This is a genomic window from Leptolyngbya sp. UWPOB_LEPTO1 (assembly GCF_017302695.1).
GTDB lineage: Bacteria > Cyanobacteriota > Cyanobacteriia > Leptolyngbyales > Leptolyngbyaceae > Leptolyngbya > Leptolyngbya boryana.
In genome coordinates this window covers 286447-343662 of the sequence record NZ_JAFLCJ010000004.1, presented here as the reverse complement: position 1 = coordinate 343662, position 57216 = coordinate 286447, and the positions used below count along the sequence as shown (strand labels likewise).

Below are 57216 nucleotides of genomic sequence, written 5' to 3'. Positions count from 1 at the left end.
ATTGATCTGGACGCTGAGCGCGGTCGGATTTCGCTTTCGACCAAGCAACTTGAGCCAGAACCCGGCGATATGGTGAAGAACCCGCAAGTCGTGTATGACAAGGCTGAAGAAATGGCAGCGAAGTATCGCGAGAACATGAAGCAGCAACAGCAAGGCGCTCCGGCTGCGCTGGAACTCCCAGTCGCTGAAGAAGTTCCGGTTGCACTGGAAGAAGTCGAGGAAATTCCTGACGCGACGGAAGATGTCGAATAATTTCAGTTGAATTGAAACCTGTAGAGAGGGAGAAATCCCTCTTTTTTATTACACAGTTATGGCGACAATTTTCTGTAATGGTGTGCAGTTTGATGGAATCAATGCCATTCTCTTTGACAAAGATGGCACTCTGTCAAATTCTTACCAATTTCTACAGTATCTCGGTGAAAAACGCGCAGATTGTATTACAGCGATCGTTCCCAATCTCAAGCCTTCAATCCTGACTACCTTCGGATTCGAGCAACATAATCTCAATCCCTCGGGACTACTTGCCGTCGGAACTCGCGAAGAAAATGAAATCGGGATCGCGGCTCTGATTGCTCAAACGGGCTATGACTGGATCGCAGCCAAAGCGATCGCCCAATCGAGCTTTCAACTTGCCGATCAGCAGCTTCCACGAAAAGCACCGCTAACTCCCCCGTTTGAAGGCATTGTGGAATTACTAGAATCGCTCACATCACTCAAACTTGGAGTTCTTTCCAGCGATAGTACCGACAATATTCAAGAGTTTGTAGATCACTACAAACTCTCCAATTATTTCCAGACGATCATCGGAGCGCAAGTAGGAATCAGTAAACCGAATCCAGCCCTCCTGACTCTTGCTTGTCGATCGCTGAAAGTTGAGCCTCACAGGACGTTAATGATTGGAGACACGCTTGCTGATGTCCGGTTGACCCGGCTTTCAATCGGTGTGACCTGGGGTGGAAGTGCGGTTGCTCAACTTGCAGAAGCTGGTGCGATCGCTCATCAACCTGCAGAAATTCGATTAACTCACACTTGAGTAGGAATGCGCTGAAGATGGATAAGCATGAGTGTATTTTGCAACTTTATCTAACAGCTCATCAAAGTCAACGGGCTTACGAATTAAATCGTTCGCACCGATCTCTATATACGGCATTTGTTCACACTCATCGTGTGCTGTCAAAAACACGATCGGCAATTCAGCAAAGCGTTCATTTTGACGAACCCGTTGCGTCACCTCATACCCATTTAGCTCTGGCATCATAATGTCTAGCAAAACTAAATCAGGATCGGTATCGTTAATCTTCTCAAGTGCACTCTTGCCGTTCAAAGCAGTTTCAACAGTATATCCTTCAGACTCCAAGACAGTCTGGAGCAGAAATACATTATCTGCAACATCGTCTACGACAAGAATACGGTGGTGACTGGTTAGCATGATCTTAAAAGGCGGCTTTTTAAAGAAAAGTGGTTGATATAGATGGGAACCCATCCTACATATATGGGTTTTCTAGAAGACATCGCTCTAGCTACAGACAGAGATCTATGATGAATTTTGAAACTTGAATAACTTCTGTATTCCGTCTAATCACGATATGGTTTATGACTCAGTGAACCAAACTAATTCTCATCGTCGATCGGCTGAATAAGTTTGCAACCGATAACAAAGGTTACTCAATTCATATGATGAATTTCCGTAATTTTGTCAAAGATCGTATGAAGACGAAGTGAAGAAATACGCATTCTTCATCGAAATTGTTCTTTTTTTCCTGAAACCTCCGCAGAAATGCGTACTAGCTGGATGTCCCTCCATCGGCTGATTTCTGTATGTTAGAACTCATCCCTACGCTACTTGCTCAACAATCAAAGCAAGTAGCGCCCCCGGCACAACCGATCGAGACCCCTGCTCAGACGCAAACAAAAGCTGCCTCTGCTGCTCCTGTAGAGGTGGCTCCTGCAGTAGCAACTCCAGAACCTATCGTTGTTCCTGCTGCGTTGGTAACTTCACCGAAACCGCTTGAGATTCCGCAACCTGCCCCATCAAATTCTGGTTCTGTTCAAGCGGATTCTGCTGCTCCTCAAGTTGCGACTTCCCCGATTCCACTCCCTCCAGTTCCCCTCAAACGACAACTTGCCCCCCAACCTGCAAATTCTCAGATCCAAACCCCATCTACAGCCGTTAAAAAACCAACAACTCCAAAACCAGTTGACAAACCTAGCGCGAAAGCCCCTTCAGGACTACCGCAGCTCTCACAGCAGAATTCAGCGCTGAATTCTACATCAGCCCAACCTGAAGCGAATTCTTCTGCGGCATCTGCGATCGACATTCCCGTTCCAAAAGTGTTTCCAAAATCTACCGCCTCAAATCTTCAGCGCCAGCTCTTAGAACAACGTCTTGCCGATATCGTGGCAAAAGATCGAGCTGCAAAACAAGCTCAACAAGCGCAAGCACAAACTCAACAAAGAGATAAGCTTGTTTCGCGTGCTTATGACTATGCAGCGCAGCGCCAGTATGCACAAGCAAGAAAGCTGCTACAAAATCCGACGATTTCGGCAGATGTGCGATCGCAGATTCTGAATAATATCAATGCGTTAGAAGCTGCAAACCGCGCAGTTAGTCTTCCGCCTGTAAAACCGTCAACAGTCGCCAAGCCAGTTCCGCCTGCTCGAACTGTGACTGCACAAAAACCACCCGCCATCTTTAGAGGAGTTCCATCGATTACTGGACCTTCACAACAAACGATTACGATTCGAGTTCCACAAGTTGTTAAGTCTTTGCCAGTTCAGCGGCGCGCGATTGCAGCGAACAATCTCCCTGCTAAGCCCATTGCCAAAGAGAGTTCTGACTCATCCTATATTGATCAAATTGGCAGCTCTGTCGATCGAACTAGCAGTTCTGTGGATCAAATGAACACTGCGAAAGATCTCCAAGCATTCAATCGCACTTTACCGAAGCCTACGTCGCGCGACCAGCTGGTTTATCCGCTGCCTGACCCGGTTTCTGTCACCTCTAGATTTGGATGGAGACGGCATCCGGTCACAGGCGTGCGTCGTTTCCATGCTGGAGTCGATCTCGGTGCAGGTCAAGGAACACCGATTATTGCCTCGCATTCAGGACGAGTCACAGCCGCCGATCGCATGGGGGGCTATGGGCTAGCTGTGGTGATGGAACAGCCAAACGGATCGCAAGACACGCTCTACGCCCATATGTCGCAAATCTTAGTTCGTCCAGGTCAACGGATTGAGGCTGGAACTGTGATTGGACGTGTTGGAAGTACTGGGCTTTCTACGGGACCTCATCTGCATTATGAAGCACGCCAGAAGACCAATTCTGGCTGGACTCCAGTTGATCCAGGTGGGCAACTAGAAGCAGCACGAGTTCGATTAGTGCAGGCGCGTCAACTCAATGCTCAAGCTCCTACTCAGAATTTGCAATCTGCACTTCCCAGTTCAAATCGAGGCGTGTAGAACTCACTGCGTCAGCACAAGGTACAGAGTAGCTCTAGAAAAGCTCTATCATCGGTCGGACTACTAGCTTCGACCCATAGATGTAAGGCAAACTGCGATCGCGCCTTTATCTTAGAAGTATAGAGAAACGAAATTTGGAGCTACTACAATGCAAACACGAAATAGCACTGATTTACCGCCTGTTGCTACCGAGTACAACGGCAAAGACCGGAATGCCTTTCTATTTGGCTGGAATCCTCAAGCTGAACTTTGGAATGGTCGCCTTGCCATGATTGGATTTTTAGCTTATCTGTTGTGGGATATTGCAGGTTTTAGTGTTGTCCGCGATATTTTGCACTTAGTAAGCTATTAATTTCTGAACTGCGCTTGTTGAATTGCAAATAAGAATACTGCCCTAAACTTTGATTGAAGTTTAGGGCAATTTTTTGTCATCATTCTGCGGAGTGATTATTTGCGCACATTTGTATCTATTAGCTTAGAAGCATCATTGAATGATTGAGCAATACGCAAAATAATTAACAGAACTTGTTACATTTAAGCGATAAATCAGAAACTCAGCCCTTACAATATGAATGAATTAACGAAGTAATAATCTTGAGACGCATATGGTAGATAGAAAATCTAATGCGGCAGTCAAAGTAAAAACAACGATGCTTGATCAAGCGGCATCCTTACTGGATGAACTGCCCGAAAAACCTGAAGCGACAGTTTCTCTCCGACAAGCGATCGAACTTTTACAAGACGATCTTCGGACTTCACTCGATAAAGGATATGGCTATGAAGAACTTGCTGAAGTCCTAGCAAAACAAGGAATAGAGATCAGTCCGTCTACATTGAAGCGTTACCTAGCTTTAAGCCAAAGAGATTCAGGTCGTCCGCGACGTAGACGGACTCGAAGAGCAAAAATAGAGAATGAGTAGCTGTTCGGGATAGAAAGATGGCGAGCAAATTGCCACCTTTCTTCTCTAATCGATAAGTATTGCTGCTTTAATTATTAATTGCAATGCGAAGCGTAACTATTCTAGATGTTCCTTCAGTAGTTGGTTTACCGGGAGCAGAGGGTCTTACCTCTACATTAAATAGACTAATTGCTTTGTCCGGATTCACAAGATCTGGAGACGTGAGTAGCGCTAGAACAAGACCATCTGCTTCTTCCCGTGGAAGTTTTGCGAGAGCAGGACTGTCTGGCATATTCTTGGCATTCAGCACTGTACCATCTACATTGCGAATCTCGACTGCGACTGTAAAAACTAGCTCAGGGCTTAACGCTCTCCTCATTTCAGGCTCTAGTATTAGCGAGATTTGGGGAATCTGTGACTGTCTAAAGGTAACAACATTATTCTTACTGTCATCCTGTAATTCACTTCGATCAGGCTCAATATTTGATATCACACCAGAGATAGCACCTTCTACCCCAGTCGCATTTCTATTGTCTCCCGGATTAGGGGCAGGAAGAGGATTGTTAGATCTGACTGGATCAGACGGAGGCTTAGGATTGTTGTCAGGTAATGCTGGGTTGGAAGGCTGTGGATTTGAAGAGTTTGGAGGGTTTGGATCAGAAGCGTTTCTTGTGGTCGTAGGAGAGTTGTTAGGGGCAGTTGGATTTGTTTCAGGATTAGAGGAGCCAGATGTGGGATTTGAAGAATTTGACTTGGGGCGTGTTGTAGGATTGCGATTCGCTCGGGGTGAATTTAAGGACGAATTATTAGCAGCAGGACGCTGATCTAGCTGTGTTGATTGAACTGGATCAGGTTGGGGTAAATTTTCGGGTTGTGTTGGCGTTGGCGCAGTCTGACGAGTGAAATTCTGAATTGAAGATGACCCAGACTGCTCAGAATTTGCTGCGTCAGGAGCAGCTTTCGTAACAGTGCCATTTTCTGCGCCAGTTGTAGAAGGTGTGATCGCTCGTTTCAAAGGGGGTGCATTCGGATCGATTTCAATAAAATCGAGAGGTGCTTGAGAACCACCCCCCGCACGGCTTTCTGCGGATTGGCTCAGATACCAGCGTCCGACTAAAAGCAAAACAAGATGCAGCGCAAGCGAACCTGCTAAAACCGAAAGCCATAGCATCGGAGACTCTTGCGATCGCGATCGAGAATTGGAAAGAGAAAACGCCATGCTGAACACTTACCCACACAAAGAGCCACGGGGATCACTCCTAATATCCTAGCTTTTCGTCTGGAATCGGGAGGAATTAGTTCCGAACATGGCTCATTTTTCCGGCGATTTTAGTGATGTGTCGGAACTGCGTCAGGGTAAGGGCTGACCGAGAAGGTTAGAACTGTTTCATCTACTCCCTTCAGCTTGAGCGGACTTTCTTTGGTGATGTTATCTTCATCAACGTAATCTGCTACTGCTGCGGAAATGAGAATCGCACCCGGAGCCGCTGCTTCTTGCAGTCGAGCTGCAATATTGACACTTGGACCAATTGCCGTATAGTCCGATCGCTCTTCGCCGCCAAACATTCCCACCACAGCCGTTCCTTGGTGAATTCCACAGCGGAACTGAACGCGATCGATCCCTTGTGCCATCCACTGGTTATTCAGATTGTCCAGAATACTGTACATTTCTCGAGCCGTTGCGATCGCACGTCGAACCTGTTCATTAGGGGTGAGTTCTTCTGGCGCACCAAAAATCGCCAAAATTGCATCGCCCATAAATTTATCGACTGTCCCGCCGTTGTTAAACACGCAGCGAGTCATTGCGGTCAGATACTCATTCAGGAGTTCTGCAACTCGCCGCGATCGCAATGTGTTCGAGAGTTGCGTGAAACCGACAATATCGCTAAATAGAACCGTGATCATGCGAGGTTCAGGACGCAAATCGAGGGTTAATTCACCCTGAGCCGCCCGTTTGACTAAGGTTTGTGGCAAGAAACGACTCAAGACCGAATCTGTCAGATAAGAATTGATGCGCGAGACGCGCTGCTCGTTTTCTTTGAGTGCTAGTAAATTTCGCACTTCCGCTAACAATTCTCGATCGTTGAATGGCTTCGACAAATAGGCATCTGCACCGCGTTCGACTCCTTCAAGTCGCGTGTCTTCATCCGCTTTGGCAGTTAGCAAAACGATGGGAGTGCCTTTGAGATCGTCTTGAGCACGGATCATCCGAATCATGTCTAGACCTGACACAATCGGCATCATTAAATCAGTCACAATCAACGATGGACGATGGGTCTTGACCTGTTCAAACCCTTCTGCCCCATTCCGGGCAGTCAAAACGGTATAGCCTTGACCTCTGAGAATGCCAGAGACATACGAGCGTAGATCTGGATTATCATCCACAACGAGCACTCTCGCATGGTTTTCACCGACCTCAAGAATGGGTTCAGGTTCGTAATCTTCTTGAAGTTCGACTTCAATATCCGCTAGTTCGACCGCTGCTCGATTTGCCTGAAGTTCGTGCTGAGCATGGCTGACTTGCTCTGGAGGCAAATGCTCTGCACCGGAGTGTAAGTCGATCGTGAATGTTGTGCCTTGTCCATAGGTCGAATCCACGTTGATCTGACCGCTATGCAGTTCGACTAATTCTTTGACGAGAGCTAATCCTAGACCTGTCCCTTCAAAGCTGCGGTTTTCTGAACCTTCAGCCTGACGGAATCGCTCAAATAGATGGGGGATTTGGTCTTCTCGAATACCGATGCCGGTATCGCGCACTTTTAAGCGACAGCGATCGTCGATCATTTCTAGCGATACACTAATGCTCTGTCCTGCGGGCGTAAATTTCATCGCATTCGAGAGCAGGTTGTACAGCACTTTGTCAAACTTCTCTAAATCGAGATACACAGGAGCACAAGGCTCTAATTGAGTGATCAGGCTCAGCCCTTTCTTTTCGCAGTAAGGACGGAACGTGTCTACGATTTGGCTGACAAATTCTACTAAGTCACATGCCTGGAATTTCGGCTGCATCCGTCCTGCATCTAAGCGCTGGAGATCGAGCAGTTGATTGACCAATCGCAGGAGTCGGCGAGAGTTTCGCAATGCGATCGCCGATTGTTCGGCAGACAGTCCTTGACCTGTGGCGACTGCGCTTTCCAGTGGACCGACCATTAAAGTCAAAGGAGTGCGAAATTCGTGCGAAATGTTTTGGAAAAACTCGGTCTTTTGCTGATCGAGTTGCAGGAGTTTTTCGGCTTGCTGCCGCGTGGTTTGGTAGAGCCGAGATTGTTGAACTGCGATCGCGGCTTGTGATGCAACGGATTGAGCGAGCTGAATTTCAGAGGATTGCCAATTGCGAGTGCGATGGTTTTGGCGGAGTGAAATACTACCGATAATTTTGCCATCTGCAATTAAGGGCACAACGAGCAAGGCCCGGGCAGGAGTCCGAAATTCTGAAATATTGAATTGTGGATGCTGCTTCAAATCGCTGAGAACGATCGGCTGCTGCGTGACGATCAATTGCTTCAGAACGGGATTGCCTTCAATAGGAACCGAAGATTGCGGCAGGTGAGATTCTGGGGGAGTCTTGTGTTCCCAACTTGAATCATGGAGTCCCACACATTGCACAAATTCGTCGCCTTCTTTCCACAGTGAAAGCGCGCAACCATCGACTTGTAAGCCTTGCCCCAGTTGTTGAGTAATGGCGGCAAAGATTTCTTGGGGATCGAGGCTCGATCGAATAGCGGTTGTAATGGTATTGATCAAGGCTTCTCGCTTGGCTAAAGCGCGAACTTGCTCGTATGCATGGGCTTGCGAGAGTGCGAGTGCGGCTTGATCAGCAACCGCGTGAATTAGATCGACTTCTTCAGGTTGCCAAATGCGGCTTTTTCCAGATTCATGCAGTGCGAGCACGGCGATGAGTTTCTGTTGGCAGATCAGCGGAACCATGAGAGTTGAGTGAATGTCTGCGTCTGCGTAAGCTGCATGACGAGTGGGATCTTCCTCGATCCGATCGCAGACTTGAACATCTGGAATGACTTCGACTTCGTAAGTTTCCCAAATTGTGGGGACGAGATTGGGCTGTGGCAGTTCCGGATGATTCCAGTAGGTGAAGCTATTTTCCTGAATTTCGCCGTCTTGAAAGGGACAGACGATCGCACCACTTACACCAAAATTTTTGCCAATGGTCTCGACGATCGTTTGCAGAATTTCGTCATAACTCAATGCGCTCCGAATGGTGCTAGTGACTGCATTGAGTAGCGATTCACGCTGAAGGGTGCGCCGGAGTTCTTCGGTGCGGGTTCTTAATAGGGTATGCGTATCGATCGCGCTTTTAACAACGTCGCGCAGCTCCAAATCGCTCCAGGGCTTCGTGACGTATTTGAAGACTTTGCCGGAGTTGATGGCTTCGACGAGATCTTCAACATCGGTATAGCCTGTGAGAATAATCCGGATAATGTCCGGATACTTAGTAGCAGTGAGGCTCAGGAACTCTGTCCCACTCATCATGGGCATTCGTTGATCTGAAATGATCACCGCGACATCGCCTTCTTTCTCAAGAATATCAAGTGCTGTGGGACCATTTTCTGCCCGCAAAACTTTAAATTCTCGATAAAATGTTCGGTAGAGAAGATCGAGATTATCCGGTTCATCATCGACGACGAGCAATTTCTGCTTTTGAATGTCACGAGATTTCATGTGCCAGCTGCCAACCTGCTATGGAGTGCGCCCAGTAAAAGACTTTACGATTGGGCTGGAACTACGTCAGTTCAGGGAACGTTCTAACGCAGTTCGCTTTAGTAAAGTTGCCCTCGATCAGGGAATTTCTAACGTCTTTGCTCATAATCCGTGTGATTTAAATCGCAAAAGATGGGGATCGTGATCAGGGCTTGTGGTGTTGGTGATCAGCAGAAATACAAAGGAATTGTGAAGAGTCCTATCCGCGAATAATAAAGTTGCCCCCTGCCCGTAGCGGATCTGAAAAAAATAATCAGACTTGCTACACTAGCGGTATGATGTGTCTGATCATCCATTGACAAAATTTATGCGTTGTCCTGCTTGTCATCATCTCGAAAACCGGGTGCTGGAGTCGCGCTCTGCGGAAAGTGGTCAGAGTGTACGACGACGGCGGGAATGTTTGAAGTGTAATCATCGGTTTACGACGTACGAGCGAGTTGAGTTCGCGCCGCTTGTGGTGGTGAAGGAGAACGGAAATCGCGAGTCGTTTGATCGAGAAAAGTTAGTGCGATCGCTGATGCGAGTTTGCGAACGGACTGCAATTTCAGAAGTGCAGATTGAAACATTAGTCAGTTCGATCGAGGGAATGTTGCAGCAGCGAACGAATCGTGAGATCTTTAGTCGTGAGATTAGTGAGTTGGTGCTGCAGCAGCTACGGGCAATGAGTGAGGCGGCTTGCATTCGCTATGCCTCGGTATACTGTGAATTTGAAAATGTGCATGAATTTTTGGCAACCCTAGAACGGGTCAATCGTTTGCCGGAACGTGAAGATCCTGAAATGGCTGCGACACAAACGCCGTCACTGAACTAAGTTTTTTGTCTCAGTGTTGACGTGGTTCTCGCGATTCGCTTAGTATGCTGTTGCTTTGAAATCTATTGCGACTGATGTCCAGTTCTGCCCTTTCCAGCACAATTGAGATGGCATTGGCAGGCAAAGTTGTTGCTCGATTCGTTCTTGAGCAAGGCGAGTTGCTGATTGGTTCAGATTATGGTGTCATTTTGTTGCCATTGCAGATGGCGCTCAGATCGTTTGAGCCAATTCTGCCAACAATGGAAGTGTATGCAAGTTTTGGACAGGATGACGCTATCGTACAACAGGTTTTAGGGGCATTAGACGCGCATCAGTCGATCGAGATTTTTGGATGTTCCAACGCTGAATCATCGTTTTTATTACGATCGCTGGCACATCAGTTTGAGATGGAGCACGGTGTTTTGTATGTTGAGCAAGCCGATGTGCTCGAAGATGTGTTGCAGTGGATATTTGAACAGTTGTATCGAGTTCCTGCTGATGTCAAGGCTTCTAGAGCAGAGATTCGGGCGGGATTGCGTGACCGACAGGTTCTAGTTTTGCTGAATCATCCAACTTTAACGGGATCTGAGCTTGAACAGCTCAATCAAATCTTGCCGGAAAGTCTGTTCGTGGTGGCTTCGAGTAAACGAAGATTTTTTCAGGCGGATTGTGCGATCGAGGTTTCCGGGCTGGATGAGGGATCATGCCAACCGCAGATTCGTGCTGATCGTGACCCTGAAGCGATTTTTGCAGAGAGCAGATTGCTGAGGGAAACCTTGCAAGCCTATGTGAAGCAGAAGCGATGGGCGGAAGTGCTGAGAATGGTGAAATCGACGGAGAAGGTGTTTGCGATTGCGAAGTTTTGGGGAGCCTGGGAGCAACTCTTGAACTTGGGATTACAGGCTGCCTGGGCGTTGGAAGATGAGGGGGCAGAAGCTTGGACACTACACCAGCTAGGAACATTAGCGTTTTGCCAAGAACAAGTGACGCTCGGATATGATTTGCTGAAACAGGCGTTAGATTTACGGGCTGACTTGGGGGAGAAAACTGCGATCGCGTTTAGTCAGCATAATTTATCGCAATTGAAGGCGCTGATTGTTCCAGTTGAGACTGAAAATCTGCCTCAATACAACCAGCGCTATTTGTTTTAGCAGTCTCTATTTGTCACCGGGCGTGCCGAGTTCGATCGCTTTCTTTACGAGATCATCGTCAACGTTTCCAGCGGTTCCAGACATCGGATTGACTTCTTTTGCGAGGTCTTTGAAATCGTTTGGATCACCTGTTGAGTCAAGCGTTGAAGTTGGGATTTCGACTTCTTCGGGGCGATGAACTTCAAACTGTGGTGCAGTTGCTTCTTCTGCAGCTTCTTTACCTGCTTCAGTGCCGTCAATGCTGCTGGTGCTAAATTCTTGAGCCGCTTCGTAGTCAGCAGAAACATTAATTTTCGGCTCAGGACGATCGCCGCTAGCAACTTCTTCAGCTGCGAGTTGAGCGTCATGTGTTTGGTTTTCTGTATTGAGTTCGGACATAAAAATTCTCCTATCAGGATTGCAGTTGCAATGCTGATAACTTACGCAATTTTGGCTACCGCTTAAACGATCGAAAGGCAGATCTTGAAAGTCGGTCTTTAGAGGGGAGACTTGGAATCGTAAAGCCTGATACCTCTTGTTGTAGATCGAATTACTATAGGAGAGTATTGAATGCCTCAGTCAGCAAGTCAGAACGTTGATCCGTCTGAGTATTTAGGAGATGCAATTACCAGCGCCATTTCAGACTTTAACCAGCTTCAAGTGGATGATAAATTGGCGTTGCTTTATTACGTTTATGAAAAGATGGGTGACTCGATTACACCTGCGGCTCCGCAAGCGGCTGAGCCTGAATTAGCACCAATGCTGCTGGGAGATTTTTATAATTTGTCGCATCAGGATCAACTGCAAGTGATGCGCGATATTGCTAATCGTACAGATAGTGAATATTCGCGCGCTTATGGTGCTCTGAAGGAGAATAATCAGTTACTCGTTTGGTATGTGTGGGCGGTCGCGATGGGAGAATCTGTTGTGGGAATGCCTGCTGAGTATTCTGCGTCGGACAAGATTACAAACTTGTTGAGACGACTCGAATCGTTTGAGTTTGAGCAGCAGATCTCGCTATTGAGAGAGCTAGCAAGCGAGATGGGTTACACCGATGTGAAGCCGGTACAATCACAAGCGGAAACGGGGAAAACAGCAAGTTTGTAGTTGTTAAGCTTGAAGCGATCTAACGTAGTGAGATCGCTTCAAAACAGTTTAGAGTGCTTCTCTCTGCTCATTTGGCTTAACGGATTTCGTTGCAATCATGTTGACACTGATGAGAGTGCCAAGTAAACGTATCGTACTACAGTCATTGAACAAGCCAAACTCTTCAACACAAGTACAATCGACAAACCCGACTTCTTGTAGAAATGCTGCTAATGTGTCTGGATCAAATCCGGCTCGATGAATATCATACGGATTGGTCTGCCCACCATACATGATTCTCATCAGATGATGGCGATCGTAGATAGAAAGATTTGGATTGAGATATAACCAGCAAAGAATCTGTAGGTTCGGAACACTGACCATCAGTTGTCCACCGGGTTTGAGCACACGATGCCATTCTGTCAATGTTCTAATCAATTCATTGTTCAAGCTATGGTGAAAATGCTCTAGGATGTGGCTTGCATAAATTGCTTCGATCGAGTTGTCTGCAAACTGGCTCAGATCGCCTGCGTCTCCAATAAAATCAACTTCTGGGCGAGCTTCGATATCAAAAATTTTCCAGTCTGAATGAACCTCTTTTCCGCCAAGATGTAATTTAATCGAATCCATACGATGGGTCTCCTACACATTATTTCGATTGTCTCTCTGCTTCTGTTTAAACTTGTGGTGCAAATTAGAGGAAGCAAGCTTTAATAAAAACGAAGAATGTCGCGGTAAATCAGTTTCAGTTTGAGAAATCGCTAAACGCTAATTCTTTATATCGCTAAGTCAGCCAGTAGAATCACTTTTTTGAAAAGGCTGATACAAATACGGAAGGAGTCCAACATGCCATTTTTTCTACCGAAACTGAAAGAAAGCGGTCACTTAGCGCGCCTTGATATGACGATCTGCAATGTTGGTTCGCGTAAAATTTCCATGGCAGATGATTATGGTGAGGCTTGGCAGATTTTTGCCCCAGGATTAACGATCTACGGGTTTGATGCAGATCCAGATGCTTGTGATGCTGCGAATCAGCAATTTGAAGCGAAAAATGCGGATTGGAACGAGTTCCATCTCCCAGTTGCGATCGCTGAAAAATCTGAAGCGGCAACTTTGTATATTACTCAGCATCCAATGTGTAGTTCGCTTTATCCACCAAACGAGGCTTTTCTAAAAAAATTCGCAAGTTTATCGGTGATGGCATTGAATCGCATGGCTCAAGTAGAAACTGTGAGCCTGGACGAGTTCTGTGCTTCAGAAGAAATCGGTGGCATTGATTTTTTACAAATTGATGTTCAAGGAGCAGATCTTCAGGTTCTTAAAGGAGCGAAGCATCTTTTAAGCAGTAGTGTTTTAGCGATTCAGGTTGAGATTGAGTATGCGCCTTTGTACATTGGACAACCTCTGTTCGCGGATGTTGATCTCTACCTTAGAGAACAAGGATTTTCGCTATTTGATGTCACGGTTGCTCGTCGTCCTCGATCGATGATTCAATCGGTAAATCGCCCTGGACAGCCGCTTTGGGGAGATGCAATCTATTTACGTGATCTTCAGCAAAATGCAGATGATAGCTTTCAATTTCCTGAACAAGCTTTTAAGCTAGCTTGCATTGCGGATGCGCTTGAGTTAGTAGATTATTCATTGGAACTTTTAAAAACTTTAACCTTGCAGCATGGCAGCGGCTACAACTTTGCAACTGATATTCTTGAAAGCTTGGAGCAAATTTCAGGATTAGAGCAGACGGAAGAGGCAAGAACTCTGATTGCCGAACTGAAGCCTTTTGTAAAAGTTCAGAGTTTATAAATAGTTTTGTGTCAATGCGCAAAATTAGTAATTTAAACGGAAGCCTTCGTTTAGCTGAAGGCAACGCTCAAATCGTTATGCTATCAATTTGAGCGTTGCCTTCTAATCTTGAAAGGTTTCGTCACCTAAACAAGCGGTATCTTGTTTTTTCGGGTGGGAAAACAAAGAACGGGATGCTCCGTTGCCAGTGGTTCATCCAGAAAGACTAGCTTTCTAGATAAGTTCCCCACATCGCTTGATAAGCGCCTTCCATTTCGCGGGCAAACTGCTTACCATTCCACAAAGGAGCAGTTCGTTTCGCTTGATGTAGCTTAGAGATGACACTTTGTCTCAAAGCGGCATCTGTGCCTAAGCGAATTCCCCATTCAATATACTCGCGATCGCTAAAAGCGATGCCTTCAGTGACTCCAACATTCATCATCATGCCGTAGCTATTGCGAGCGGCAAATTGCTCACCCACGCGAGTTACGATTGGAATGCCCATCCAAAGCGTTTCTAGAGTTGTCGTTGCGCCGTTGTAGGGAAACGTATCAAGAACAATATCCGCGATTTGCAAATTCGCCCGATGCGATTGGCAAGACGGATCACCTTCTAAGAACCGAAGCTGGTCTCGCGATACACCCTCTTCTTCAGCAAGTTTATAGAAAAAGTCTTGAACTGAAGCCGTATCAGCGATTCCTTTGATTAAGAAATAGCTATTGGGAACTTGCTTGATGATCTGTAACTGAGTTCTAGCATGATCTTGATGCCGTTTATAGCCGCGTTGAGCACTGAGATAGACAATTGCATCTTCAGGAATATCTAAATCTTCGCGGCGCAAAGTCGGGGGATCGACTTCAAAGCCATCGACTGCAATATAGGTTTGAGGTAAGCGCCAGATTTTCTCACTGTAGTAGCTCTGTGCATCATTCGGCAGGACATAGGGGTCAGCAATGAAATAATCGATCGCTGGAAGCCCAGACGCATCCCAACCGAGCCAAGTGACTTGAATAGGAGCAGGCTTGAGACATAAGACTTGGCAGCTAATATCTAAAGTGATGCTATCGAGATCAATGAGAATGTCAATCTCATCACGGTAAATCTGATCAGCAATTTCTAGATGAGTATCAGCACCGCCTGCATTGAATTTATACGCGTGGTCAACGGCATCAACATACCAGGTTTGTAATGGATCATATACTTCTCGATAGCCGAGAAAATAGCCATAGATTTCAAACTGGTTATGATCATGATGTTGAAATAGCCAGCGGGCTAGCCATCCGACTGAGTGGGTTGCCATGCAGTGAGAGAGATAACCAATTTTGAGAGGCTTGTTTGTTCGATCTCGTTTTTGATGGATGTATTGCTTTCCGTTTTCCGTTGCGTGACGTTGAAGTTCTGTCTGGGCAAATTCTAGAACTTGATTTTCGAGAGTTCGCCACTGTTTCGGTTGATCCTGAAGGTAGACAAGATAGTATCCTGAATTCAGCAATCGTGTTAGATAAGTTGATCCGAGGTTTTCTGGCTGCTGTTTGACAATGGCTGCAAGTAATTCTCTGTGATGCTGAGCGGTTTCTACAGCTTCTTGCCATCGCCCTCCTGTTTCAAGAAATCCCCGCAGAAGCAAGTTGTTGGAGTAGATCTGTTCAGGGAGAGTGTGGGAAAGCTCGTATCGCCGCCGCGCAATCTCAATTCCTTTGTCATAATTGCCCGCGATTTGATGTAGAGAGGCAACTAATCCTAGAATTTCAGTGTGATCGGGATTAATTTTTAACGCGCATTCGGCAAGTTCGATCGCGAATTTACTATTACGATGACTAAAGCCAAATCGGAGTATTCCCGATAAGATAGCATCGACTAGACCAATCGTATCTTGCAAAAGAACGGTCGCAACCTCAGCAAATTTGATCAGTGATGGAGAAGCAGGGGCAGTCTGTAGCAACTTCTGAAAGACATTGAGAAGATATTGAAGTGGAATTTCTTCTGTCGGATCTGTCAGTTGCTGAATCAGTCCAATTTCCTCAAAGGTTGAATCGGTGAGAAGTTCGAGATCGATCGAGAGTGAAACAAGGCTTAGTAGGTTAGTGATATTGGTTGGGCAGATTTCTCGTAAGTGCTGTCGAATTGCCCAAGCTGTAGTCTGTTCTTGCTTCTCTACACGTCGCTCCGCTTCAAGGTGTAAAATCTCACTTAATTCTGCAATCGCTGCATCGATTTGGTTTGCATCGATCTCTGATAGTGCGAATAACCAAGTCGTTTGTGCTTCTTGCTCTTGCTCTTGTAGCAGCAGCAGCAATCCTAATTGCCAGTAGTATGAATATTGAGCAGGCTCTATTTCTATCGCTTTCTCATACAGCTCTGCGGCTTGAGCAAATCTGCCTTGCTCAATGTAAAACTTGGCTTGCTGCTGCCAATCTTGCGACAAACTAGCGGGGGGCATAAAGATTGTCATAAGTTGTCTCTCAGTCTATTTAACAGTGATGGGGAATCAGGCAGATCATGATCTAAAAAATGCAAAGTGGATAGAGAGAATCTACCCACTTTGCATTTGAGTAATTTCAGCGCTAAGCTAAATTACTTGATGACGGAAGAGCCAGCTGCACAAGTTGTTACGTTAGTAGCGGCTGCCAAAGCGGTTTTGGTAGGCGCGTCGCTTTCACAGAGTACTGCGGTCGTGTTAGTTTCGCTGGTGGTAGCATCAGTTTCTACAAATACGGTGCCACCATAGGAGCGGAGCGGATCTTTTTTGGAAGTTCCAGTGCTCAAGCTGGTGGTGGTAGTGCCGCCGCCAGTTGCGTAGAGATAGTTTTCAGTTTCGGAAGCAATGGGCTTCGACAGCTTGGTTAAGTCAGTTGCAAATGCGCTTTTCTCCAAGTAGAATGCCTGCTGAGTCCGAACCAGAGTACCAACGTAGGTTTTAGCTTCGGATTGCTTACCTTTGTTTGCTTGGTTCAAGAAGGAAGGAAGCGCGATCGCTGAGAGAATGCCGATGATGATGATTACAACGAGCAATTCAATCAGGGTGAAACCACCGTCTTTCTTTTTGGAGAGCAAGTGGGTCAAGAATTTTGCTTTGAGTTCGGATTTCATGAGAAAGGTTTCTCCTTTTAAGGTGCGGTTTGTTTGAACTTCTAACGCCTGAATCTAACTTGCCCAACAGTTTCAAGTTTCATATCACCTGCCAAAAAGATCTTCTATTTCAATTGGGCGAGTCCAATAGCAGGTATAGATAGGATTCAAGTTGCTGAATAATCTGTTGCAGCTGTTCAATTGCAGTTTCTACTGAAGTTGCTTCTAGCGTTACAGGATGAACGGGTCTAACTTTCAAATAGCGATCGAGCACGGCTGTAAAGGGCTGAGGGCTGTCCCAAAGGGGTAATAATGCAGCAACGATCGCACCATCAATAAATAAGCTCTCTCCGTCGGGTACTGAGGCAGTCAGGTAGCGTGTGATTAAAAATGGAGCTTGTTGCTCGATGCATTGTTCTAAGCTTTCGCGAACTTCTGAAGTTTTGAGTTGGGGGTGAAGGTGAAGGGTCGATTCTTTCCAGTGAGTGATGTCCCATTCTGCGATCGGAAGTTTGGGTATTGTTGAATTGGCATGACTACACCAGAAGTCTAATAATCGATGTCTTGCATGAAAAAGCTCATATAGATGAAGTTGTTGTTCAATAGAGCATCCCGGCAAACCCATAGCTAAGAAAGGGGGAAGATTATCTGGTTCTTGAAAAAGAGTGGTCAAATTCCATTGCTGCCAGTTCACCATGCTAATGAAGCCGAGATCAGCGCGCTGCAATCCATCAAATAAGTCTGGAATGGTGTAACCCTTGTCTTCTTGGAAAAGCAGATTCATTAACACCCATTCGTTCCGCCCGTCGCCCTCTGGGTTATGGCGAAGCGTTGTCTTGAGTGAAACCTCTGGTTTGAGAGCTTTTAGGGTTTCGAGTGCAATTTCAATCTCTAAATCTTCTGGGTTGTTTTCCATTAGCCCCATTAATTTAAATAGCTTTTGCGCTCGAAAGTACATAAACCGTTGAAGCTCGCTATGGAGATTGCTGCGAATGATGCCGCGTGGTTTCAGCACAGACTTCATTGCTCTGAGTCCATCTGCAATATCGGGAAATAAGTAGAGGACTTCATCACAGTTGATGTAATCAAATTCCATGCCAAGCTGGGGGAGTTCCTCAATCGAGAGGACATGAAATTCGGCGTTCTCAATGCCGTGATACGCGAGGCGCTTCCGGGCAAGCTCGATCGATTTCTCAGAGAGATCGACTCCAACAATCTTTGCTCCTGGATTTGCTAACGCTAGAGACAGGCATTTACTGCCACTTCCACATCCTGCATCTAAAATGCAAGCCGTTGAGGGATCGATCATCGTTCGATCTCTTCGATAGAATGCTGTCATTAGATTGTGAATAAACAGCAGATTTGCATTGCCTTGGGGCGAAGTTTCGATCGGGATGCGCGGATAAGGTTCAAATTCAAACTGCTGCCGAATCTTCTCAAGTTGGTCTGGGGATGCGGCGCTGCTCGTCATTGGTGGTTCTCCTAGGATGCGACTGAAGCTGAAAACTTCAACCAATATGCCTGCAAGATCTAGATGTACCTCCGTGCGTTTACGGTGAACTGTGGAGGGTGGGAAAGTCATAAGGTGGGGAATCTGCGGGGTTTGGACGGTAAAATTGCAGTAGGTCAAGGCAGGAGACTGATCTCGATGACGGTTACTACTTATCGCTGGACGCTCGATCGCTATCATCAAGCCGTAGAAGCAGGCATTTTCGACGATCAGCCTGTGGAGCTGTTGAATGGAGAATTAATCACGATGTCGCCTGAAGGACTGCCTCATGCAAGTTTGAGCAGTAGTGGAGCGAACTATATTAGAAAGCTGCTGGGAGAACGCGCCTTTATTCGAGAAGGCAAGCCGATCACAATTCCTGAAAGTGCGTCCGAACCCGAACCCGATATTGCGATCGTAGATGCGGATGAAGAGATCTATTTTCAGCATCATCCCTATCCAGAAAATATCTTTTGGGTGATTGAATACTCAAATTCAAGCTTGAATAAAGATACGGAATCCAAGCGGAAAATCTATGCAGCAGCCGAAATTCGAGAGTATTGGGTGGTGAACTTGAAGCAGATGGAATTGATTGTTTACCGCGATCCAGTTGAGGGTGATTATCGATCCGAGCAGAAATTGATTGCAGGCAAGATTCGACCGTTGGCTTTTTTGGATGTAGAAATCGAGGTCGATCGCTTGATTCGGAGATCGGTCTAATATCTTTCACGCTAAATTTTGGGCAGATGCGATGCAGAATACTCGACTTAGTACGATCGTCAATACAACCGCCGCACAGCTAAATCAAACCTTTCAAAATCCTTGGCGACGGATTTCGCTGCTGTTGATTAGTTGGCTGTTGGGATTTTTTCTGGGAAGCGCAATCTCAACGACTGCAGGGCAGCAGGCTGAGTTGGATATTGTTGCAGCCGCTGTTATTGTGCTCGTGATAGAAGTGATTAGCTGGCTTGCTTATGGCGGGAGTGAACGGTATCGGCGATCGTTGATTGCGGATGTTCTGAATTCCCTAAAGATTGGGGTAATGTATAGCCTATTTCTCGAGGCATTTAAGCTGGGGAGTTAGAGGAAGAGGTTGCAGATGCTCGTTAGAATAACAAAGGGCTAGATGTGTCCTAGGAGAACTCATATAACAAGACTCTGGAGAGACTATGACGGAAAGTACAGAAATTAATTGTGCCGAGATGTGCCAAAACGGCTGCGTTTTAGGAGATAAATGTCCGAATCGCGAGTATACACAGCAAGCGAGTCAGTTTATTAGTGATACTCCGTTGGATAAGATGTTGGAAATTGCGGAAGAGGCAGTACGGAAAAAAGCGATGGAGCGGATGTCTGCGCCGCCGCAATGGGTTATTCCAGAAGAGTAGAACAAGATTTGTTGTAAGGTGAGAACTCCGAGTTTTTCAAAAAACTCGGAGTTCTTGAGTTATACAGGAAGATTTTTTCGAGGATTGAATTGCTCGATTTGACGGAGCTTTTCGTAGAGTTCGCGTTCTTGATCGCTGAGTTCTTTGGGAATGACGATCGTGAGTTCAACGATCTGATCCCCGCGATCGCCGTTCAAATCTGGATATCCTTTATTGGCTAAACGAAGTTTTTGACCAGAACGGACTCCTGGAGGAATATTCATTTTCACCAGTCCGTCTAAGGTTGGAACTTCCACAGGTGCGCCTAACACCGCCTCACTGGGCGTAATGGGAAGAAGGCAACTAATATCTGAGCCATCGAGTTTGAAAAATGGATGGGGAAGCACTTCGATTTTGAGATACAGATCGCCGCCATTCACGCCTTGGTCACGCAGGCGGATTTTTTGACCGGTCACCATATGTTTGGGCATGTTGACTTCTAACGATCGACCATCTTCGAGTCGAATTCGCTCTCGTCCTCCGGCATAGGCTTTTTCGAGCGGAACTGTCAAACGCGCCTCTGCATCTCGTGGAGTTGGTTTTTTAACGGTATAGCTTTCTTTCACCGTACCCGGGCGGAATGGGTCGGGTTCTCTTCGGGGAGGTGGAGAAGCCGTACGAGGAGGTCGCTGAATGGGAATCTCCTCAAACATCGGTTCAGGGTTTGGCGTGCGCTGGCTCAAGACTTCATCAAAGAATTCATGGAAATCTTTCCATTTGCTGTAGCTAGATTCATTGCTCCGTCCTTTTTGACCGTTTTGGAAACCCCGCTGTTTCCAGAAGCCGCCAAACTCGTCGTATTTGGCGCGCTTTTGAGGGTCAGAAAGGACACCATACGCTTCGCTGAGGGCTTTAAATTTCTCTTCTGCTGTCTTGTTTCCGGGATTGAGATCAGGGTGATACTGGCGTGCTAAGCGACGGTAAGCACGTTTGATGTCTTCAGCAGGTGCGCTATTGTTAACGCCCAAAATCTCGTAATAATTGCGGAAACTTTGCATAGAAAAGAACGGCTAGGAAAGCGGCTTAGGGAGTAGAGTGTAACACTGTTTTGAGAAATCAGAGCAGTCTGGCTCTCCTCTAGTTCTCTCTTACAGCCAGTCGTCTTCATCGTCCCAGTTATCTTGGCGATAATCAGGGCGGTTGGGACGTTTGCGCGGGGTATCGTCACGACGAGATTGACGATCGTTGTAATAATCGTCTTCGTAATCATCACGACGCGGCGGATTCGTTGGTTTGTCGTAATTCTCGCGTCGGGGCGGAGTTCCATAATCGTAATACTCAGAATCGCCAGAGCTTTGGCTACCGTAAGGATCTGGGTTACGACGCGGCGGCGGGGTGGATGTGCGATCGCTATAAGGATCTGGATTGCGGCGCGGTGGATTGTAATCGTCGGAGCCGCCATAAGGATCTGGGTTACGACGCGGTGGGTTGTAATCGTCAGACCCGCTGTAAGGATCTGGTTTACGGCGTGGCGGATTGTAATCAGAACCACTGCCATATGCGTCAGGATTACGACGGGGTGGAGTGGTGAAATCGGCATTGTTGCGCGGTGGATTTGCGCTGTACGGATCGCGATAATCGTCTCGGCGGGGATAGATTTCAGGTTCGCGCGACGGATTTAGGGCATAGCCGCTGCGTCCACCGCTCCAATAGTCATCTCGACGAGAAGAATCGTAGTAGTCGCGGCGATTGTCGTAGTAATAGTCGTCATCGTCTTCGAGGAAGAAGTCTTTGATCGATTGCAGAATGCCGCCTTCGCCTTCTTCGATTTTGTTTTGCTGGTAAATTTCGCGGTTGAGATCGTAGATGGCATCTTTGAGATCGGCTTCTGCAATATCGACTCCGCGATCGTCATTATTGGCAAGCGCTTGCCGTAGACGTTGCACTAGGGGTTCGATCCGGTTGCGATATGGCGTGACAAATTGATAGCCGAAATCGAGTGTGGCTTCTCGCAGTTGCCGCTCGGCTTGGAAAGTCATCGCCTCGGCGCGGTTGCGCTTTTCCACTTTTTGTTTGCGAAGTTCATCAACTTGGGCAAATTCTTCAGCGTTGCGGATCATTTGCTTGATCTCTTCATCGCTTAAAGTGGAAGCGCCTTGAATCGTGATACTTTGTTCGCGTCCAGTGGTGCGATCCATCGCAGTCACTTGAAGAATTCCGTTGGCATCGATATCGAAAGCAACTTGAATTTGCGGTATCCCACGAGGTGCGGGGGGAATGCCCATGAGTTTAAAGCGACCCAGCGATTTGTTGCCGGATGCCATGTCGCGTTCACCTTGAAGCACGTGAACTTCAACGACCGTTTGATTGTCCTCAGAGGTTGAAAACGTATCCGATCGACGAGTCGGAATTGTTGTGCCACGGGGAATGAGTTTTTTCATAATTCCGCCGATCGTTTCTAAACCAACCGAGAGCGGAGTGACATCTAAGAGCAGGATATCTTTGAGTTCGCCTGCGAGAATTCCAGCTTGAATTGCTGCGCCAACTGCAACGACTTCATCGGGGTTGACGTTTTGATTCGGTTCGAGGTTAATCAGCGATCGTACAACTTCTTGAACCATCGGCATTCGCGTTGCGCCACCGACCAGCACGACTTCATCAATGTCGCGAGGAGACAGTCCTGCGTCGCGGAAGGCATTGCGGAGCGGTTCTCTCAGACGAGAGAGCAGATCGCCGCAGAGGCTTTCAAATTGCGATCGCGTTAAGCGAGTTTCTAAGTGTTTGGGTCCGTTTTGATCGGCTGCAATGAAGGGGAGGTTGATTTCTGTGACGCCTACACCCGAAAGCTCGATTTTGGCTTTTTCGGCTGCTTCAGTCAGACGTTGCAAGGATTGACGTTCTTTACGGAGATCGATGCCTTCTTGTTCTAAAAATTGTTCGGCGAGCCAATCGACGATCTTTTTGTCGAATTCGCCGCCGCCGAGTTCAGTGTCGCCACTGGTCGATTTGACTTCAAATACGCCATCGCCCACGTCGAGAATCGATACGTCAAACGTTCCGCCGCCGAGGTCAAAGACGAGAATCGTTTCACTTTGAACGCGATCGAGACCGTAAGCGAGAGAAGCGGCAGTCGGTTCGTTGAGAATTCGTTTGACTTCTAAGCCTGCAATTCTTCCGGCATCGCGGGTCGCTTGACGTTGGGAGTCGTTGAAATAGGCGGGAACGGTGATGACTGCGCCGGTGACTTTTTCGCCCAAGTAGCGCCCTGCTTCGTCGGCAAGTTTTTTGAGGATTTGGGCAGAGATTTCTTCAGGGGCGAAATCGCGCTCAAGTCTGGGGCATTTCAGTTTGATATTGCCCGATTCGTCTTTGCGAATGGTGTAGGGAACTCGTTTGGATTCGGGGTTGAGTTCGGCATATCTTCGTCCCATAAAGCGTTTGACCCCAAAAAAGGTGTTTTGGGGGTCGAGAACGGCTTGGCGACGGGCAAGTTGACCGACGAGGCGTTCCCCTTCTTTGCTGACACCCACAACGGAGGGGGTGGTTCGCATTCCTTCGGCGTTGGCAATGACGACGGGTTTTCCGCCTTCCATGACTGCCACGACTGAATTAGTTGTACCGAGGTCAATTCCAACGACTCTACCCATTCGTTTCTCTAACCTTTCACTGCAAAAGAAGGTTTGCTGGATTTATTCTATCTTGCTACTCATCCATCGGGGTTTCCGGCTGATGATGAGATGCAGTGCGATCGCAGCTTGATTATTTTAGTGAAGTTTGCAGGAATTATCTTAAGAAGCGTGAAAGTAGTGTGATATGAAATGGATTTTGGTGTTAATCAGTTCCCTAACAATCGGTGGCGCAATTGCCGATATGACTCCAGTACGGGCGGATTGGAGAGAGACGGCAGAGATTGTGCTGTCTGAGCCGCAGCCGAGTTTGATGCGAGTAGTCGTGCGGACGAAAGCGCGCCGAGTTTATGTCTATGAGGGAAATGTGATTACTGCGAGTTTTGCGATCGCGGTTGGCAAAAAAGGATGGGAGACTCCGCCAGGACAATATCAGGTATTTTCCAAGGAAGTGAATCCGGTTTTTAAGAATTTTAAGACGGGAAATGTGATTCGGCCGGGTGCGGACAATCCATTAGGTGTGAGATGGATTGGGTTTTGGACGGATGGCAAGACGCAGCTAGGATTTCATGGAACGAATCAGCCTGAGTTGATTGGACAGGCAGTGTCGCATGGATGTATTCGGATGAAGAATAAAGATGTGGTCGCGCTGTTTGAGAAAGTGTCGATCGGGACTCCGGTGATTGTCGAGCCTTGAGATCTGTAAAAAAACGGATTCGCTAAATGTGAGGCAGCGAATCCGGTTAAAGATAAAACGAGTATTTTTAGGCTGAAATTGGCAGGACTTCAATCTCTCGTTGAGGAGCGATCGGGTTAATTTCAGGCTGTGTGGGTTCAATTGCCGGGGCGAAATGTTCATCGATGAGCGTCGCCACATCTTTGGGATTGAGTTTGGTGTAGCGAGTCTTGTCGAGCACGACGGGGACTTTGCCGCAGGCTTTCATGCAGCCCGTACCCTTGAGGGTGACTTGATCTTCGAGTCCTCGATCGCTTAAAGCTTGCTCGATCGCGCCGCAGATCGCTTTGCCGCCTCGTTTCATACAGCTTGATTTCTGGCAGACGAGAATCGATTGTTTTTTGGGTTTGGGGCTTGAGGCTTGAGGAGCCGGAAGTTCGAGTTGAGCGACCGAGTTTACAGGTTTGATCCAATAGGCTTTGAACTTGAAGGCGTTTTCGGAACGATCGTATTTTTGCCAGCCGCCGACTTGAATTTGATCACCGGGTAAGAGCGTTTGACCGAGGGTTGCTCGGGCAAGTTTAGTCATTTTGATGGAATATTCACCATTTTCAGTGGCAAGGTTGAGGCGCTTGATTTTGTAGCCATCTTTGAAGACGTAGCCGAGAAACTTACCCGAAAAGCAAAATTCTGTCGATCGCTGGTCTTGAGTCATGGTTTTACGGAGAATGCGTCCTAGGTTATTGCTAATAATATGCAATAGCTCCTGAAATCAAACATACCCGAATTGCATATTATTTGCAAATACTTCTCATTAAAAATGGATTAAGCGAGCGAGAAAGATTTAGTGCTTGCCGAGAATGCTGCCGTTGAGACTAAGCGTGTAGGTGAGTGATTTCTGGTTGTTTGTCACAGTGACTTTCCAGCCATTCATCGATTTTGTGGGCAGGCAGGGTGTGTTTGGGGGATCGGTCGGAGAGCGGAAACAGTTGAAAGTAGGAGCAACTTGCGTGATTTTGAGGCTTGCAATGGGTCGCTGCAAGTCTTTCTGAGCAGTGCTGAACACTTTGCGAGCGATCGCTGTGGGTAATTCATCGGTGCGAGTAGGCAAACCTGCGATCGCTTCAGTCCTGCGAAATTTTGTATTATTGCTAATGCGATAAATTTGCTGTTGATTTTTTTGACCTGTGACGGTCACGCGATATCCTTTGAGATCTTGACGCACACAGGTTTCTGCTAAATCTCCTAGACCGAGGCCGCTATCTGAAAAAGTTTGGAGATCAATGTTTGTAATCAACACGACAGAGGGTGAAAGTTGAAAGTGATTGCCTGCAATGCGCTTGATCTCATCCCGCACGTTAGCGGGTAAGCGTTGTTCAACTCCTGACGTGCGTTCGATGAGTTGCAGATCTTGTGCAGTTTCGCCCCGAAACACCCATCGAGCGTTTTGTCGTAGCATCGTGATTTTCCAGCCTTGGTGTAAGACTGGATCACAGGCAAAGGGAGCCGAAACATTTTCACAACCACTTGTCCAAGTCACTTTCTCTGAAAGAATTTGAGGTAGGTGTTTTGCTGGATAGTCCCACTGCGCGATCGCGCTGTTTAAGGCTGTAGTCCTCATCTCAGCAGGAGCAATTTCTTGAGCCGGTTTTCCAACGGGATGGGTGGGTTGTCCATTTCGAGACATTAAGACTCTGAACCTACCTTCTTGAGTTGTGAGATAAACGAGCGTTTGACGCTGATCTGCGATCGTCACCTTCCAATAGGGCACAGGATTGTACATCCAGATTTCTCGTCCGACTCGCTCAATCCTGGCTTTTGCAGTTTGATCGAGTTTCTCTTTCGCGATCGCATCTTGGCGAACTTGTTCGGCGATCGTCTTCGGGTCGGGTGAATTGAATTATGAATCGATGATGGGTGCTGATGCCACTGTGGAGTGCATCGCAACGCCAGAACTCGTCAGCATGAGACACCCAAGCAGCGTTGAATTGACAAGATGTTGCAGCATAAGCATTGAGAAGCGTAAGATATCGCTTAGCTTAGTCACTCAACGCTGCTGTTCAGAACGAGATTACCAATTTTGAAACGCAAACGGGTTGAGTTAAACGATCATTCCAGACGCATTTTTGCTCGGTTCTAGCGGGAGAAAGAGCGTGTAAATTTCGCCTTGTTCGGGTCGTTCTCGAACGATCAGCTTTCCGCCTAATGCCTGAAAAATATTCTTAGTTACATTGAGATTGAGACTGAGACTTCCGGTTTCAGGTTGAAAGACAAGCACTTGACCGAGAGATTTGAGCAGTGGCATCTGGTGCGTGTCATGGGGGAGATCATCTTTTTGCGCCTGAAGTTGAAGTTTGAGTTGATGTCCTGCGAGCGAAACTTCGACTTGAATTGAACTGCCTGCGGGCAGACTACGTGCCGATCGCTCAATCAGACTCGATAATGCTTGATCGAGCATCGTCGGATCGCTCATGACCGATGGAATGTGCTGCGGCAAGATGACATCCAGTGTGAGGTTGCGCTGGTTTGCCTGTTTTTGCCAGCGTGGAATGCTCTGCTCTAAGACTTCTTCGAGAGAAGTTGTGGCGAGCGAGGAGACTTTTGTAGCTGAGGTTTCAAGCTCGACGGCGCGAAAGATTAAGCCAAAGCGATCAATCTGTTCACTGCATTCGCGATCGATCATTTCAAGCCGTTTGACGGCATCCGCTGGCAGATCGCGGCGTTTGAGCAGGAGGCGAGTTAGCGTCCGGATTGTTGTCAGAGGCGTGCGGACTTCATGCGCGATCGCTTGCAGCAGTTCTACATCCGCGCTTTTTAGGACATCAGCAGTCGGCGTTTGTAAGGGTCTAGGATCGCGAATGGTACGTTTCTCAGATTCAGCGATCGGGTCAGGCAGATGACTGAGCAGCGCATGGCTGAATTGAGTAATCAGTTTGTAGTTAGGTGCGATCGGGGGGAAGGTTGCGTAAAGACGATCGAGCTTTTGCAAATGTCCAGGATTCATCAAGACAACACGCAGGCGCAGAACTTGCCAAGCTTTAGTGATCTCTTCGGGGTCGAATGAGAAGAAAAAGGCAGGATTTTTGGCACGGTCTTCGCCGAGCACCATGAGAAGACTGAATTTTGAGGTCAGGGCAAGGCAGAAGGCTTCGGCGGCAAGTGCATCGCCGGGAAAAAGACCGAGGGTATTGGTTTCACACTCTGAAGTTTCACCGTTTGCAGAGGGAAGCTGGAAGGAAAACCCTGAAAATAGAGCGTTCGGGGTGAAGGAGTAGGTGGTGATATTGGGAAAGCTTTCTGGCTGGCTGAGAATCGGTAGAGGGGCGGAGAAGAGTACGCCTTCAGTAGATGAGAGAAGGGATTCTAGAGCCGCGATCGCGCTAAACCATTCGCGCTCTGCTTTGATTTGTCGCAGGGCTGCACTGGGAGGGTGAGACGATTCTGGAACTTCACGAGACAGAAGTTCGCTTAACGTTGGGAAGATCCACTCAGACATATCACGACTGTTGACGGCGACTTATTTAGAGAGTATCGGTTTTTCGGACTTAGGGTAGATCGTAGAACCGAACCTAAATGGACGCAATTGCCGCTGAGGAAGTGGGAAGACTCCTTTATTCCTCGCTCCCTCCTCTCTACGAATCCAATAGAATTGACTTATAGATACCCTTCGCGCGTGCAGATTGCTCATGGATTGGCAGGAAATTTCGGGGAATTGGGTTTTGATTCCGGATCGTCCGATCGCGATCGTTCATTTTTTAGGTGGGGCGTTTGTGGCGACGGCTCCGCAGTTAACGTATCGGCGATTGTTAGAGTTTTTAGGCGAGCAGGGATACTTGGTCGTGGCAACTCCGTTTGTGAATACGTTTGATCATACGGAAATTGCCAAGTCAGTTTTAGTCAGTTTTGAACGGGCAATGGAAAATGTGCGATCGCGTGTCTCAGTGCGATATTTACCCATTTATGGGATTGGGCACAGTATGGGGTGCAAGTTGCATCTGTTGATTGGCAGTCTGTTTGCGGTAGAACGAGCAGGGAATGTGCTGATTTCGTTTAATAACTATGCGGCACGGGATGCGGTGCCTTTGGTTGAGCAGTTTTCACAGTTTTTCAAGCCGCAAGGAGTAGCCGTCGAGTTTACTCCGTCACCTGTCGAGACGAATGTACTGATTCGCGATCGCTACGCAGTTCGACGAAATTTGTTGATTAAGTTTGCGGATGATTCGATCGATCAATCGTTGGGGTTGGCGCAGTTGTTAGAAGAGAGTTTTCCAGGCATGATTGCGACACGGCGGTTGAAAGGGACGCATGTGACTCCCCTTGGTCCGGATGTCAAGTGGCAGGTTGGGGGATCATTCACGCCGATTGATGCGATCGGGCAGTGGATGAGACAAGAGGTATATCGAGAGTTACGACAGTTAGAGCAGGTGGTTTTACAGTGGCTTGATCCCGTCGGCAGAATTAGAAGATAGAGTGTGAGGAGTGAGACGTGGAACTAAGACTTGAGTTGAGATGGGATGCCCGTCTGGACTAAGCGGATTGCCTGAGATTGGCGGAAAGATGCGATCGAGACTAAAGAGTTTGAGTCGGGATCCCAGAGAATGAACTTTGCACAGGTAAACATCCTATCGATGGTTAGCGTTTTGACCTTGGAGAGCAGATGGATGTTTTGATTGTGGCAGGCTTCTAAATGGTAGTTTGGGATCCGCTCGGAAAGATGATGGATGTTGTGGTAACCAATATTGGCTGTGAACCATTTGAGAATGGGGTGAAGTTGTAAGTAGCTACTGCCTTCGATCGCTCCAGTAATATAGTTCCAGCCTTCTGTTGTATGCGCATAGGAGCCTTCAAAGATGTGCTGCATGAAGAAAATCCAGATGAAAATCATCGCCGATAAGGTGAGAACACTGGAGTAGATACTAAAAAAGAAGCTTGCTCCGAGTAGAGAGCTAAGAATGATCCAACTGCTGATCACACAAACATTGTTCAGCAAGAGATCCCAAAATTCGGTAGATGACTTCCAATGCTTTGATTGATGAGTTGAGAGAATCTCTGATAGATGGATGCGCGGATTTGTGCTTAAGCAGGTAGCAGCATGGACAATAAAGCCGTAGATTCCGGCGATTAGGGATAGGCGAGGTTGGAGAGCCAGGTAGAAGAAACCGCCGGGCAAAGCCATGAGGGGATGGCGAAGAATTTCGTAAGTCTTTTGCTGTGATGGCGTGAGTTGGGCGAATTCGGTGGTAGAGAGGAAGTCTGCTACGCCACGATAGCGTTCCCAATCGCCATTGGTTTTGTGATGGTAGGCATGATCTCTTGACCAGGCATATTGCGGGATCGCATTGATGATCCCCAGCAGGAATCCGACAATGCGGTTGATTTGTTTCGATCGAAACAGTGAGTAATGTCCGCAGTCGTGCATCAAAGAGAAGCAGCGCAGCGAAAATAGCGTCATCAGGACGATGAGTGGTGGAAGAAGCCAGACGGAAATGGCGGCGGCTTTGACCGTGAGAAACCACAGCAGGCAATAAGGAACAACGGTGTTGAGAATCTGGAAGGTTGCTCGCCAGTCGTTGCTTTTCATGTACGGGGTCAGCACAAATTCAGACTTTTCGATCACGGTTTCCATTCGGCACAATACTCTTGTAAAGATAAGCAGATCGTCTTTGCCACGATCGCAGAGGCTAGACAATGCGATCGCGCAAGCTCAAGACTAGAAAAATTCGTCAATTGAGACTGAATCGACACGATTCACTCACGATTCAATCTGTGTATATGTCCAAAGCATTGTAATGCCAATAATTGACCAATATTGAGATATCTCCCTATAGATTTAATCTAATTTTGTTGTAGAGGAAATTTTGAAATATGCAAGCGTCCAGGGTTTAAGAGGTACTAGAGCTGAAGACTGCTCGATTGACTTTCTGTTCCAATTAGCGTTGAAGAAGAGAGACGATTGCAACTCAGTTGCCGTAATTGAGAGGAGTGAAGCTGTTGTCCAACCTGGACGTGATGGGCTTTCTTGTTTTGTCAGAACGCTTTGTTGCTTCCGATGTCGCAATTCTGGGCGATTTGATAGCCTAACTTTTTAGACGTTGAGATAGGCTGCATTGTCTTGAATTGTCCGAATCATTTCAGAATCAGAAGTAACTCAACATGGAAAAGCTCACGATCTCGAATCTAAATGGTTATTATTTGCCGATCGCGCCTTGGACGGGACGACTAATTTTGCCGCAAGCTCAGCAACGGCGGCAGGATGGAGGCGTGTTGATTGAAATTCAAAATGCGCCAGCGAGCCATGCTCACCTGAAAGGTCAGCAAGTTTGGTTGACGTGGCATCGAGATTCGATTCATCAGCCTTGGCTCGCGAAAGCAACGCGTGATCTGCGATTTGATCAAATTACGCGCGATAGTCAGGCGAAAGGTAATCTTCATCCGGTTCGATTAGATGGATGGCAGCAGGTTAGTCCTTTGGAGTCGCTGGCTGGAGCGAGGACAGAAGATGAGATGCAGGTAGAACTAGATGTCGTTTCTGTCGATCGAGAAGCAGAAAGTTGGATTATTCGGATTAATGATGAACCGATTCAGATTGAGGGGATCGCACGCGGGTTTGTGCAGTTTGTTGCGCCTGTGGGTGGGAAAGACTATCGGGTGCGACATTACGATCGTACGAGTCGTCGGTTTGAAGGTGCGGAAGAGATTGTGAGTTTGCCTGCATCCGGGACTCTGAATCCGAAGTTTAATTTGGAGCAAAGCTCGATCGTGAATATTGAGAAGTTGCCTCTGAATGCAAATGGCTGGTACATCTATGGTGCAAGAGGTCGTGATGGAAAGTTTATGGTGCAGGCATTGGAACCTGCTGAGATTCTGCGATTGCCACCAGAGCAGATGGTGATTGGACGGGAGGAAACACAGAACTATGTCGATCGAGACAAGTGGAAGCAGATGCCACTACATCAAGTGAATTCGACGCTAGTAGACAATAATGGACAGGTCGTTCCACCGACTCAGAGAACAGTGAGTTTACTTGAGCGGCGAACGAGAGAGTTATGGCAGCGTGGGGATGAAGCTTTGGTGCTGCATACGTTTGGGTGGCGAGGAGGGGCGCGGGCGAATAAGATACCGATCGTGACAGGGCACTTCTCGTTTGGGTTTGCGAAGCTGCTGCCGGATGAGTTTACTGGGGCGTTGCGGTTTCGGTTAATTTATCGACAGGTTTATGCACATAGTCCATTGTCGATCGTGTCTGGAGCACAGAGTTGGCATTGTTATATGGGCAGTTTGCAGCGGGGTTGGATGTATACGATTCCGGTGTCGGATGTGTTGGTGAGAATGCCGGAATTGGTTGCGTACAAGATGGGAAGTTACACGTTTAATCCGTTGAATTTGATTAAGCGAGAGTTAGCTTATATGGAGACAAGATATCGATCGGGAGATGGGAACGGAGCTTCGGTTGTGACTCCCTCAACTTCTTGTGTGCGAGATTCTAATCAGGCGTTGTTTGGTGCAATTCGCAAGTTTCGCGATCAAGTGGTCAATGATCCGGCGGTAAGTGCTTGGCTCGTTGCCAATCCGAATGACTATCATGCGCGGCGGTTTGCAGGGTTGCGATCGCTCTTAGAACGGGTTGAAAACAATGTGCTATTTCCAATGGGATATGTGCCTCGGAGTTGGCGGGGTGAGAATGATCGAGTGGCAGTGCAAGATCGCGATCGCTTTAATGGGTTGGGGAATGTATTGGAAGCGTTGAGGACTTGGCGGACGATGTTACCTCGCAGGGCTGAGCGATCGTTGTTAGCGGTGTTTCGAGAGCATGGGGCAACGATGATTGATTATCAGTCAGCAATGCTAGGAGGAGAAGTACCGGGGATTGTGCCATTGCCGCCGGGAGTTATTTTGTAGAAAGTTTGGGTGTTCTTGTGGTTTGGCATGTTACTGCCTACGCCAGATGAAAGACCTGTTATTGCAACATAGAGTAGTAAGCCTCTCTCATCAGTGAGAGCAAAGTTGCAAGCAGCGTACCAGTAACATTGGCAGTCGTATGAATCATCATCAACACTCCCTCTCTCAAGCCCGGAACGAGATTTTACAACAACTCGAAGAATGGCTCGACATTCCAATGTTAGTCCTGAGCTTTGTTTGGCTAGCCTTGTTTGTTGTAGAACTTATTGTGGGACTGAATCCATTTCTAGATGTCGCGGGGACTACGATTTGGTTGCTCTTTATCTTCAATTTTCTATTAGAGTTTGCGATCGCACCGTATAAGCGCGTCTATCTTCGACAGAATTGGTTAACCGTCTGCTCACTCGCATTGCCAGCGCTACGAATTTTGCGAGTCTTTCGAGTAGTACGAGCAGCGCGGGGAATCCGATTGCTAGGCATTATGACACGCACTAATCGCGGCATGAAATCACTGAGTACTAGCTTTCAACGACGCGGATTTGGTTATGTTATTGCTTCAACCGCGATCGTAATCTTAGTAGGTGCTGCGGGAATGTACGCATTTGAGCGAGAAGTGCCAAATGGATTACAGAATTACGGAACTGCCTTATGGTGGACGGCAATGCTCTTAACGACCATGGGATCAGATTACTTTCCGCGATCGCCAGAAGGACGAATTCTGTGCTTTGTCCTAGCAGTCTATGGTTTTGCAGTGTTTGGATATGTCACAGCTACGATCGCAACTTTTTTTGTCGATCGAGATGCTGAAGATGATGCCGCCGAGATTGCCGGGACAAAATCAATTCAAGCTTTACACGTGGAGATTGCAGCGCTACGAACCGAGATCCAATCCTTAGCGAGTCATTTAACTGCACCATCTGCACCATCAGAATCAGAAAACCTTTAGATGCTTGCAATGCAGATAAATTGAGCAATCCATCTCACTCGGGCTTGGCAAGAAGTCAGCAAAACTGGATGTCGAGGGTTCAAAAAATGAGGAACTTGTGCAAACGATTTATTATTCATCCTCACGAGTTCCTCAACTTGCTGGATTAAAGTGAACTCTGTAGAAGCTCGATGAAAAGAAGTGTTTCGAGGAATCTGATCTGTGCTTGAAGAAGTTCAAAAATCGTGACAATTTGTCGTTTTGTTGGCTCCCCTCACTCAAGCTGTGACTTCTGCCTCGATCCCGATTGGTGTCTTATTTTTCTCGATTCGTTAAACTAGAACAAGAAGGGGCTGTATATACAATGACTCATTTTTACCCTACTATCCAAGCAGAAGCTCGATTTGTATCGCAACTTCCTACCCCGGTTGATTCTACCGCAGTTGCAGGGAGCTTTTTCTTAGTATTTTTCATATTTTTCTTAATTGCGAGTGTTGTACATCGTCGGGATCAGCGTGAAGTAGAACAGCTAGAAGCCGATCGAGAATTTCTAGAACGTATTTGGCAGATCAACTCTAACCTAGAGCGCTAACAGCTAGGTCAGGCAAAATGGGGGAAACAAGCGACCCAATCGACAAAATTTCGAGGATGAAAAAATGCTTGCACCGCCCAAGCCATAGCATCTTCACAAGTTCCTCAAGTTTGCCATCTAGTCTGAATAGTGTGCGCAAATTCTAAAAGGAGCGCCTCAAGCTTCAGACGGAGCTTTGTTGATTACACGAGGATAATTACGATGATAGATATTGATGAAATGAATTCAAAAGACATTTTTGAACTTTTAGAAAAAGTCGGATATGGTCATTTAGGCTGTATTCATGAAGGAAGACCCTACGTTCTTCCGATGCAGTATTATCTCAAAGACTCAGCGATTTACCTGTTTACAACCGAAGGTATGAAGACGCATGATCTAGATGCAAATCCTGCGCTATGTTTGCAGGTTGAAGAAGTTCAGGATCTAGAACATTGGCGAAGTGCGATCGTCACAGGTGAAGCGGAGCGTCTGACAGAGCAATCCGATATCGATCAGGTTATGCATCTCGCCAAGGCACGGAATTCTAGCCTATCGCCTGCAATCAATCGCACTTGGATCGATGCTCAAGGTAGGGCTGAAGCCATTAAGGTCTATCGGGTTCAGCCGACCGAAATGACGGGACGGATGACGAGCAGAGAGGCGGATTCGTAATCCTCACCATTTTCAAATTTCTAGTGCACTTTAGTGGACTAGGATCGTATCGCCTCACCTCTCATTTGGAAAGCATTGATGGTGTAGACGGTTCAATCATGCCGTCTACACCCCAATTAAAATCTATGTTCAAAGCAGCCGAATCACGAAACTCATCCGACATTCAGGTTTTTCTACGTTGCACTCACAGCGTTCGCCATTTCTGATTGGCTTTGAGACTGAGGAACGCCTTGAATCGTCAGGACGTGACAAGGTGCATGATGCAATACATAATTACTGACACTCCCCATCCAAAACTCTTGGAGACCCCTGAATCCTCGTCGTCCGACGATAATCAGATCGGCATTCCAAGTTTTTGCAGTAGCACAAATGACCTTGCCAGGATTGCCCACATTTTGCGAGAACTCTAGAGCAACCTCTGCTGGTCTCGCCTGTTCTTCTAGTAGCTTCAATCGGTTCAACCCTGCTTGCTCGCGTTCATGCCAGTGTTTCCAATACGCTTGCATTGCCGACTCGGAGACTCCCACATATGGATCACCCGGATAACTCTCCATAAAGGGTTCGAGTACATGCAGGAGCATCAATTCTGCCTGGTTGGTCTTTGCCAATGATAAAGCCTGCTCAAAAATCGCCTGGCTGAGGTCAGAATCATCGATCGCGGCTAGAATTTTGCGAAACATAGTTTAATCTCACTTACTCGTCTTGAGTCTCAGGAATTTTCTACACTTCAAGTTATAGATAACAAAGTTGAGGAACTTGTGAGCAAGACTATTCAGAACTCTAGAATCCAAGTGTGAAGTGGTGCTCTTGCCTACTCCTTAATCGTGATCTTCTAATCTCTGTCTTCTTTGCGGTCAATCATAACTGTGAAAAAAATCTGAGGATAACCTATGCGTGCAATGGTTTTACATACGCCTAATACCTTGCTCAAGCTCACCGACTGCCCGATTCCAACCCCTAATCCTGAGCAAGTACTCATTCACGTGAATGCTTGTGGGATCTGTCGCACAGACTTGCATATTCTAGATGGAGAGCTAACGCAGCCTAAGCTACCTCTGATTCCAGGGCATCAGATTGTTGGAACGGTTGCAGCACTGGGAAGTCAGGTGACGCAGTTTCGAGTCGGCGATCGCATTGGTGTACCTTGGCTTGGTCATACCTGCAATCACTGTCGCTACTGTCAAAGCCAACGAGAAAATTTATGTGATACAGCTGAATTTACTGGCTATCAGATTGATGGTGGATATGCAGAGTACACCGTCGCAGATCACCGCTTCTGCTTTGCGATTCCTGACACTTATCCTGCTTTACAGGCGGCTCCATTGCTTTGTGCCGGATTGATTGGATATCGAGCTTATCAAATGATTAGAGATGCCCAGCGTATTGGATTCTATGGATTTGGAGCAGCGGCTCACATTTTAATTCAAGTAGCCCGCTACGAAGGTCGTCAAGTCTTCGCGTTTACCCGTAGCGGCGATGAGGCAGGTCAACAGTTCGCAAAGAAGCTAGGAGCAGTTTGGGCTGGTGCTTCTGATCAAGTTCCTCCAGAATTACTCGATGCAGCGATTATTTTTGCGCCGACTGGTTCTTTGGTTCCAGCGGCACTTCGAGCCGTTGCAAAAGGCGGAGTTGTCGTCTGTGCCGGAATTCATATGAGCGAGATTCCTGCTTTTTCTTATGACTTATTGTGGGGAGAGCGAGTCTTGCGATCGGTTGCGAATCTAACGCGCCGAGATGGAGAAGCATTTTTAGCACTGGCTCCCAAAATCCCTATCCAGACGCAAGTGCAAGCTTTTCCACTGATTCAGGCAAATGAAGCTCTACAAGCATTACGCAATGGACAAATTCACGGTGCAGCCGTTTTAGAAATCAATCCCTAAACCAGTAATCATGCAACAAAAATACAAATCCATTGCAATCCAAAGTGCTATTATATAGGTGGACTCGTAAAGAGTCTCCAACCTAAAAGCAAATAGCTCAACCATTGATAGCGAGCATTGGTGTGTTAGCTAGCCCAAAGTCAAGTTCTGACTGCGAAGGTTCAGGGGAAGTACGAGATCCGACATCCAAGGTTACGGAGGAACCTAATCTTGAATAGTTCAGTTGGTAGAGGGGATTAATCGATTGTGATTGATCCCCTCTGCGCTTTAAAACACTTTGAAACGTAATATTTCACCCTCACACCTTCTTCAACATTTCGCTGTATAACAAGAATTATAGGAGCTGAATCGACCCTTCAGAATAACTACGAATTTCAGCTTTTATCCGGCAGTACTGACAGCTAGGAGTGGACAAATGCTGAAAAAGATTTTAGTTGCTTTAGATGACTCTGCAATGAGCGCGATCGTATTAGAACAAGCGTTGGCGATCGCACGGGCGATGAATGCTCACCTGATGATTCTTCACGTTCTAGCAGTGGATGAAGCAGGGCTTCCACTAGAAAAATTCTTGAAGGCTGATCAGTCAATGAGCTTTCAAGCAGGGCAAAAGTTTCAGCAGGCGTGGCAAACCTATCAAACTGAATGGGAAACGCGATTGCAATCTTACGTACAGCAAGCAAGCGCCCTTGGTGTCCCCGCTGAAGCATCCCAAAGCTATGGCAATCCTGGGCATGTGATTTGCGATTGGGTCTGGGCATGGAAGGCTGATCTCGTTGTGATGGGGCGACAAGGACAAAGCCAACTTCCGGGTTGGATGATGGGAAGCGTCAGTGCTTATGTGACTCAACACGCCTCTTGTTCAGTCTTCTTGGTGTCTGCTGCGCAAAAACAAGAATCGACTGAGATTCGCGATCGCGCTTTGACTGAAGTTTGATTCATACGGGAATCGAGACAATGAAAGGATTCTTAAACGGTGCAGTTGCATTACTCTCCTGCATTGCTATATTTTCGATGCTTCAAATGAGTCAAGCTCGATCCCCAACTTTGGCACAACTCCGCGATGGAGACTATCAGATTTGCACTCCACCGCCGCCTAAAGGGTGGCAACAAGGCGAAGGAGTCTGTTTTGTGTTTCGGAAGCAGAACCAGCAGATTGAGGGCTATTATGGCTATCCGCACTCGGATGCGTTTGTTTGTCTGCGGGGGCAACTGAATCTTGATCGCCGCATTGTTGGACAGGGTTATCTCGTCTCCTGGGAAGGGAGCCAATGGGGAACTCCTGAAAAGAAAGCATTTTTCTGGGATGAGGAACAACAGCTTCAGCTTGCACAAGGAAGAGTAGTTCGGCATGAGCAGGATGGTCAATCTGAAGCACACTGGATTTTATTTCAGCAAGCAACCTTAAATTTTCAGTCATTTTATCTTTATCCCAAGCCTGAAATGACTGCCCCTCAGCAATTGTGCAATTGGAATTTTGAGCGATCGCCAAATTCTAGCCAATTCTAGATCAAGCTTCTGTTGATCGTTCTAAATAGAAAGTTATCTCAGAGCATTTTTGATGACAAGATTTTCTGCTTACTCACAAGATCCTCAAGTTTTGCTTCTAGCCTTAAATCGAAACAATTGAAAGTGCCGCATTAGGCAGTGCGATCGCAACATCAGGGGGATCGTATGAATGAGTCGAACCTTGTCTCAGTCTATCTTCAAGAATATAGCAAGCTCAAAGATGAGCAAGCTCAGCGTATTGGATTTCGAGATAACTTGTTGTATGTCACTCTCAGTCTGTTTGGCGTGATTATGGCATTAGCGGTCGGGGAAAGATCAACTCCCTATGCGCTGCTTGTCCTACCGTGGATCTGTCTAGTGCTAGGTTGGACTTATGTGAACAATGATCAAAAAATTTCCGCGATCGGGCACTACATTCACAACCATTTAGGTGCTCAAGTGCATCAAGTCCTTCATGATCAGTGCAGTGATCTACAGTACTCTATCTTCGGATGGGAAATTGAAAACCGTCGCGATCAGACTCGTAAGCGGAGGAAGATCGAGCAATTGATCGTGAATGAGATGGCATTTATCTGTTCAGGAGTCACTGCGTTAATTGTATTTAGCAGATTAATGCCGCAGATAGATTGGCAAGTTCGTCTATTTAGCGCGATCGAACTTGTGCTGCTTTTGATCTTAGGATTTGAAATTTGGCGACATGCAGATCTAACCAAAGGGTGCTGATCATGAAAGAACATTGTATTGATTTTGCGATCGTGACTGCGCTCGAACTAGAACGGATGGCAGTCTGTCACGCATTTGGCATGAGCGATCGCCATCGAGTCAGAAAAGAGTCGCGAACCTACTGGCAAAAACAGCTCAAACTCAAAGATGGCGAATTCTACGAAATCGTTGTTACCCAATTAGCGAATATGGCAACTGCTGATGCCGTGAGTTCAACTGCAGACTTGATTCGTCACTGGAGTCCGGGCGCTATTGTGTTAGTCGGAATTGCTGCTGGAGTCGATCCAAAAGAGCAAAACCTTGGTGATTTAGTGATTAGCAGCAGCATTTACTACTATGAGCGAAGCAAAGTCACGCCTCAAGGTCAACAATTAGAGCCTTACATGATTGATACCGATGCTACTCTGTGGAATCGAGTACAAAATCTGGCGGCATGGAAAGCTTCAATTCCAGAACCTAGACCCGATCAAGCCAAGACTCGACCTAAAATTCATCGCGGTGTGATTGCATCTGGAGAAAAAGTCATTGCAGACGCGATCGCCCGGAATAAATTAGTTGAAGAGCATCGCAAAATTATCGCGATCGAGATGGAAGGATATGGGTTGAGCAAGGCTGTCCAGCAGAATTTTCAGCACATTCGCCACTTAGTCATCAAAGCGATTTGTGACTGGGCAGATGAGAGTAAAGATAAAGAATGGCAACCTTATGCAGCAGCCGTTGCTGCAGCGTTTACAAAGCATTTCTTACTCGATCGCCCGATTGATCCCGGTAATCCCCGCTCAACGATTGTCAAAACGAGAGCTAAAAACGAATCTTTTGACGATCGTTTTGCAGAAATCATCTCAGCTTTTAGCACAGGGAGTATTGTGCCTTTCTTGGGATCAGGCATTAACTTATACAATCGTACTCCCATGTCCAGCGACCAATTAGCGCAGCTGTGCGATCGCATTTTACATGAAGGACTGTCGATCGCTCAAAGCGAACTCGGAGATATTCCGCTCAGTGAGATTGAGCTTGCGCCCTTGTTAGGTGAAGAACTCAAGCGATTGCTGCGGCTGAATCGAGACAACCCAGAGCAAGATTTACTCAGATCCTTGCTCGGCGTGCCTTGCTTGTTTTGCCACGTTGATCCGATGAATCGTCCAGCCCACTGCCCTCTTCAAGGTGATCATGCAACGTGGGACTGCCCGCTTGCTATCGAACAACGATTAGCGATCGCGAAGATGAACTTGCGCTTTATCTCGCAGTACTTCAAACTAACCAGGAGTTCGGATGCCCTTTATGGTGCAATTCGGCGATTTTCGAGACAAGCAAAGCCGAATGCAATTCACCACTTTTTTGCGACTTTACCGCAGCAGTTCGCTCAATCGAGTGGTGAGCTTCCTTATCAACTGATTGCAACGACAAATTATGACACGCTTTTAGAAGATGCCTTTCTTCTCGCCGGGCAACCTTTCGATGTTGTGTTTTATGACTCCGAAGGTGACGATCGCGGTAAATTCAAACATCGGCGCTATCGACAGCAGGTATCAGAAGTCATCGAGCACCGTGAATATCGGGAAGAACTACCTTTAGGAGAATATCCAATCATTCTCAAGCTCTATGGCTCGATAGATGAAGACTTTGTGATCACTGAGGATCATCACCTGCACTATCTCAGTACAGGGAGCTTTGATCAAAAAATACCCAATCGCTTACTCAAAATCCTCAAAAACAGCAGCATTCTGTTCATGGGATATAGTCCAAATGATTACGATTTACAGCTTCTCCATCCGATCTGGGAACAGGGACATCTCCAAGGGCATTCCTGGTTTATCCATCAATCCGAACCTGGAAATATCGATCAGAAGCTTTGGGAAAAACGCAATATTACTCCCATTGAGAGCGACTTACAAACTTGTTTGACCGAACTACAAAAAGGGATTGCCAGGGAGACGAAGAAGTATGCTCAACACCATTAAGCCTTATCGAGGACTGGTTCCCTACTCTGAAGCCGATAGCCGCTTCTTTTTTGGACGAGAAAGCGATCGCGATAGTATTCTTGACAATCTAGAACTTCGCCGTCTCACCATCTTGTATGGAGAGAGCGGAGTCGGAAAAAGCTCAGTCCTTCGCGCCGGAGTCGCTCGATATTTCCGTCAGGCTGCCTTGCAGAATTTGAAAAAATACAAGCATCCAAAATCTATCATTGTTGTTTTCCCACCTGATCCCCCTCCTGCCAAGCAAGCTCATAGCGATCTCTATCTCTCTTGGCAAGAAGATGATCCACTGCATGCCCTAAAGCAGCAGATTGCCAAAGATATCAAAAAGCTGCTCCCAAAACTGAAGCCTCCAGATCCGCATCTATCCTTTGTGGATACCTTGCAAGCTTGGACAGAAGGATTTGATCAACAACCCGGATGCGGGGACTTGTTTATCATTCTGGATCAGTTTGAAGAGTATTTCTTCTACCATCCTAATGAGGTAGGCTTGGGAACATTTTTGAGTGAGTTTCCACGGGCAGTTAATCGTGCCAACTTACGGGTAAATTTTCTCATTTCGATTCGAGCAGACTCACTTGCCAAGCTAGATCGCTTCAAAGGCAAGATACCAGAACTATTTGAGAATGAGCTACGGATTAATCATCTCAATCGCAAATCAGCGACGGATGCGATCGCCAAACCGATCCGGGAAGCTTATAATCACCAGGTTCCTGAAGCAGCCCAATTTCAAATCGAAGATGATCTTGTAGAAGTCGTCTTAAATGAAGTCAGCCAAATCCTACCGAAAGGCGACGGAGTTGGAGGTCGCGAGAAACTGAAGGCACAGCAAAGTAAAGAAATTGAAGCTCCTTATCTCCAGATGGTCATGACGGTGCTTTGGGAAAAAGAGCTTGCAGAACATTCTCAGTGTCTTCGCCTGAAGACGTTAAGGGAACTCAAAGGAGCAGATAAAATCGTTGAGCAATATCTCAATAGCAAAATGGATGTTCTGAGTCTAGATGAGCAATATGCTGCATCTGTGATCTTTCAACATTTAGTCACCCCTTATGGCACGAAAATTGCTTATCCAGTGTTAGAGCTAGAACAATCCACTGAGTTAGATCAAGCTAAGCTGCAATCGCTGTTAAAACAGCTTGATGATCAGCGTATTGTCCGCTCAACTCGCGCTTCTGATGAGCAGCCTCGGTATGAAATCTTTCACGATCGCTTAATCAAACCGATTCAAAACTGGCTGAAAGACTGGGAAATTGACGCAGTACGTCAAGAAAGAGCTAAAGTCCTCAAACAAACGTTGCCCATTCAAGCTCTGCGTCAGCATAAACGCAACCAAGATGCTCTTGCGGCTTTACTCGCACGTCAAGCCTATTGTTTTGAAGCACGGGAGCACTTACAAATGCTCAGTTCAGTGACTCACGCACTCTGGAAAATTTTGAGCACTCCCTATTTCAGCAATGTTTTGCAGTGCAATCAAGCGATATGGTCGATCGCAATTCTGAATGCTCAAAGGTTCGTTGTTGGTGGAGCAGGCGGTGAACTTTACTTATGGACGCTGCCCGGTCAAACGCCTAAGGTTGCCCACAAGCATAAGGGGGATGTTTATGCGCTCGCACTCAGTGCTGATCACCGTTTGCTTGTGTCGGGTAGTCAAGACCATACGATTCGGCTTTGGAACTTGTCTGCGAACGAGATTGTCTATCAGGGCAAACTTGGACACCACGATCAAGCAGTGACTTGCCTCGCCCTCAGTCCGGATGGAGAACTTCTTGCTTCAGGCAGTGAAGACAACACAATTCGACTTTGGAAGGTCAAGCACCCTTACGCGAAACCGATCATCTTGGGCACGCACAATGGGACAGTGAGATCGCTTGTCTTTCGGGATGAAACAACATTGGCTTCAGGCGGCGAGGATAGGCTGATCAAACTTTGGAACCTGCAAACTCATCCTGCAACTTTTGTTAATCTCGATCGACATCAAGATCAAGTGCGATCGGTTGCTTTTAGCCCAGACGGGCAACTTCTTGCCTCCTGTGGTGACGATGAAGTGATTTGGCTGTGGGATGTCAGTCAGCCTGATCCTTCGCCGATTGAACAGTTTAGTGGGCATAAGGAAAGAATTCGAGCGATCGCGTTTGACCCAAATCGTCCGATTCTTGCGTCTGCAAGTGATGATCAAACGATCCGCCTTTGGGATCTGCGACAACCCGAAACTGAGCCAGAAATTCTCAGAGGGCATTACTTTGATATTCTTTCACTCGTCTTCAGTCCTGACAGCAAAAGGTTAATTTCAACCAGTGGGGATAATACGATTCGACTTTGGGATTTAAGCGATCCAGTCGCCGTTGCACAGATTCCAAAAGGGCACGATCAGCAGGTCGTCACGGTTGCTTTTAGTCGGGATGGAACTTTTCTTGCGTCAGGCGGATTTGATAAAACAGTCCGAGTGTGGAAACTCGATGCTCTACATCACACGGCTGAAGAATTTTACTGCTTCCAAGGGACACCTGAAGAAGATTGGCAGCGCGTGACCTCTGTTGCTTTTAGTTCAGACGGGCAATTTCTAGCAGCAGGGAGTGCCGATCGTCAGATCCGAATTTGGACACTCCACCAACCAGAAAATCCACCTCGGATTTTGGCAGGTCATGACGATCAAGTGACATCAGTTGCCTTTCATCCCTGCAAACCGCTACTAGCCTCGGGAAGTGTTGATTGCACAGTCCGAGTGTGGGACTTAGAGAAGCCAAATCCGACTGCACAAGTTTTGGTTGGACATCAAGACCATGTGACATCGGTTGCCTTCAGTGAGGATGGACAACAGCTTGCGTCGGGAAGTAACGATCACACAATTCGAGTCTGGAACATGGAGCAGTTTGAGGCTGAACCAGTTGTCTTAGCAGATCATCAAGGTCGAGTTTGGTCTGTTGCATTTAATCGAGATGGATTACTTGCCTCTGCCAGTAATGACTGGACAGTTCGACTATGGAATTTACACCCTCAGCCTGATCAGGTATTTAACTACCTGATTTTAGAAGGACATAGTAGTTGGGTGAGTTCGGTCGCATTTAGTCCAGATGGTAAAACGCTTGCGTCAAGTAGTTACGATCGCAGTATCCGCCTATGGAATTTGAGTCGTTTAGATTGGAAAACTCCACAGTTAGATGAGGAACCTATTTTGCTCGAAGGGCACGAGCAAAGCGTGATTTCAGTCGCATTTAACGCAGATGGTAAAACTTTAGCCTCTGGCAGTTATGACGCTTCGGTTCGGCTCTGGATGACCAATACCCAAGATTTAGCAGATCAAGTTTGCCAAAAAGTGCTGCGAAATTTAACGATCGAAGAATGGAAACAGTTTATGGGTACTGACATTCCTTACGAACAAACCTGTCCGTTGTAAAAAACTCACGAAATCCTCACAAGCTTCAGTTACCTTTAAGGTAGAACATCTTCACTGTGTTCTAATTGATTCTGGGAGGACTGAAGTGCCAATCTGGTGATGTTCATAGGTGAGTCGTGCTAATGGAGGTGACGTATGCTTCATCGATTTTTCCATCTCTCGCATGAGCAGGTGCATGTTTGGAGCAATATCATCCTGCTAATTTTAGTCTTGCTTGTTTGGTTAGTTGTACTAGGAGCACCTGTTATCTGAAGCGCAAATGCTCAAGCCGCCTTCTGAACTTAGAAGGCGGCTTGATTAGGTTAGCTTGCTCGTGCTTTCTTGAGAGGATTATGCCGAGCTAAAGCGGCTTTGAGTTTTCGCAGTCCAGAGGTTTCGAGTTGACGTACCCGTTCCCGGCTGAGTCCTCCTAATTTTCGTGCAGTAGCAGCACGATTCAAGGGATTGCCATCTTCTAATCCATATCTAGTCTGAATGACTGCCCGCTCGCGAGGCGTTAAACAATAGAGCAAATCTTTTAGTTGTTGATTGAAAATTCTCTCTTCTACTTGCTCTTCGAGAGGTGGAACATCATCTGCTAGTAGATCACCTAACGATGTATCTTCTTCAAATCCGACCATTTGATCGAGCGAAGCAACATGATGAGAGTAAGCGAGCAGTTCCTCGAAGGCTTCTCTGTCTATCTCCATTGCATCTGCTATTTCTTGTTGAGTCGGTTGCCGCTTTAACGTTTGACTAAGCGATCGATAAGTCTTTTTTAGGCAGTTCAAGCGTTCGATCACCGAGGTCGGCAGACAAATCGATCGCGATTGAGTTGCGATTGCTCGGCTAATTGTTTGGCGAATCCACCAGTAAGCATAAGTTGAAAACTTATATCCTCGCGTCGGATCAAACTTCTCGGTTGCTCGGGTCAGTCCCAGACTGCCTTCTTGAACCAAATCCATCATATCGAGTCCGCGATAGGTGTAGTGCTTTGCAATACTCACAACCAATCGTAGGTTTGCCTTAATCATTGCTTGCTTTGCTCGATTGCCAACTCGGATGAGTTCCCTTTGTTCATGAGTCCGCTGGTCTTCAGGAATCTCCGACAAAGACTGCATGACCTGAATTTGTTGGGCGAATTGTTGTTCTTCTGATCGACTGAGCAGAGGCACCTTGCCAATTGTTTTTAAGTAGTCGCGCACTAAATCGTGGCTCATATAACCTCCTCTTTCAATCCAACTGCATTCTTGAACAAGACTGTGAGGAAGTTGTGAGGAGAAGTGACAGAGGTTACTCAGATATTCTATTTTCTACTGACACTGAGACTGAGGTGAATCGGTCTTTCCTTTTTACTTCCAGCAGATTCATCTAGCATCAATGCACATAAGCTTGGTTCAGCACTTTCAGGAAGAGCGCGCTAGTTCTGAAAGTGGAACAACTCGATAGCCTTGACGATCGAGTATGGGTAAAATTTTCTCCAATGTCGTAGCAGTTCTTTTTCCCCACATTCCGGTATCGTGCAAAATGATGATCGAGCCAGGGCGAATCTTGCAGAGAATAAACAAGCTGGCAAACCAAGATGAAGGGATATGAGTGTCGTAGGGAAAAATATCACCCAAAACTACTCGATACCCATGCTTTTGAGCAATGTCGATCGTAGATTTCTTGTACCAACCTCCACCCGGGCGAAGCCACTTCGGGCGTGTATACTTGGACAGAATATTCTCAGCTTCGATGACTGCTGCTTCAAACTCTATTTCTGACAGCAAAACGCTCGGTTCGTCTTGGGTGAGATGATTGCCAACTTCATGTCCTCGATCGAGTAGTTCAGTTATCAACTCTGGATTGGGTTCGACTCTGCTACTAATCAAGAAAAATGTGGCATGAACTTGATGCTTTTCTAGCACGCTGAGGATTTTCGGAGTGGTTGCTGGATCGAGTCCATCATCGATCGATAAAGCTACGATTCGTTCCTGGGTTTTAAAAAAGTAGGTCACTCCTGGAGACAACTTCTCAATGATTCTCAACAGCCAACGAGGTTGAAACAAGAGTACGACTATCAACCCTAAAAGCAACTCCAAAGAGATTAAAAAGATTTGAGAGTAGAACATATTCGCTCCGTTAGAATGTCGATCGCATCAATTGAAGGCAATGATAATGGCGATTCCATTCTCAAACGCATTGGCGCAGGAATTATTAGAAACGTATGGTTCGCCGTTATATGTTTATCAGGCAGAGCGATTGGACACAACGATCGCTGAAATTACTCAAGCGATTCCTTATCCAAAAACAAAGTTTCATTTCGCCAGCGTCACGAATGGAAATCTTGCACTGCTCAAGCGGTTTCTGAAAGCGGGTTGGGGGCTACATGCGAATACGCCCGGAGATGTGTATTTAGGGCTTCATGCTGGATTTGAGCCGCATCAGATTGTGTATAGCGGCAGTAACTTGAGCCGTGAGGATTTTGAGCAGATTTTTGACTGGGGAGTAAGGCGGATTAATCTCGATAGTGTTTCGCAGGTTCAGCACTGTTGCGAGATTGCGCAAGTTCCGATCGAGCTAGGACTCCGCTTGAATTTACCTGCAATTACGGGAGAAAGTCGAATTGGGGTGCATCCCAGTGAGTTTCGAGATGCGATCGCGGTTTCTAAATTTCCGATTACCGGATTGCATTTCTATCGCGGCACAGGCACGAATGCGACTGAGGCATTTACTCAAGTGATTGATACTGTCATTAATGTGGCTCAACAGCTTCCAGATTGGCGGGTGCTAGATTTTGGCGGAGGATTTGGATATCCCTATCGCAAAGACGGTGCGCGGTTTGATTGGCAAGAGTTTGGCACAGTGCTGAGTGAGAAATTGAGTGATGTGGAATTGATTATTGAACCGGGGAGAGCCGCGATCGCGGAATCAGGTTGTCTTCTTGCCAAAGTCGTTTCAGTGAAATGGCAGGGAGAAAAGCAGATTGTTGGAGTTGATACGTCGATCGCGAATTTAGCAGTTTTAGCTGTGCATGGTGGCTATCGCGAGATTGTGAGCTGGAAGGAGGGAGCTTATTACTTAACCGATGTTTGTGGGAATACAACTTATTCGCGGGACTATTTGGGAAAGAGTTGCAAATTGCCTGCACTTAGCGTTGGCGATTGTGTTGCGATTTTAGATACTGGAGCATACGGTTATGCGATGTCTTCGCATTTCTTACATCGGTTTAGACCTGCGGAAGTTCTGCTTGAGAATCAGATACATCGATTGATTCGAGATCGAGAAGATTATTCGGTTTTGCTAGGGGGACAGAGATGAAATGTATTGAATGTGGAACAAATAATTGGTTAAGCGATCGCACAAAAAATCAAGGCTTCTGTAGAAAGTGTCAACATCAATTTGCATTTGAGCCTGTGCATATGGAAGGCTCGAAAATGACAGATCAGTATTTTAAGGAGACAATTTCTTCAATCTCTAGTGGTGATATTCTTTTCTTTACAGAGAAACAGTTTTTATATGCAATAAATCGTAGATTAGCTCGTTATAAAATCACTGACGCAGAAGATAAAATTCCGACTTCAATCAATACATTTGGAGTAATTTTTATAATTTTAAGTGTTATTAGTTTTACAAGTTCTGAAATTCGTGAGCTTCCATTTTCTGATAATCTTATTGCAATTCTGGTTTTATCTTTTGTGTTCAGTCTATTTGCTTCACCTTTGATATATGTTGCTGATTTATTGTTTGGAAATAGAAGACAGAAGCAATTTTCAGTAACGGAGGCAGAATTGCATGGCTGGATTGAACGCTGGAAATTTGTGGGCAATTCGATCGATAAACTTTTAGCTCCACCTCAGCTTACAGCAGCAGCAGCAACAATCAGCGACGAGGTGAGTGCGTATAGCTTTGATCGAGTGATTATTTGTGATCGCGCTACGATCGCACAACTTTTAATTGCAAATAATGTCCACTTTGAAAATAGCTGTGCGATTCTCAGCCTAAATGGTTATCCTGCTGCAATTTTTGACACAGTGATGCAAATGTTGAGAAGAAATTCAGATTTAACAGTTTATGTTCTACATGACGCAACACCGCAAGGAATCAGTTTAATTCATACCTTAAAGACCAGTTCTGAATGGTTTGAAAATCAGACCCTACGATATTTTGAATTAGGGCTTTTACCTCGACAAGCGATCGGAAAACGACAAATGATTGTCAATCAATCGGCTGTCTTTGTTCAAGAAGCAGAATTACTTCCGGAATCAGTTCGCCAATCTTTATCAAAAGCAGAATTGGAATGGCTCGATCGAGGATATTACGTCGAACTTGAATCTTTCTCACCTCGCCGCATTATTCGAGTTGTCACCCAAGGAATTGCAAAAAGTTTCGAGCCAAATAATTCTGATACTCTAGTTGAGTTTGAAGAAAATGATTGGAGCAATAGTTCTACCTATTATGCAGATAGTTTTGGTTAGCTTCAGATGATTTCATCAAATCAAAGTATTTCAATCATTCCAAATCCCCTAAATTTGGGCAATTCAGGAAACACAAGCCGCTAACAACAAAGCGCGATCGATACTAGGAGCAATAGCTATGGGCATGAAATGCATACAATGTAATACCGATAATGATTTGCGCGATCGCACAAGAAACTCCGGTCGCTGCAAAAAATGCAATCATCCATTCGTCTTCGAGCCAAGTGCCGAAAGTAATCCCCGCTTAAAGTTTACCGATGCCTTCTTCCAAAAAGCACTACAAGATATCTCAAATAACGGAACGATCCATTTCACCCCTAGACAGCTTCAATACTTACTCGATCGACGATTAAATAAACTAACTAGCTTTCATCCGATTGTTTTACTCATTTTCAGTTTCATTGTTATTGTTATTTCTATCTTGTTGTTCCTCGCAAATCCGGTGATTACTATCATTGGAACATTTGTTTCAGCCTCCCTACTATCTGGAGCCTGGAAAAGCTTTCAAGAAAGAAGAAACCCCCGCCCCGAACTGATTACGCTGCCTCAAGTTCGAGAATGGCTGCGTCGCTGGCAAACGATTAACGGCGATACGACGTTGCTTTTACCGCCTCTTGCACAGTCCGCTCAACCGCGATCGATTAGTCCCGATGTCAGTGCTTATAGTTTCGATCGAGCAGTGATCTGCGATCGCGATGAGATTGCTCAATTTCTCATTGCAAACAATTTCCACTTTGAAAACAACTGTGCTGTTCTGAGTATTGATGGCTATCCACAAGATATTTTCTCAACTGTGATGGAAATGCTCAAACGCAATCCGGAGCTAAAAGTGTATGCCATTCACAATGCTGATGCAAAAGGCGTGAACTTAGTCCATCAACTGCGAACTGATCCGAATTGGTTTGGGGATCGACCGATTCAAATTTTTGATTTAGGACTTTCACCTTATCAAGTACTGAAAGGCAAACGATTCCGAGTCATCCAATCTTCTCCCTCTCAAACCCTCTCTAGTGAGGCACGCCAATCTTTAGCACCTCAAGAAGTGCAATGGCTAGAAGCAGGCAATCTAGTCGAACTCGACTCATTGATGTCTCAACGATTGCTCCAAGTTCTCAATCATGGAATTGCCACCAGCCAGAGCAGCGATTTGGGAAGCGATTCTGGAGGCGATTTCTTCTTGATGACGGATACGTCGAGTAGCAGCGTTTATGGAGCGGACAGCTTTGGCTAGAAATTTTCGGTTTCGGTCAATCGCTGTACTGCAAGCCGCACGATCGACAACACTAAAATGATCAAAAACATGACGAGTCCGATCGTGCAAGCATAACTAATCTGCAATTCCCCAAAGGCTTGATCATAAACGTAATACACGATCGTCTTAGAGCTATTCAGCGGCCCTCCTTTGGTCATGATAAAAATCTCTTCAAAGACCTTCGTTGCAGAAATCGCACTGATCACTGCAACTAAGAGCAAGTAAGGCTGCATCAATGGCACAGTGATATCCCAATGCTTCCGAATCCCATCCGAACCGTCGATCGCTCCCGCTTCATAAAGTTCTTCTGGAATCGACTGCAATCCTGCCAAATAGATCACCATGTAGTAGCCTAATCCCTTCCAGATGGTGACTGCCATGACGCTAAAAAGCGCCAAATTCGGATCAGTTAACCAGGGAACTCCAGAAAGTCCCAGCGATCGCAGAAATTGATTCAATAATCCATTGTCCGCATAGAGCCATTTCCAAGCGATTCCAGCGACGACCATCGAAATAATCACCGGAGTGTAGTAAGCCACCCGAAACCAGCGAATCCCTTTGAGTTTCTGATTGACTAAAATCGCTAAAGCTAAAGGTGCGATCGCCAAAACTGGAACGACACAAACCAAATACAAAATCGTATTGCGGAGCGTTTGCCAAAACACTCGATCGCCACTCAACCGCTTAAAATTCTCCCACCCGATCCACTCCGGCGGCGCAATCAGATCGTACCGGGTAAAACTGAGATAAAACGCTTGCAGTGCTGGATAAAAAACCGTTAGCCCCAACACAATCAAAGCAGGCAACAGAAACAAATAAGGCGTGAGTCGCCTCTGAATCGGATACCAGCTTTCGAGAAATATCTTATTCATCGGGTATGAGTTTGCGAAAAGCCAACTCACACTTTACCTCTAATCGATTTCTTCTGCTTCAACTCGCCTAATCGCCCGTCGAGCAGGTAAAACTTGCGTCCGGCGACGATTCAAATATCCCGGATATTCATCGTGAATCACTTCGATCGTTCGAGACGGACGTTGCTGTTTTGCAAATAAAACGAACATCCCCACTAAAGCAATTCCGCCTCCAAATGCGAGAATCACACCCCCAAGCATCCAAAGTAAATTCGAGAACACGGGGTTCTCTTCGATCGACGAATTTGGATTCGCAGCTCCAGGCTTTTGTAAAGTCAAGTTCGACTTGCTTTGGGCATTCATCGTGTCGATCAGTGCCTGCTGGCTTTGAAGTTGAGTCTTCAGTTGCTCAGTCTGAACTCGTTGCTGCTCGACCAAAGCCTTTAATTGCTCAGTTTCAATTCGCTGCTTTTCAGTATCCACAGGAGCGGGCGGCGCAGTTGGAGCCACACCAACGGGCGCACCTGGCGCAACACCTGGATAGCCGTAATTGGGAAGGGGTTGAGTTGGGGCAAGTGTGGGTGAGTTTGTACTCACGCCTCCTTTCAACAAAACGACAGCCGCAAGACCTGCGAGTGCCGCTCCTCCTAAAAATGATGTCGTTTCACTCATCTCCCCTTCACCTTTCTCATACTGGATTGCGATGCTCCGGTGCGATCTCCTAAACAGTATTCTGCGTATTGTGACTCAATCCAGGATTTTCGGATGAATTAATGGGTGACTTTGCCACCTCATTCAGTAATTCCTCTACCTATTCAAGGACAGAATCTCCAATTTGTCTATATCAGTTTATCCAGATCTCGATAAAAAGTTGCATTTCCTAACAAATTTAATGATTAGGTTGATTGAATTTTCATCATTTTCGCTGGAGACTAGAGTGCCCTTTCATTGAAGAAACTCTACTTTTTGAAGTTATGCCCGTTGGCAGAGGAGAACGGCAAACCACTGATTCGGATCAGTCCAAACTTGCACACAATCAAGGTTTTTTGCAGAGAGTAATTCTTTCATTTCTTCTAAATCGAATTTGCGTGAGATTTCACTCAAAATTGTTTCACCCTCGCGAAATTCTACCGTTAAATTTAACGATTGGAGATGGACAGTTTGCGCGCTCAAACTCTGTAAATGCATTTCGATTTGGCGATCGCGCTCGTTATAAATTGCCACATGCGCAAACTGTGCGAGATCAAAATCTCCTTGAAATCGCTGATTCAAATGGCGCAACATATTTAAGTTGAATTCGGCAGTGATGCCTTGTCGATCGTTATATGCCGCTTCTAATTGAGCGCTGGATTTGTGTAGATCAATTCCTAACAGAAAATATTCTTTAGGATTTAAAGCCGCCGTGATTTGGCTGAGAAAGAGATCACATTCGGCAGGACTCAAATTACCAAGCGTGCTGCCAATAAATCCGATCAGTCTCGTCGGCAGTTGAGCATGAGGGAGCTTTTTCAATGCCAGTTCATAAGTTCCAACTAATCCATACACTTCTAGGTCTGGATAATCGATTAAAAGACTTTGGGCACTGCTTTCTAAAATTCCTGCACTAATATCGATCGGACAATAAATTAAAGGATGTCCCGCAGATCGATAAGCATCAAGCAAAATTCTCGTCTTGGTTGAATTTCCGCTGCCTAATTCGATCAATTCACACGCACCTGTAATGTCAACGATTTCGGGCGCGCAAGTATTCAGAATCTCAGTTTCGGTGCGGGTTAAATAATATTCGGGGAGTTCAGTAATTTGTTCAAACAGCAGAGAACCGCGATCGTCATAAAAATATCGAGGTGGTAGTGTTTTCGGAGTCTGGCTGAGTCCGCGAACCACATCACTCCCCGGATGTAATTCATCTTCAGACGGGGTTGAGCGATCGACGAGATAAGCAAGATGAATCCGATCAGACAATTGAGACGTATAAGACGCAGACATCCGAACTAAGCTCCTTTCACCACAACACAGCGAAATCCAGCGAAAATTTCGCGAACTTGGGGATAATACCAGTTTCGGAAGGAATTGCGCATCGCCCAAGGGAAAGTTGCCCAACTTCCTCCTTTTAAGACTCGATGTTTTCCATCAAAGTACTGCTGGGAATAGCCTGGGTAAGGATAGCTCTCAAAGTTGGCATAGCCCGCAAACCAGGTTGATGTCCATTGCCAAACTTCACCTAGCATATTTTGAGATCTGGCTGCTTTTTCCCATTCCGCCTCGCTGGGCAAACGCTTGCCGACGAATCGCGCATAGGCATCTGCTTCGTACCAACTTACGCCACAAACGGGCTGGTCTGCTTTGCCAGAGTAAAGCGGCTGCGTGATTTCGTTGGATTTCACCCAGTCCCAGCCTTCTGCTGTCCAATATTCGGGCTGCTGATATCCGCCCGCTTCAATGAACGCTCGATATTCTCCATCGGTGACAGGATGGCGATCGATCCAATAGTCATCTAAATAGACTGAATGTGCTGGACGCTCATTGTCTTGGGCTTCGATCTCATGACTGCCCTGGATAAAATTTCCTGCTGGAATCAGGATCATGTTGTTGAATTTCTCTGAGGTATGACTCGCTTGGGAATGCCCCCTAAATCCCCCATTCTGGGGAACTTTGAAACTAGAGCATCCGGCTTGAAGTCCTCCATACATGGGGGATTTAGGGGGCTGAATCTGCCCAAATCGTAGCGAGGAATTCTCAATTAACGCCAGTATGATCGCAATTGTCTCTGCATGTTGACATTCATGTTGGATCAACCATTTCCACAGTCGTTCTTGCTGTTCGAGGGGCACGATCGCTAAATACTCAAATACTTGCGATCGCACAATTTCCAAATACTCTAAAACAGTCGCAATCTCTGGTAATTTCACCCGTTGAGATTTTGGCAATCCATCTTGAGCAAATAAGCGATGATATTCCGGCATCAAAGGCGGATACCCTGCTAAACGCTGCAAAATCCAAAGGGCTTCGGTATAAGCAATATGTCCCACATGCCATCCGATCGGGCTGAAATCAGCATGTGCCTGGGTGCAGAACGTGTCGTAATCAATTGATCGAATTCGCTCTAAGGTTCGCGATCGACACTGCTGCATGTCAGAACGAATTTCAGATTGGAGTGATATCAAGCTTGAGGTCATGATGAACAGTCAACAAACAGCGATCGGGCAATGCTTTCCAGTTTCCATCAAACATCGGTTCAGAAACAACCAAGACTGAGCCAGAATCTTGCAAGTAATAGAGCGTTGGAGTTGGTACACCCTGAGCATATCGAGATGCCACAAGTTGATTGCCATCACTCAAAATCAGATTGGCAGAAAACGGAGTTTGATGTGCTTCACCTAATTCCATCAATACTTTTAGAGTGTGATGCAGTGCTTCGGTGAGATTTGCGCTGGTTTCTAGTTCATCAATCACGGTTGCAAAGATATGCTCTGAATCCGTCAATCCCTGAATGAATTGATACGCCAGATCACTTAAGCGATCGCGCATCGGACGATATAGAGTCTGCCGAAAGTCTTTGATGAATCCGTTGTGAATGCCTAGAAGCGATGCATGTTGAAAGGGTTGGCAATTACTCAAATCGGTCGCTAATCCTGCGGTCGCACTCCGAACATTGGCAAGGACACAGCCTGATTCGACATATCGACTCAAACTCTGCAAGTTCAAGTCATTCCAAATGGGCAGCGTATTTCGATAAGTAAAAGGCTCTGCTTTGCGCGTCGCATGATACCAACCGACTCCAAATCCATCCGCATTCAACAATCCTGCGGTCATTTCTTTGGGCTGATAGCTTTGGACAACGAGAGAATGATCAGGCTGAGAAATCAAGCGATCCAGCAAGACAGGCTGTCCGAAATAGCCAAGTAATCGACACATATGAAACTTATCGATCGAACTTTCTCATGGTGACACAAACCTTTCAGTTATGGTTTCCACTGAAAAGCCGCGATCGCAAAACATGCCCATCCAATCAAAAATCCTGCTCCCCCCAAAGGTGCAACGGCTCCCAAAATTTTCACACCGGACAAAGAAAGCGCGTAAAGACTGCCAGAAAAAAGAATAATGCCGCTGATAAATGCAATGCCTGAAGTTGTGAGGAGAGTTTCACTTAGTTCAACGCGGCTCATGAATAGGGCGATGAGAATCAGTGCGATCGCGTGATACATCTGATAGCGCGCCCCAGTTTCAAAAATGCTTAAAGCTCGATCGTCTAATTTTGCTCGTAAAGCATGAGTTGCAAAAGCCCCGAAAGCGACTGACAATCCTGCTAGCATTGCTCCTGAAACTAAAAAGAATCGAATCATGAATACTGCATCCTTGTTTGAAGAATTTGTGAGATTTGAGATGATTACAATTATGCTTTTTCTAAATAGGTCTGAAGTTTAGCAGTATTCAAGAAGGTTATCAGGTGAAACTTCCCAATCCTGACGATGCAGTGATTCCGTTCGAGAAATTGGCAGGCTACTCGCTCAATTTTAATCATTCCGAAGGTCGTCATAAAGCCATTGTGTTTCAGTCTGCTTTGGATATTAGGCTAGAAGATGCGGAAGAATTACGCTACGCTCTTCGACAAGCACTTACAACTCAAGAAGCAGTTCCTACAAGCCGTAATCCTTATGGGCAGAAATACCGAATCGATTTTGAAATGACCCGTTCTAATAAACAAGCCATGATTAGAAGTATCTGGATTGTCCGAGATAATGAAGATTTTTCTCGTCTTGTCACTTGCTACATTCTTTGAACTACAAGGAGCAAAAATATGAAACTTTTAGATGTGGTTGCACTAACGAAAGATTTACCAGAACAAAGTCTCTATAAAGGACAGGTTGGAACGATCGTAGAAATTTATGATCCTGAAACTTTTGAAGTTGAATTCGTTGATCTTCAGGGAAAAACCTATGCAGTTGAGACTTTGAGTGCAGATCAAGTAATACAACTTCACTATGCACCCCTGCAATAGAACTCTTACTCTGCGTTATCTCCTAGTTGGTCTGCGGAACAATATTTTCAGAACTAAAATTAGGCTCTGAAGAAATGTTTGTCCCAGATGACTTAAAGGTTTTTGAGATGCCCTTGGGGTGGGAGCGCAATGATGCTCTAGGAGAAGTTTTTCATCCAAAACTTGCTGCAATTCAATTCAAAATCAATGAACTTATTCGTCAAGTCTATGGCATTGAAGTTCATCAAAGATATAGAACCTCGTTTTTGCCAACTTCTTCTAAAAACTCTGGCGGATATACAGGAGATAAACAGCGCTCAGATAGACCTTATCAACCTTCTAGAAATGTGCCTGATGCTTCTTGTGTTGTGTTACGCGGCAGTGGAAGTGCTTCTATTCCAAAAGCGCGAGGTGGTTTTGCGAAACAGCACTTTGGCATTTTCGGTGCATATTTAGGCGATTTTGACACGGAGGGTGTTCTGGTTGGTGCAATGCTAATGCCCTACGTGTTTTATCGATATACCCAAGATGTTAGAAATCTGTTTGTAAGTACCGCAGAGCACTTGGGTCTTCTTGAATTTTTAATCGACTATTGCAATGATTTTTCTGTAGATTTCTTCGTAACTGGCTCTTCTATTGAGGAAGCATTTTATGCTGATAGAGCATGGACTTTTCTTAATCCAATTGATCCATTGGATGCTACTTCAATTGAATATGCTTGGTTAACTGTTTCCGCTGTAGCTGCATTTCCACTGTTTGATGTTTTCACTCGCTTATGCGCTAATCCGAAACTATCTATTCAACACGATTATTGCTCGTTGTTCCATAGTTGGTATACGCATAACCTTGAAGACTATATTACTCAGTTTTCGATCGAACCAATCTCTAATGAAAGCATTTGGAAGTCTGAAGCTGAAACTCGACGAATTTTTGAAGAAATCTTCAATGCTAAGTTTCCGAAGTCTCGCCCAAGCTGGTTGAAGTCGAGTAAAGGTACATCTCTAGAACTGGATGGATATAACCAGGATCTAAAAATCGCCTTTGAATATCAGGGCGAGTATCATTACATGGAAGTTCCAATTCATCAGCAAGGAAGAACACTTGCGGAGATTCAGCAAACGGACAAGCTCAAAGAAGACCTGTGTCAGAGATTCGGCATTACACTAATTCAGGTTCCTTATTGGGAGAAGGGAAGGAAGCAATTTATTCTTGAGCAGCTTCGATCTGTTGGAAAGTTGAGCGCTTAAATAGAGATTCCTAAGTTTCTGAAATACAAAAGCTCTCCTGAGTATTCAAGAGAGCTTTTGAAATTGAATTCGAGAAGCTTAGTAAGCGTCCTGCAATTCGTAGAAATCGTGAGCAATGTAATCTTTGCGAAGCGGATAGCCAACCCAATCTTCTGGCATCAACAATCGCTTCAGATTGGGATGTCCTTCGTAGACAATCCCATACATATCGTAGGATTCACGTTCTTGCCAATCTGCTCCTTTCCAAATCCAGAACACCGAAGGCACGCTCGGATCTTCACGCGGCAAAAAGACTTTCAACCGAACTTCATCCGGTTTGACCACATTGTCGCTCACCTTAATCAGATGGTAAAAACTCACCAACTGATCGCCAGGACCGACATCATAAGCACCTTGACACTGAAGACAGTTAAACCCATACGCTTGAAGTGCTGTTGCAAAAGGAATCAGCAATTCTGGCTCAACTTTGATCATTTCTACACCGCTTGCATCCAAGCCGATGAATTCATGATCAAAACCGTTCTCAGTCAGCCACTTTGAGGTTTTACCCGCTTCAACGATCGTTGATTGTTGTTCTTCAGCCACGATCGACACCCTCCTTTGCTTCTTGCAAGACTGCCGGGACTTCTAGACCCATTGCTTCAGCCAATTCACGCGGCGGCGCAATCCGGCTTTCAGCTTGGAGATATTTCCCATCGTGAATTACTTCAGCAGGAATCATGCTGTGAGTCGTGCTGTAGTAGCGATGAGTTTGACGCAACTGAGCACGTTCTTGAATCGATTCGTTAGAAACTTTTTTGCGCAGTTTGATGAT

Annotated in this window: 56 protein-coding genes (2 of these 56 cut by a window edge); 30 read left to right on the top strand and 26 right to left on the bottom strand. The window is 46.2% G+C overall.

The window, feature by feature from the left end; all coding sequences use genetic code 11:
- Together J0L70_RS09135 and J0L70_RS09130 are read left to right on the top strand one after the other, a co-directional pair.
- Positions 1 to 252, top strand: the final stretch of a protein-coding gene (locus tag J0L70_RS09135) for a 30S ribosomal protein S1 (RefSeq protein WP_017290078.1). Its footprint begins 750 nt before the window's first position; 252 of the gene's 1002 nt are visible here — the last part of the coding sequence; the start codon falls outside the window, past its left edge; it ends in the stop codon at positions 250 to 252.
- A gap of 58 nt (positions 253 to 310) precedes the next feature.
- A complete protein-coding gene (locus J0L70_RS09130; protein WP_017290077.1) occupies positions 311 to 1033 on the top strand; it encodes an HAD family hydrolase in 723 nt (240 codons plus the stop codon).
- Here J0L70_RS09130 and J0L70_RS09125 read toward each other — a convergent pair.
- Positions 1019 to 1429: a response regulator gene (locus J0L70_RS09125; RefSeq protein ID WP_017290076.1), complete on the bottom strand. Its 411-nt coding sequence runs from the start codon at positions 1427 to 1429 to the stop codon at positions 1019 to 1021. The two genes, J0L70_RS09130 and J0L70_RS09125, sit on opposite strands and share 15 nt — an antisense overlap.
- Before the next feature lie 389 nt (positions 1430 to 1818).
- Here J0L70_RS09125 and J0L70_RS09120 point away from each other — a divergent pair, with 389 nt between their 5' ends.
- From J0L70_RS09120 to J0L70_RS09110, 3 genes are all read left to right on the top strand, one after another.
- Positions 1819 to 3459 (top strand): peptidoglycan DD-metalloendopeptidase family protein, encoded by a 1641-nt coding sequence (locus J0L70_RS09120; protein ID WP_287454144.1) that lies wholly within the window; start codon positions 1819 to 1821, stop codon positions 3457 to 3459.
- 148 nt (positions 3460 to 3607) lie between these two features.
- Positions 3608 to 3811, top strand: a complete 204-nt coding sequence (locus tag J0L70_RS09115) for a chlorophyll a-b binding domain-containing protein (protein ID WP_017290074.1) — start codon at positions 3608 to 3610, stop codon at positions 3809 to 3811.
- Positions 3812 to 4064: 253 nt separating this feature from the next.
- Positions 4065 to 4379 (top strand): hypothetical protein, encoded by a 315-nt coding sequence (locus J0L70_RS09110; RefSeq protein WP_268181058.1) that lies wholly within the window; start codon positions 4065 to 4067, stop codon positions 4377 to 4379.
- Positions 4380 to 4446: 67 nt separating this feature from the next.
- Here the strand turns inward: J0L70_RS09110 and J0L70_RS09105 are convergent, their stop codons facing one another.
- Together J0L70_RS09105 and J0L70_RS09100 are read right to left on the bottom strand one after the other, a co-directional pair.
- Entirely contained in the window at positions 4447 to 5577 is a 1131-nt protein-coding gene (locus J0L70_RS09105) for a hypothetical protein (protein ID WP_287454143.1), read from the bottom strand.
- Between the two features lie 110 nt (positions 5578 to 5687).
- A complete protein-coding gene (locus tag J0L70_RS09100) occupies positions 5688 to 9035 on the bottom strand; it encodes a response regulator (RefSeq protein ID WP_287454142.1) in 3348 nt (1115 codons plus the stop codon).
- A gap of 346 nt (positions 9036 to 9381) precedes the next feature.
- Between J0L70_RS09100 and nrdR the strand changes: the two genes are divergently transcribed.
- Positions 9382 to 9885 carry a transcriptional regulator NrdR gene (gene nrdR / locus J0L70_RS09095; protein WP_017290070.1) on the top strand — a complete coding sequence of 168 codons (504 nt, stop codon included), beginning with the start codon at positions 9382 to 9384 and terminating at the stop codon, positions 9883 to 9885.
- 74 nt (positions 9886 to 9959) lie between these two features.
- The gene (locus tag J0L70_RS09090; RefSeq protein ID WP_287454140.1) at positions 9960 to 11015 is read left to right on the top strand and encodes a hypothetical protein; all 1056 of its coding nucleotides are present in this window, start codon (positions 9960 to 9962) and stop codon (positions 11013 to 11015) included.
- Between the two features lie 6 nt (positions 11016 to 11021).
- On the opposite strand, the gene J0L70_RS09085 is transcribed toward J0L70_RS09090, so the two are convergent.
- Positions 11022 to 11393, bottom strand: coding sequence for a hypothetical protein (locus tag J0L70_RS09085; protein WP_287454139.1), 372 nt, complete (start codon positions 11391 to 11393; stop codon positions 11022 to 11024).
- Between the two features lie 171 nt (positions 11394 to 11564).
- Here J0L70_RS09085 and J0L70_RS09080 point away from each other — a divergent pair, with 171 nt between their 5' ends.
- The gene (locus J0L70_RS09080) at positions 11565 to 12101 is read left to right on the top strand and encodes an orange carotenoid protein N-terminal domain-containing protein (protein ID WP_017290067.1); all 537 of its coding nucleotides are present in this window, start codon (positions 11565 to 11567) and stop codon (positions 12099 to 12101) included.
- A 48-nt stretch (positions 12102 to 12149) separates the two neighbouring features.
- Here J0L70_RS09080 and J0L70_RS09075 read toward each other — a convergent pair whose 3' ends face one another.
- Positions 12150 to 12710 carry a class I SAM-dependent methyltransferase gene (locus J0L70_RS09075; protein ID WP_190653066.1) on the bottom strand — a complete coding sequence of 187 codons (561 nt, stop codon included), beginning with the start codon at positions 12708 to 12710 and terminating at the stop codon, positions 12150 to 12152.
- 216 nt (positions 12711 to 12926) lie between these two features.
- On the opposite strand from J0L70_RS09075, the gene J0L70_RS09070 reads away from it, so the two are divergent.
- The gene (locus J0L70_RS09070) at positions 12927 to 13883 is read left to right on the top strand and encodes an FkbM family methyltransferase (RefSeq protein ID WP_287454138.1); all 957 of its coding nucleotides are present in this window, start codon (positions 12927 to 12929) and stop codon (positions 13881 to 13883) included.
- 205 nt (positions 13884 to 14088) lie between these two features.
- Here J0L70_RS09070 and J0L70_RS09065 read toward each other — a convergent pair whose 3' ends face one another.
- From J0L70_RS09065 to J0L70_RS09055, 3 genes are all read right to left on the bottom strand, one after another.
- The gene (locus tag J0L70_RS09065) at positions 14089 to 16314 is read right to left on the bottom strand and encodes an O-linked N-acetylglucosamine transferase, SPINDLY family protein (protein ID WP_287454137.1); all 2226 of its coding nucleotides are present in this window, start codon (positions 16312 to 16314) and stop codon (positions 14089 to 14091) included.
- Positions 16315 to 16436: 122 nt separating this feature from the next.
- On the bottom strand, positions 16437 to 16952 hold the full coding sequence (locus tag J0L70_RS09060; protein WP_017290063.1) for a type IV pilin-like G/H family protein: 516 nt from the start codon (positions 16950 to 16952) through the stop codon (positions 16437 to 16439).
- Positions 16953 to 17061: 109 nt separating this feature from the next.
- Positions 17062 to 18402, bottom strand: coding sequence for a class I SAM-dependent methyltransferase (locus J0L70_RS09055; protein WP_287454136.1), 1341 nt, complete (start codon positions 18400 to 18402; stop codon positions 17062 to 17064).
- Positions 18403 to 18579: 177 nt separating this feature from the next.
- On the opposite strand from J0L70_RS09055, the gene J0L70_RS09050 reads away from it, so the two are divergent.
- The 3 genes from J0L70_RS09050 to J0L70_RS09040 all read left to right on the top strand — a co-directional run bounded on the left by J0L70_RS09050 (position 18580) and on the right by J0L70_RS09040 (position 19805).
- Positions 18580 to 19140, top strand: a complete 561-nt coding sequence (locus J0L70_RS09050; RefSeq protein ID WP_287454135.1) for a Uma2 family endonuclease — start codon at positions 18580 to 18582, stop codon at positions 19138 to 19140.
- A 31-nt stretch (positions 19141 to 19171) separates the two neighbouring features.
- Positions 19172 to 19504, top strand: coding sequence for a DUF565 domain-containing protein (locus J0L70_RS09045; protein WP_017290060.1), 333 nt, complete (start codon positions 19172 to 19174; stop codon positions 19502 to 19504).
- Positions 19505 to 19589: 85 nt separating this feature from the next.
- The gene (locus tag J0L70_RS09040; RefSeq protein ID WP_017290059.1) at positions 19590 to 19805 is read left to right on the top strand and encodes a hypothetical protein; all 216 of its coding nucleotides are present in this window, start codon (positions 19590 to 19592) and stop codon (positions 19803 to 19805) included.
- Between the two features lie 59 nt (positions 19806 to 19864).
- On the opposite strand, the gene J0L70_RS09035 is transcribed toward J0L70_RS09040, so the two are convergent.
- Together J0L70_RS09035 and dnaK are read right to left on the bottom strand one after the other, a co-directional pair.
- Positions 19865 to 20842 (bottom strand): DnaJ C-terminal domain-containing protein, encoded by a 978-nt coding sequence (locus J0L70_RS09035; RefSeq protein WP_287454134.1) that lies wholly within the window; start codon positions 20840 to 20842, stop codon positions 19865 to 19867.
- Between the two features lie 90 nt (positions 20843 to 20932).
- Entirely contained in the window at positions 20933 to 23431 is a 2499-nt protein-coding gene (gene dnaK, locus J0L70_RS09030) for a molecular chaperone DnaK (RefSeq protein WP_287454133.1), read from the bottom strand.
- Positions 23432 to 23597: 166 nt separating this feature from the next.
- Between dnaK and J0L70_RS09025 the strand changes: the two genes are divergently transcribed.
- Entirely contained in the window at positions 23598 to 24107 is a 510-nt protein-coding gene (locus tag J0L70_RS09025) for a L,D-transpeptidase (RefSeq protein WP_287454132.1), read from the top strand.
- Between the two features lie 67 nt (positions 24108 to 24174).
- Here J0L70_RS09025 and J0L70_RS09020 read toward each other — a convergent pair whose 3' ends face one another.
- The 3 genes from J0L70_RS09020 to J0L70_RS09010 all read right to left on the bottom strand — a co-directional run bounded on the left by J0L70_RS09020 (position 24175) and on the right by J0L70_RS09010 (position 27582).
- A complete protein-coding gene (locus J0L70_RS09020) occupies positions 24175 to 24801 on the bottom strand; it encodes a (2Fe-2S) ferredoxin domain-containing protein (protein WP_017290055.1) in 627 nt (208 codons plus the stop codon).
- Positions 24802 to 24930: 129 nt separating this feature from the next.
- Complete coding sequence (locus J0L70_RS09015) at positions 24931 to 25869, bottom strand: hypothetical protein (protein WP_287454131.1); 939 nt, start codon at positions 25867 to 25869, stop codon at positions 24931 to 24933.
- Between the two features lie 318 nt (positions 25870 to 26187).
- Positions 26188 to 27582, bottom strand: coding sequence for a sensor histidine kinase (locus tag J0L70_RS09010; RefSeq protein ID WP_017290053.1), 1395 nt, complete (start codon positions 27580 to 27582; stop codon positions 26188 to 26190).
- Positions 27583 to 27772: 190 nt separating this feature from the next.
- Between J0L70_RS09010 and J0L70_RS09005 the strand changes: the two genes are divergently transcribed.
- On the top strand, positions 27773 to 28555 hold the full coding sequence (locus J0L70_RS09005) for a DUF1350 family protein (RefSeq protein WP_190653076.1): 783 nt from the start codon (positions 27773 to 27775) through the stop codon (positions 28553 to 28555).
- A 23-nt stretch (positions 28556 to 28578) separates the two neighbouring features.
- On the opposite strand, the gene J0L70_RS09000 is transcribed toward J0L70_RS09005, so the two are convergent.
- Together J0L70_RS09000 and J0L70_RS08995 are read right to left on the bottom strand one after the other, a co-directional pair.
- Positions 28579 to 29712: a fatty acid desaturase gene (locus J0L70_RS09000; protein WP_287454130.1), complete on the bottom strand. Its 1134-nt coding sequence runs from the start codon at positions 29710 to 29712 to the stop codon at positions 28579 to 28581.
- Positions 29700 to 29831: a hypothetical protein gene (locus J0L70_RS08995; RefSeq protein WP_268181085.1), complete on the bottom strand. Its 132-nt coding sequence runs from the start codon at positions 29829 to 29831 to the stop codon at positions 29700 to 29702. Before J0L70_RS08995 ends, J0L70_RS09000 begins: the two co-directional genes overlap by 13 nt.
- 408 nt (positions 29832 to 30239) lie before the next feature.
- On the opposite strand from J0L70_RS08995, the gene J0L70_RS08990 reads away from it, so the two are divergent.
- From J0L70_RS08990 to J0L70_RS08975, 4 genes are all read left to right on the top strand, one after another.
- On the top strand, positions 30240 to 31985 hold the full coding sequence (locus tag J0L70_RS08990) for a hypothetical protein (RefSeq protein ID WP_287454129.1): 1746 nt from the start codon (positions 30240 to 30242) through the stop codon (positions 31983 to 31985).
- A gap of 139 nt (positions 31986 to 32124) precedes the next feature.
- Positions 32125 to 32931, top strand: coding sequence for a potassium channel family protein (locus J0L70_RS08985; RefSeq protein ID WP_017290048.1), 807 nt, complete (start codon positions 32125 to 32127; stop codon positions 32929 to 32931).
- A gap of 343 nt (positions 32932 to 33274) precedes the next feature.
- Positions 33275 to 33502, top strand: a complete 228-nt coding sequence (locus J0L70_RS08980) for a hypothetical protein (RefSeq protein ID WP_190653079.1) — start codon at positions 33275 to 33277, stop codon at positions 33500 to 33502.
- A gap of 201 nt (positions 33503 to 33703) precedes the next feature.
- On the top strand, positions 33704 to 34153 hold the full coding sequence (locus J0L70_RS08975; protein WP_017290045.1) for a pyridoxamine 5'-phosphate oxidase family protein: 450 nt from the start codon (positions 33704 to 33706) through the stop codon (positions 34151 to 34153).
- 173 nt (positions 34154 to 34326) lie between these two features.
- Here J0L70_RS08975 and J0L70_RS08970 read toward each other — a convergent pair whose 3' ends face one another.
- Positions 34327 to 34833, bottom strand: a complete 507-nt coding sequence (locus J0L70_RS08970; RefSeq protein WP_017290044.1) for a universal stress protein — start codon at positions 34831 to 34833, stop codon at positions 34327 to 34329.
- A gap of 210 nt (positions 34834 to 35043) precedes the next feature.
- Between J0L70_RS08970 and J0L70_RS08965 the strand changes: the two genes are divergently transcribed.
- The 6 genes from J0L70_RS08965 to J0L70_RS08940 all read left to right on the top strand — a co-directional run bounded on the left by J0L70_RS08965 (position 35044) and on the right by J0L70_RS08940 (position 43635).
- Complete coding sequence (locus tag J0L70_RS08965; RefSeq protein ID WP_287454128.1) at positions 35044 to 36033, top strand: zinc-dependent alcohol dehydrogenase family protein; 990 nt, start codon at positions 35044 to 35046, stop codon at positions 36031 to 36033.
- A gap of 415 nt (positions 36034 to 36448) precedes the next feature.
- Positions 36449 to 36967 (top strand): universal stress protein, encoded by a 519-nt coding sequence (locus tag J0L70_RS08960; RefSeq protein ID WP_287454127.1) that lies wholly within the window; start codon positions 36449 to 36451, stop codon positions 36965 to 36967.
- A gap of 20 nt (positions 36968 to 36987) precedes the next feature.
- Positions 36988 to 37539, top strand: coding sequence for a hypothetical protein (locus J0L70_RS08955; RefSeq protein WP_287454126.1), 552 nt, complete (start codon positions 36988 to 36990; stop codon positions 37537 to 37539).
- Positions 37540 to 37704: 165 nt separating this feature from the next.
- Positions 37705 to 38262 (top strand): hypothetical protein, encoded by a 558-nt coding sequence (locus J0L70_RS08950; protein WP_190653084.1) that lies wholly within the window; start codon positions 37705 to 37707, stop codon positions 38260 to 38262.
- Between the two features lie 2 nt (positions 38263 to 38264).
- Positions 38265 to 40223, top strand: coding sequence for an SIR2 family protein (locus J0L70_RS08945; RefSeq protein ID WP_287454125.1), 1959 nt, complete (start codon positions 38265 to 38267; stop codon positions 40221 to 40223).
- Entirely contained in the window at positions 40207 to 43635 is a 3429-nt protein-coding gene (locus J0L70_RS08940) for an nSTAND1 domain-containing NTPase (RefSeq protein ID WP_287454124.1), read from the top strand. Before J0L70_RS08945 ends, J0L70_RS08940 begins: the two co-directional genes overlap by 17 nt.
- A gap of 302 nt (positions 43636 to 43937) precedes the next feature.
- Here the strand turns inward: J0L70_RS08940 and J0L70_RS08935 are convergent, their stop codons facing one another.
- Together J0L70_RS08935 and J0L70_RS08930 are read right to left on the bottom strand one after the other, a co-directional pair.
- Positions 43938 to 44834, bottom strand: coding sequence for a sigma-70 family RNA polymerase sigma factor (locus J0L70_RS08935; protein ID WP_268181095.1), 897 nt, complete (start codon positions 44832 to 44834; stop codon positions 43938 to 43940).
- Between the two features lie 186 nt (positions 44835 to 45020).
- Positions 45021 to 45728 (bottom strand): chitin deacetylase family protein, encoded by a 708-nt coding sequence (locus J0L70_RS08930; RefSeq protein ID WP_287454123.1) that lies wholly within the window; start codon positions 45726 to 45728, stop codon positions 45021 to 45023.
- Between the two features lie 46 nt (positions 45729 to 45774).
- Between J0L70_RS08930 and J0L70_RS08925 the strand changes: the two genes are divergently transcribed.
- From J0L70_RS08925 to J0L70_RS08915, 3 genes are all read left to right on the top strand, one after another.
- On the top strand, positions 45775 to 46917 hold the full coding sequence (locus J0L70_RS08925; RefSeq protein ID WP_287454122.1) for a diaminopimelate decarboxylase family protein: 1143 nt from the start codon (positions 45775 to 45777) through the stop codon (positions 46915 to 46917).
- Positions 46918 to 47294: 377 nt separating this feature from the next.
- Positions 47295 to 48074 carry a toprim domain-containing protein gene (locus J0L70_RS08920; RefSeq protein ID WP_287454121.1) on the top strand — a complete coding sequence of 260 codons (780 nt, stop codon included), beginning with the start codon at positions 47295 to 47297 and terminating at the stop codon, positions 48072 to 48074.
- A gap of 118 nt (positions 48075 to 48192) precedes the next feature.
- The gene (locus J0L70_RS08915) at positions 48193 to 49305 is read left to right on the top strand and encodes a toprim domain-containing protein (protein WP_287454120.1); all 1113 of its coding nucleotides are present in this window, start codon (positions 48193 to 48195) and stop codon (positions 49303 to 49305) included.
- Here the strand turns inward: J0L70_RS08915 and J0L70_RS08910 are convergent.
- The 6 genes from J0L70_RS08910 to J0L70_RS08885 form a co-directional block, all read right to left on the bottom strand.
- On the bottom strand, positions 49302 to 50198 hold the full coding sequence (locus J0L70_RS08910) for a carbohydrate ABC transporter permease (protein ID WP_190653090.1): 897 nt from the start codon (positions 50196 to 50198) through the stop codon (positions 49302 to 49304). The two genes, J0L70_RS08915 and J0L70_RS08910, sit on opposite strands and share 4 nt — an antisense overlap.
- A gap of 39 nt (positions 50199 to 50237) precedes the next feature.
- Positions 50238 to 50849: a hypothetical protein gene (locus J0L70_RS08905; protein WP_017290034.1), complete on the bottom strand. Its 612-nt coding sequence runs from the start codon at positions 50847 to 50849 to the stop codon at positions 50238 to 50240.
- Positions 50850 to 51149: 300 nt separating this feature from the next.
- Positions 51150 to 52163 (bottom strand): L-histidine N(alpha)-methyltransferase, encoded by a 1014-nt coding sequence (gene egtD, locus J0L70_RS08900; protein ID WP_268181105.1) that lies wholly within the window; start codon positions 52161 to 52163, stop codon positions 51150 to 51152.
- Between the two features lie 5 nt (positions 52164 to 52168).
- Positions 52169 to 53353, bottom strand: coding sequence for an SUMF1/EgtB/PvdO family nonheme iron enzyme (locus J0L70_RS08895; RefSeq protein ID WP_287454118.1), 1185 nt, complete (start codon positions 53351 to 53353; stop codon positions 52169 to 52171).
- Positions 53322 to 54092, bottom strand: coding sequence for an ergothioneine biosynthesis protein EgtC (gene egtC, locus J0L70_RS08890; RefSeq protein WP_190653093.1), 771 nt, complete (start codon positions 54090 to 54092; stop codon positions 53322 to 53324). Before egtC ends, J0L70_RS08895 begins: the two co-directional genes overlap by 32 nt.
- 47 nt (positions 54093 to 54139) lie before the next feature.
- On the bottom strand, positions 54140 to 54520 hold the full coding sequence (locus tag J0L70_RS08885; RefSeq protein ID WP_287454117.1) for a DUF423 domain-containing protein: 381 nt from the start codon (positions 54518 to 54520) through the stop codon (positions 54140 to 54142).
- Positions 54521 to 54624: 104 nt separating this feature from the next.
- Here J0L70_RS08885 and J0L70_RS08880 point away from each other — a divergent pair, with 104 nt between their 5' ends.
- From J0L70_RS08880 to J0L70_RS08870, 3 genes are all read left to right on the top strand, one after another.
- Entirely contained in the window at positions 54625 to 54957 is a 333-nt protein-coding gene (locus tag J0L70_RS08880; protein ID WP_287454115.1) for a DUF6883 domain-containing protein, read from the top strand.
- An 18-nt stretch (positions 54958 to 54975) separates the two neighbouring features.
- Entirely contained in the window at positions 54976 to 55176 is a 201-nt protein-coding gene (locus J0L70_RS08875) for a DUF4926 domain-containing protein (protein WP_287454113.1), read from the top strand.
- 74 nt (positions 55177 to 55250) lie between these two features.
- The gene (locus J0L70_RS08870) at positions 55251 to 56402 is read left to right on the top strand and encodes a hypothetical protein (protein WP_287454112.1); all 1152 of its coding nucleotides are present in this window, start codon (positions 55251 to 55253) and stop codon (positions 56400 to 56402) included.
- Positions 56403 to 56480: 78 nt separating this feature from the next.
- On the opposite strand, the gene J0L70_RS08865 is transcribed toward J0L70_RS08870, so the two are convergent.
- Together J0L70_RS08865 and ndhK are read right to left on the bottom strand one after the other, a co-directional pair.
- Positions 56481 to 56987: an NAD(P)H-quinone oxidoreductase subunit J gene (locus tag J0L70_RS08865; protein ID WP_502711025.1), complete on the bottom strand. Its 507-nt coding sequence runs from the start codon at positions 56985 to 56987 to the stop codon at positions 56481 to 56483.
- On the bottom strand, positions 56980 to 57216 hold the final stretch of the coding sequence (gene ndhK, locus J0L70_RS08860) for a photosynthetic/respiratory NAD(P)H-quinone oxidoreductase subunit K (protein WP_026148872.1). The gene runs 492 nt beyond the window's last position; the window shows 237 of its 729 coding nt (coding positions 493–729); its start codon lies off the right edge, out of view; it ends in the stop codon at positions 56980 to 56982. The genes J0L70_RS08865 and ndhK overlap by 8 nt, the downstream gene beginning before the upstream one ends.

Coding starts and splice junctions, on each gene's coding strand:
- J0L70_RS09130 (WP_017290077.1), top strand. CDS start 311: ATGGCGACAATTTTCTGTAATGGTGTGCAGTTTGATGGAATCAATGCC.
- J0L70_RS09125 (WP_017290076.1), bottom strand. CDS start 1,429: ATGCTAACCAGTCACCACCGTATTCTTGTCGTAGACGATGTTGCAGAT.
- J0L70_RS09120 (WP_287454144.1), top strand. CDS start 1,819: ATGTTAGAACTCATCCCTACGCTACTTGCTCAACAATCAAAGCAAGTA.
- J0L70_RS09115 (WP_017290074.1), top strand. CDS start 3,608: ATGCAAACACGAAATAGCACTGATTTACCGCCTGTTGCTACCGAGTAC.
- J0L70_RS09110 (WP_268181058.1), top strand. CDS start 4,065: ATGGTAGATAGAAAATCTAATGCGGCAGTCAAAGTAAAAACAACGATG.
- J0L70_RS09105 (WP_287454143.1), bottom strand. CDS start 5,577: ATGGCGTTTTCTCTTTCCAATTCTCGATCGCGATCGCAAGAGTCTCCG.
- J0L70_RS09100 (WP_287454142.1), bottom strand. CDS start 9,035: ATGAAATCTCGTGACATTCAAAAGCAGAAATTGCTCGTCGTCGATGAT.
- nrdR (WP_017290070.1), top strand. CDS start 9,382: ATGCGTTGTCCTGCTTGTCATCATCTCGAAAACCGGGTGCTGGAGTCG.
- J0L70_RS09090 (WP_287454140.1), top strand. CDS start 9,960: ATGTCCAGTTCTGCCCTTTCCAGCACAATTGAGATGGCATTGGCAGGC.
- J0L70_RS09085 (WP_287454139.1), bottom strand. CDS start 11,393: ATGTCCGAACTCAATACAGAAAACCAAACACATGACGCTCAACTCGCA.
- J0L70_RS09080 (WP_017290067.1), top strand. CDS start 11,565: ATGCCTCAGTCAGCAAGTCAGAACGTTGATCCGTCTGAGTATTTAGGA.
- J0L70_RS09075 (WP_190653066.1), bottom strand. CDS start 12,710: ATGGATTCGATTAAATTACATCTTGGCGGAAAAGAGGTTCATTCAGAC.
- J0L70_RS09070 (WP_287454138.1), top strand. CDS start 12,927: ATGCCATTTTTTCTACCGAAACTGAAAGAAAGCGGTCACTTAGCGCGC.
- J0L70_RS09065 (WP_287454137.1), bottom strand. CDS start 16,314: ATGACAATCTTTATGCCCCCCGCTAGTTTGTCGCAAGATTGGCAGCAG.
- J0L70_RS09060 (WP_017290063.1), bottom strand. CDS start 16,952: ATGAAATCCGAACTCAAAGCAAAATTCTTGACCCACTTGCTCTCCAAA.
- J0L70_RS09055 (WP_287454136.1), bottom strand. CDS start 18,402: ATGACGAGCAGCGCCGCATCCCCAGACCAACTTGAGAAGATTCGGCAG.
- J0L70_RS09050 (WP_287454135.1), top strand. CDS start 18,580: ATGACGGTTACTACTTATCGCTGGACGCTCGATCGCTATCATCAAGCC.
- J0L70_RS09045 (WP_017290060.1), top strand. CDS start 19,172: ATGCAGAATACTCGACTTAGTACGATCGTCAATACAACCGCCGCACAG.
- J0L70_RS09040 (WP_017290059.1), top strand. CDS start 19,590: ATGACGGAAAGTACAGAAATTAATTGTGCCGAGATGTGCCAAAACGGC.
- J0L70_RS09035 (WP_287454134.1), bottom strand. CDS start 20,842: ATGCAAAGTTTCCGCAATTATTACGAGATTTTGGGCGTTAACAATAGC.
- dnaK (WP_287454133.1), bottom strand. CDS start 23,431: ATGGGTAGAGTCGTTGGAATTGACCTCGGTACAACTAATTCAGTCGTG.
- J0L70_RS09025 (WP_287454132.1), top strand. CDS start 23,598: ATGAAATGGATTTTGGTGTTAATCAGTTCCCTAACAATCGGTGGCGCA.
- J0L70_RS09020 (WP_017290055.1), bottom strand. CDS start 24,801: ATGACTCAAGACCAGCGATCGACAGAATTTTGCTTTTCGGGTAAGTTT.
- J0L70_RS09015 (WP_287454131.1), bottom strand. CDS start 25,869: ATGTACAATCCTGTGCCCTATTGGAAGGTGACGATCGCAGATCAGCGT.
- J0L70_RS09010 (WP_017290053.1), bottom strand. CDS start 27,582: ATGTCTGAGTGGATCTTCCCAACGTTAAGCGAACTTCTGTCTCGTGAA.
- J0L70_RS09005 (WP_190653076.1), top strand. CDS start 27,773: ATGGATTGGCAGGAAATTTCGGGGAATTGGGTTTTGATTCCGGATCGT.
- J0L70_RS09000 (WP_287454130.1), bottom strand. CDS start 29,712: ATGGAAACCGTGATCGAAAAGTCTGAATTTGTGCTGACCCCGTACATG.
- J0L70_RS08990 (WP_287454129.1), top strand. CDS start 30,240: ATGGAAAAGCTCACGATCTCGAATCTAAATGGTTATTATTTGCCGATC.
- J0L70_RS08985 (WP_017290048.1), top strand. CDS start 32,125: ATGAATCATCATCAACACTCCCTCTCTCAAGCCCGGAACGAGATTTTA.
- J0L70_RS08980 (WP_190653079.1), top strand. CDS start 33,275: ATGACTCATTTTTACCCTACTATCCAAGCAGAAGCTCGATTTGTATCG.
- J0L70_RS08975 (WP_017290045.1), top strand. CDS start 33,704: ATGATAGATATTGATGAAATGAATTCAAAAGACATTTTTGAACTTTTA.
- J0L70_RS08970 (WP_017290044.1), bottom strand. CDS start 34,833: ATGTTTCGCAAAATTCTAGCCGCGATCGATGATTCTGACCTCAGCCAG.
- J0L70_RS08965 (WP_287454128.1), top strand. CDS start 35,044: ATGCGTGCAATGGTTTTACATACGCCTAATACCTTGCTCAAGCTCACC.
- J0L70_RS08960 (WP_287454127.1), top strand. CDS start 36,449: ATGCTGAAAAAGATTTTAGTTGCTTTAGATGACTCTGCAATGAGCGCG.
- J0L70_RS08955 (WP_287454126.1), top strand. CDS start 36,988: ATGAAAGGATTCTTAAACGGTGCAGTTGCATTACTCTCCTGCATTGCT.
- J0L70_RS08950 (WP_190653084.1), top strand. CDS start 37,705: ATGAATGAGTCGAACCTTGTCTCAGTCTATCTTCAAGAATATAGCAAG.
- J0L70_RS08945 (WP_287454125.1), top strand. CDS start 38,265: ATGAAAGAACATTGTATTGATTTTGCGATCGTGACTGCGCTCGAACTA.
- J0L70_RS08940 (WP_287454124.1), top strand. CDS start 40,207: ATGCTCAACACCATTAAGCCTTATCGAGGACTGGTTCCCTACTCTGAA.
- J0L70_RS08935 (WP_268181095.1), bottom strand. CDS start 44,834: ATGAGCCACGATTTAGTGCGCGACTACTTAAAAACAATTGGCAAGGTG.
- J0L70_RS08930 (WP_287454123.1), bottom strand. CDS start 45,728: ATGTTCTACTCTCAAATCTTTTTAATCTCTTTGGAGTTGCTTTTAGGG.
- J0L70_RS08925 (WP_287454122.1), top strand. CDS start 45,775: ATGGCGATTCCATTCTCAAACGCATTGGCGCAGGAATTATTAGAAACG.
- J0L70_RS08915 (WP_287454120.1), top strand. CDS start 48,193: ATGGGCATGAAATGCATACAATGTAATACCGATAATGATTTGCGCGAT.
- J0L70_RS08910 (WP_190653090.1), bottom strand. CDS start 50,198: ATGAATAAGATATTTCTCGAAAGCTGGTATCCGATTCAGAGGCGACTC.
- J0L70_RS08905 (WP_017290034.1), bottom strand. CDS start 50,849: ATGAGTGAAACGACATCATTTTTAGGAGGAGCGGCACTCGCAGGTCTT.
- egtD (WP_268181105.1), bottom strand. CDS start 52,163: ATGTCTGCGTCTTATACGTCTCAATTGTCTGATCGGATTCATCTTGCT.
- J0L70_RS08895 (WP_287454118.1), bottom strand. CDS start 53,353: ATGACCTCAAGCTTGATATCACTCCAATCTGAAATTCGTTCTGACATG.
- egtC (WP_190653093.1), bottom strand. CDS start 54,092: ATGTGTCGATTACTTGGCTATTTCGGACAGCCTGTCTTGCTGGATCGC.
- J0L70_RS08885 (WP_287454117.1), bottom strand. CDS start 54,520: ATGATTCGATTCTTTTTAGTTTCAGGAGCAATGCTAGCAGGATTGTCA.
- J0L70_RS08875 (WP_287454113.1), top strand. CDS start 54,976: ATGAAACTTTTAGATGTGGTTGCACTAACGAAAGATTTACCAGAACAA.
- J0L70_RS08870 (WP_287454112.1), top strand. CDS start 55,251: ATGTTTGTCCCAGATGACTTAAAGGTTTTTGAGATGCCCTTGGGGTGG.